Consider the following 56603-nt stretch of genomic DNA (forward strand, 5'->3'; position numbering starts at 1 on the left):
GATGGTGAGGATGTCGCGCGAGCCGACGATCACCCGCGCGAACACGTCGCGGCCGAGCTGATCGGTGCCGAACCAGTGTTCGGCGGAAGGCGGCGCGAGCGAATTGAGCGGGTCGGAGGCGAACGGGTCCTGCGGCACGAGCCAGTGGCCGAACAGCGCGCACAGCACCCAGAACAGCAGGATCAATACGCCGAGGTCGAAGCTGCCCGAACGCGCGAGCGCGCCGAGCGCCTCATAGCGGCGCGGCTTGACGGGCGGGGAGGCCGGGGCGGCGGTCGTGCTCATGGTGCGTCTCCGCTGGATTCGGACGTGCGCAGGCGCGGATTCAGCACCACATACAACGCGTCCGCGATCAGGTTCGCCCCGGTGTAGATCACGCCGATGGTCAGCACGCCGGCTTCGAGCATCGGAAAGTCCTTGCCCTGAGCGGCGGTGTAGATCAGCGAGCCGATGCCCTGATAGTGAAACAGCGTCTCCACCACCACGAGGCCGCCGATCATGTAGCCGAGCTGCGTGGCGGCCACGGTGATGGTCGGCAGCAACGCGTTGCGCAGCACATGCCGCAGGATCACGACGCGCTGCGGCAGGCCTTTCAGGATCGCGGTGCGGGTGTAGTCGGCGTCGAGCGCCTCGACCGTGCCGGCGCGCGCCATCCGCGCGATATAGCCGAAGAACACGAAGACGAGCGGCAGCACCGGCAGGACCAGATGTTCGAGCTGCGTGAAGAAGCCTGCGCCGGCGGGCGCGGTGGCTTCGATCGGCAGCCATTGCAGCCACACGCCGAAGATCAGGATCAGCACGATCGACGAAACGAATTCCGGCACGACCGTCGCCGTCAGTCCGCCGATGCTGATGAGCCGGTCGATCCAGCGGCCCGCGTGGAGCGCCGCGTACACGCCGCCCGCGATGCCGAGCGGCACCACGACGACAAACGCCAGCGCGCCGAGCTTCGCCGAGTTCCACAGCGCGCCCGCGATGAACGGCGCGACCGGCGCGCGGAACGCATAGGATTCGCCCATGTCGCCGCGCAGGAAATGGCTGATCCAGCCGCTGTATTGCGTGAGCAGCGGCCGGTCGACGCCCAGCTGATGATTGAGCGCCGCGACCGCGCGGGCGTCCGCGAGCGGGCCGAGGATCGCGCGGCCGACATCGCCCGGCAGCAACTGGCCGCCCGCGAAGACGATCATCGACAGCAGCCAGAGCGTGATGAGCGCGAGCAGCAGCCGCACGCCGACGAAGCGCGCGATGCGGCGCAGTTTCGCGGCGCCGTTGCCCGTCGTGGCCACGCGCGTGGTGGGCGTGAGGGTGCTCATCGCGTGAACCTCCTAGCCGCGCTCAACCGGCCGCCACCGTCGCGCGGTCGAACCACATTTGCGAAATCGCGTTGAAGCGCACGCCCGAGACGGTCGCGCGCGTGACGATCAACTGGTCGTAGAAATAGGGAATCACGACCGGCGTTTCGTCGAGCAGCAGGCGCTGGATCTGCCCGGACAGCTTCTTCTGCGACGCGACATCCAGCGCAGCCACGAACTGCGTGACCAGCTTGTCGTACTCCGGGTTCTTGAAGTGCGCCGCGTTCCAGGTGCCGCCGCTCGTCAGCGGCGCATTCAGGAACACGTTCGGCACGCCGCGATGACCGTAGTCCGTGATGCCGAGCGGCGAATCGAGCCAGTCGGACTTGCCGAAAGTGCCCGAGCCGTAGTACAGGTCCTGGCTTTCCACCTTGAGCGTGATGCGGATGCCGATCTCCTTCGCCGCGTTCTGCACGACCACCGCGAGATCGGGAATCTCCATGTACTTCTCGGTGGTCAGCGTGATGTCGAAGCCGTTCGCCACGCCCGCTTCGCCCATCAACTGCTTCGCCTTCGCGATATCGAACTTGCGCTGCGGCACGCTCAGGTCGCTCGACGGAAACACCGGCGCGAACGGACTGTCGTTGCCGACCTGCGCGCGTCCGCGGAACAGCCCCTTGACGATCACTTCGCGATTGATCGCGAGCGCCAGCGCCTGGCGCACGCGCTTGTCCCTGAACGCGCCCATGTCGCAGCGCATGTGAATCTGCCGGTGCGAACTCGACTTCGTGCCGAGCACCTTGAACTGCGGATTGGTCAGCATCGAGACGCCGCCCTGCACCGTGAAGTCGCCCATCACGTCGGCCTGGCGGCCCTGCATCGCGAGCAGTTGCGCCTGCTGATCCGCATAGAACGAAAAGCTGACACGATCCGGCAGCGACTTCTCACCCCAGTAGTCGGGATTGCGCACGAACGAGGCGCCGACCTTTGGCGTGTACTTTTCCAGCTTCAGCGCGCCCGTGCCCATGAAGCTTTTTTCGTACGGGCCGGTGAAGTTCGCCGGCAGGATCACCGCGTTGTACGTATTCGAGGACACGTAGTACGGAAAATTGCCGTTGGGGGCGTCGAGGTGGAATTCGACCGTGTGATCGTCGACGGCCTTCGCCGAATCCTTCGACAGCACGCCCTTCAGCACCGACAGCGCCGCCGAGCCCGCGCCCGGATCCGACAGCCGGTTGAAGGTCGCGACCACGTCTTTTGCGCTCATCGGCTGGCCGTCGTGGAACTTCACGTTCGGGCGCAGCTTGAAGGTCCAGACGTCGCCCTTGTCGTTCGACTTCCACGAGAGCGCGAGCGCCGGGCGCAGCGTCAGGTGCTCGCTGTCATCGTCGATCAGGAATTCGCCGGTCTGGTTGATCAGCGCGAGACCGGCGGCGTCGGTGACGGTGAGTGGATCCACCGCGCCCGCCGGCGTCAGATGCGCGACGCGAATCGTGCCGCCCGGCTTGGCCGTGCCCTGCGCACGCGCCGACGGCATGCCGAACAAGCCGCCCGCCGCGAGCGCGAAGCCGAGCACACTCGCATGGCGCAGCAGCTCGCGGCGCGTGAGGCGCCCGGCCATGAATTCGTCGATCGCATGATTGCCCAGTTCTCCCGCATGCGGGCGAGCGAGGTCGAGGAGAGGCGCGTCGGTGGAAGATGTCTTCATCGTGTGCGGATGTTGTAGTTGTCGCGCCCGCGCCGGGTTGCGCCGGGCGGGCGATCAGTTGAGCCGCGTCGAAAGCGCCGCCGCGTCTGGCCTGGGTAGCAAGATACGCGCCGCGCCGCCGTCCTCAGCGTGCCGCCTTCAATGGTCGTGCGGATGCTTGTGAATCGGATCGACCCAATAGACTTCCTCGGGCTGCTCAACGGCATCGATATTCAGGTTCACGACGACCGCTTCGTTGTCGCTGCGCACGAGCACGCATTCGAGCGGCTCGTCGGTCCTGGCGTTGATTTCCTGATGCGGCACATAGGGCGGCACGAAGATGAAGTCGCCCGGACCCGCTTCGGCCGTGAATTCGAGATGTTCGCCCCAGCGCATGCGCGCCTGGCCGCGCACGACATAGATGACGCTCTCGAGCGCGCCATGATGATGCGCGCCGGTCTTCGCATTCGGATGGATGGTGACGGTGCCGGCCCAGATCTTCTGGGCCCCGACGCGCGCGGCGTTGATCGCGGCGGCGCGATTCATGCCGGGCGTCTGCGCGGTGTTGGTGTCGAGCTGATCGCCCCGGATGACCTTGACGCCGTGTTCGCGCCAATCGATATGCTGATGTGCGTCGCTCATGTCGCGGTTGTGTCGCGGTTGGGTTGTATCGTCTGCGGATAGAAGAAGTCCGTTGCGGCCAACCCTGCGCCGGCAACGGACCTCGAGGCTACAGGCATGCTACACGCATTTGCGCGCGCGCCCGGCTTGCGTTTCTACTTCGACTTCGAGTTGATGATCGCCTCGGAGACGTTCGACGGCGTCTCCGCGTAGTGCTTGAACTCCATCGTGTAGGTGGCGCGGCCCTGGGTCAGCGAGCGCAGCGACGTGGAATAGCCGAACATCTCGGCGAGCGGTACCTCGGCGCGCACCAGCTTGCCGCCGCCGCCCGCGATGTCCTCCATGCCCTGCACGATGCCGCGCCGGCCGGACAAATCGCCCATCACGTTGCCCATGAAGTCCTCGGGCGTCTCGACCTCGACGGCCATCATCGGTTCGAGCAGCACGGGCCGCGCGCGGCGCATGGCTTCCTTGAAGGCCATCGAGCCGGCCATGCGGAACGCGTTTTCGTTCGAGTCCACGTCATGGTAGGAACCGAAGGTCAGCCGCACTTTCACGTCGACCACCGGATAGCCCGCGAGCACGCCGGCCTTCAGCGTTTCCTGGATGCCCTTGTCCACGGCCGGAATGTATTCGCGCGGAATCACGCCGCCCTTGATCTGGTCGACGAACTCGTAACCCTTGCCCGCGTCCGGTTCCAGCGCGATCACCACGTGGCCGTACTGGCCGCGTCCGCCCGACTGCTTGACGAACTTGCCTTCGACGTCCTCGACCTTGTTGCGCACCGTCTCGCGATACGCGACCTGCGGCTTGCCGACGGTTGCCTCGACGTTGAATTCGCGCCGCATCCGGTCGACGAGAATTTCGAGGTGCAGCTCGCCCATGCCGGAGATGATGGTCTGGCCGGATTCCTCGTCGCTGGTCACGCGGAACGACGGATCTTCCTGCGCGAGCCGGTTCAGCGCGATGCCCATCTTTTCCTGGTCGGCCTTCGTCTTCGGCTCGACGGCCTGCGAGATCACCGGCTCCGGGAAGATCATCCGTTCGAGAATGATGACCTTGTTCGGATCGCACAGCGTGTCGCCGGTCGTCGCTTCCTTCAGGCCGACCGCCGCGGCGATGTCGCCCGCACGCACTTCCTTGATTTCCTTGCGCTCGTTGGCGTGCATCTGCAGGATCCGGCCGAGACGCTCCTTCTTTTCCTTGACCGGGTTGTAGACCGTGTCGCCCGAATTCACCACGCCGGAATACACGCGGAAGAAGATCAGCTGACCCACGAACGGGTCCGTCATGATCTTGAAGGCGAGCGCGGAGAACGGCTCGTCGTCGCTCGGATGACGCTCGGCTTCCTGGTCGTCTTCGGTGTGACCGAGAATGGCGGGGACGTCGACCGGCGAGGGCAGGTAGTCGATCACGGCGTCGAGCATCGCCTGCACGCCCTTGTTCTTGAACGCGCTGCCGCACAGCATCGGCACGATTTCATTGGCGACGCAGCGCTTTCTCAGCGCCGCCTTGATCTCGTCCTCGGTCAGACTCTCGTGATCTTCCAGATATTTCTCGAGCAACTCCTCGCTGGACTCGGCCGCGGCCTCGACCATCTTCTCGCGCCACTCGTGGGCGAGTTCCCTGAGATTGTCGGGAATCTCCTCGTAGCTGAACTTGATGCCCTGGCTTTCGTCGTCCCAGACGATCGCCTTCATCTTCACGAGGTCGACCACGCCCTGGAAATGCTCTTCCGCGCCGATCGGAATCTGGATGGGCACGGCCACGCCCTTCAGGCGCTCGCCGATCTGCCGCTGCACGCGGAAGAAGTCCGCGCCGACGCGGTCCATCTTGTTGACGAACGCAATGCGCGGCACCTTGTACTTGTTCGCCTGGCGCCACACGGTTTCGGACTGCGGCTGCACGCCGCCGACCGAGTCGTACACCATGCAGGCGCCGTCGAGCACGCGCATCGAACGCTCGACTTCGATGGTGAAGTCGACGTGTCCCGGCGTGTCGATGATGTTGATGCGGTGTTCCGGATAGTTGCCTGCCATGCCTTTCCAGAAGGCCGTGGTGGCGGCGGAAGTGATCGTGATGCCGCGTTCCTGCTCTTGTTCCATCCAGTCCATCGTGGCCGCGCCGTCGTGAACCTCGCCGATCTTGTGCGTCACGCCGGTGTAGAAAAGGATGCGCTCGGTAGTCGTGGTCTTGCCGGCATCGATGTGAGCGCTGATTCCGATGTTCCGATAGCGCTCGATGGGAGTCTTGCGGGGCACGTGAACCTCCTGTGGATGAAACGACCCGAACAGGCAGTGCAAAGCCCGTTCCGGCCCATGCGAATCTTTGAAGAATAGCGCGTCGGCAGGCTTTTTGCAGGAATCACGGAAGGCGCGCGGCAGGTTCGGCAGTCGAAAAAAAACCGGCGGGAGGCGCCGGTTTTGATCAACGGAGGTCGTCTGTTCTGACGCGTCGTTTCACTGCGCGCGCGGCAGTCCCTTGATCTGCATGCCCGGCTTGATGCCCTTCGCGGCGAACCAGCCCTTGCTCATTTCGAGCGCATACACGCCGTTGTTGCGCGGGCAGTGATTGTTCTCGGTTTCGGCCTGCATCTCGTCGATGTCGGTGATCGTGCCGTCCGCGCGGATGAAGGCGATCGACAGCGGAATCAACGTGTTCTTCATCCAGAAGCAATGCACGGCGTTTTCGTTGAACACGAAAAGCATGCCTTCATTCGGCGCAAGCTGGCTGCGGTACATGAGGCCTTGCTCGCGATCGGCGTCGTTGGCGGCGACCGCTGCATCGATCACGAACATGCCGGCGGTCAGCTTGGCGCGCGGGAAATCGGAGGGCTGCTTGGCGCCGGGCGGCATGGTCTGCGCCTGGGCCGTCTGCGCGAGCGGCAGCGCCGCGCACGGCAGGGCGAGCGCGATCACGCACGCGCGCACCAGCTTGATGAGGTTGAGTCGTTGACTCCGGAAACGCGCGACGGCACGCAAGACGAGATTCACGGCAAAGCTCCCTTATTCATTCGATTGCAACTCTGTTGCCCACTGTTGCTCACATTCTCTTCGAGCGCGAACCGGGCAAACCCCGCGCATGTTACTCGATGCGGCAGTACAAAACAAAAGGGCAGACGCCTTGCGGCGGTCTGCCCTGCAACGCCGTAAAGACGGCGGTAAGACTCGTTCTTTACAGCTATACGGCGTGTTGCAGCAAACTTACTGAGCTGCCGAAGCGGCTTCCGGAGCCGAAGCTGCCTTCTTGTGCGACTTCTTCGACGACTTGTGCGACTTCTTGTGAGCCGACGACTTGTGAGCCGACGAAGCAGCTGCCGGAGCAGCAGCGGCCGGAGCCGATGCGTCTTGTGCGAAAGCAGCGGTTGCGAACAGGCCAGCGACGAGAGCAGCGATCAGTTTGTTCATTCTGTAAATCCTCAGCTTGAGTTGATTTAACCAAGACGACCCGGTCATGGAGTCATGTCGGTAAACGAGCCACCTACCTTTCGGTTGACAGCCGTATCGATTGATTTAAAGACGACACGCCTGTGAACGTTGAACCTTTCAAACACCCTGGAGCACACAGCGTGCTGTAATCGGTTATTCGCTCATGCCGGATAGCTTTTCGCGGCATCTGGGGCCCTTAACGCAGCGCGCGAAGAGTCGGTTGACGCGGATTTCAGGAAATTGCACAGCAGAACCGAAAAAAATCTGGCCGGCGCGAAACGCCGCGAACTGCATTAGCCGATCTTCATGACACGCGTATTCATGTGCGCATCGAAGCTCACTTCGCGAAGAATTTTTGCGAACGATGAATGGGATTCACCGAAGGCGTTGCCAGGGCGCGGCCGGCGGTACATCGACGGACTGACCCGGCGCAAGTCCGAGCGTGAAGATGTCGAGGGCGCCGACGGCAATGCGCACCAGCCGCAGCGTCGGAAAGCCGACCGCCGCCGTCATGCGCCTCACCTGACGGTTCTTGCCTTCGCTGATGGCGAGCTCGATCCACGTCGTCGGAATCGCCGCGCGATAGCGGACCGGCGGCGTGCGAGGCCAGAGCGCCTGCGAGGCCTCGTCCGCGACGAAGCGGGCGCGGCATGGACGCGTCACATAGTCGCCGAGATCGACGCCACGGGCGAGATGCGCGAGCGCCGCGTCATCGGGCGCGCCTTCCACCTGCGCCCAGTAGCGCTTGACGAGCTTGTGGCGTGGCTCCGCGATGCGCGCCTGCAGGGCGCCGTCATCGGTGAGCAGCAGCAGGCCCTCGCTGTCGGCGTCGAGCCGTCCCGCCGGATAGACGCCCGGCGTGCTGACCCAGTCCGCGAGCGACGCGCGCGTTTCATGCGCGGAGAACTGGCAGATGGTGCCGAAGGGTTTGTTGAGGGCGATCAATGGCATGCGAAGCGCGCGCGGCTAAAGTGACGGGTTCGGCCCGGAGAATCCGGCATCTTAAAGCATGCGTAACACCGCGCGGCTCACGCTGCTCGCGGTCTCCACGCCGCCCGCAGGCCGTCCGGCGTGGTTAGAATGACGGTCTCGCCATGCTGGCATGCACACGCGCGCGCATGCCTGAAGGCGCGCTCTCCATCCAGTTTGCTTCCATTCAGCCCGGCCTTCTCTGGAGTCGACCATGCCGTATCAGCACATCAAGGTTCCGGCGGACGGTGACAAGATCACTGTCAACGCGGATTTCTCGCTCAACGTATCGGACCAGCCGATCATTCCGTTCATCGAAGGCGATGGCACGGGCGTCGATATCACGCCGGTCATGATCAAGGTCGTCGATGCGGCGGTGGAGAAGGCCTACGGCGGCAAGCGCAAGATTCACTGGATGGAGATCTACGCGGGCGAGAAGGCCACCCGCGTCTACGGCCCGGATGTCTGGCTGCCGGACGAGACGCTCGACGCGGTGAAGGACTACATCGTGTCCATCAAAGGCCCGCTGACGACGCCGGTCGGCGGCGGTATCCGCTCGCTGAACGTCGCGCTGCGCCAGCAACTCGATCTCTACGTGTGCCTGCGTCCGGTGCGTTACTTCAAGGGCGTGCCGTCGCCGGTGCGCGAGCCGGAGAAAATCGACATGGTGATCTTCCGCGAGAACTCGGAAGACATCTATGCGGGCGTCGAGTGGCCGGCGGAGTCGCCTGAGGCGAAGAAGGTCATCCAGTTCCTGCGCGACGAAATGGGCGTGAAGAAGATCCGCTTTCCGGATTCGTCCGGCCTGGGCATCAAGCCGGTGTCGCGCGAGGGCACTGAGCGTCTGGTGCGCAAGGCGATCCAGTACGCCATCGACAACGACCGCCGCTCGGTCACGCTGGTGCACAAGGGCAACATCATGAAGTTCACGGAAGGCGCCTTCCGTGACTACGGCTATGCGCTCGCGCAGAAGGAATTCGGCGCCGAGCTGATCGACGGCGGTCCGTGGATGAAGGTCAAGAGCCCGAAGACGGGTAACGACATCGTCGTGAAGGACGTGATCGCCGATGCCTTTCTGCAGCAGATCCTTCTGCGTCCTGCCGAATACGACGTCATCGCCACGCTCAACCTGAACGGCGACTACATCTCGGATGCACTCGCGGCGCAGGTGGGCGGCATTGGCATTGCGCCGGGAGCGAACATGTCGGATTCGGTTGCGATGTTCGAGGCGACGCACGGCACCGCGCCGAAATATGCCGGCAAGGATTACGTGAATCCCGGCTCGGAAATTCTTTCAGCCGAAATGATGCTGCGTCATCTGGGATGGTTTGAAGCCGCGGACCGCATCATTCATTCGATGGAACAGTCCATATTGTCGAAACGCGTCACTTACGATTTCGCCCGTCTCATGGAAGGCGCGATTCAGGTTTCCTGCTCGGGTTTCGGCGAGGTGATGATCGAGAATATGTGACAGCTCACCGTTATTCGAGCGCGCATTTTAAAAACCCCGAAAGGCTTATGCCTTTCGGGGTTTTAATTTGGCGAATGCGCTCAATATGTGAGTCATCCAACGGTTCGGACCGGACATAAAAAAACCCGGCGCGAAGGCCGGGTTCACGAGGCAGGTTCTGATCGAACGGTCAGGCAGCGTCCTGGATGTTCGAAGCTTGTTTGCCTTTCGGTCCCTGGACAATCTCAAAGCTGACCTTCTGGCCTTCCTTGAGCGTCTTGAACCCATTCATTTGAATCGCCGAGAAATGTGCGAACAGATCCTCGCCGCCTTCATCGGGCGTGATGAATCCATAGCCTTTCGCGTCGTTGAACCATTTGACCGTACCTGTAGACATTCGTACTTCCCCTCTAACTCTCGTCGCATCCCAAGAGCCCTTGGAAAAGATTGGAACCCACCCCTCATTGCGAGTGCCCTCTTTTCTTCACTGGCTCACCTCGGGCATTTCTTATCCGTGGAGTGGCCCCCGGAAAAAAGTGCCAGTTTGATTGTTGAATCTCTTAAATCGGGTGTCAAGGAATTTTTGGGATGGCCGATAAGCTCGTTGCAAAGAGCACATTTGTAGGGGTAATTCCTGCTTTGCGTGTGCGGCGCCGTCCAAGCAGGGCACCTTGAAAAGACGCATAATCGACTCACTTGTGTGATACGGCCAGCACTCGCAGCGGGCGGCACAGCCGGTTTTTTTGAAGCTGTGCGATACTGGGTTCGACGAGGTGCAAGCGGGCCGCGCCGGACCACAGGGGCCGCGGCAGGATTCGATGGACCTTCGCTGCGCGAGCACGTTTCCAGTCATTTATTCCGGGTCTTCAGGCCGGTGCTGGAGCGGCGATTGCGAGGATGTCCGTGTTGTTTAGAATGGGTGTATGGCGACCAATCCCAACAAGCAGGACGGCACGGTACTGGAGCGGCAGGAGCAGAAGCTCAAGAAGCCGGCCATGTACAAAGTGGTGCTGCTGAATGACGACTTCACGCCGATGGAATTCGTCGTGATGGTCGTGCAGGAATACTTCAATAAGGATCGCGAGACTGCGACGCAGATCATGCTGAAGGTTCATCGCGAAGGCAGGGGAGTTTGTGGGGTCTACACGCGAGATATTGCGTCGACCAAAGTTGAGCAAGTCGTTAGCCATGCACGGCAGGCGGGGCATCCGCTGCAGTGCGTGATGGAGGAAGCATGATTGCCCAGGAACTGGAAGTCAGTCTGCACATGGCGTTTATGGAAGCACGTCAGGCGCGGCATGAGTTCATAACGGTCGAGCATCTGTTGCTTGCCCTGTTGGACAATCCGACCGCGGCTGAGGTGTTGCGCGCCTGCGCAGCCAACATTGAAGATTTGCGGCAGAACCTGCGCAATTTCATTCATGACAACACGCCGACCGTGCCGGGCACGGACGACGTCGATACTCAGCCGACGCTTGGTTTCCAGCGCGTGATCCAGCGCGCGATCATGCATGTGCAATCGACCTCGAACGGCAAGAAGGAAGTGACCGGCGCGAACGTGCTGGTGGCGATCTTCGGCGAGAAGGATTCGCATGCGGTGTACTACCTGCAGCAGCAGGGCGTGACGCGGCTCGACGTGGTGAACTTCATTTCCCACGGCATCGCCAAGACGAACGGCGGCGAGTCCGCCAAGGCGAGCAGCGAGGCCAATCCTGAATCGGAAGACGCTGCCGCGCAGAAGGAAACGCCGCTCGCGCAATTCACGCAGAACCTCAATCAGCTCGCCAAGGACGGCAAGATCGATCCGCTGATCGGCCGCGAGCTCGAAGTCGAGCGCGTGGTGCAGGTGCTGTGCCGCCGGCGCAAGAACAATCCGCTGCTGGTCGGCGAAGCCGGCGTCGGCAAGACGGCCATCGCGGAAGGTCTCGCTTGGCGCATCACGCGCGGCGAAGTGCCGGACATCCTGGCGGATGCGCAGGTCTATTCGCTGGACATGGGCGCGTTGCTCGCGGGCACCAAGTATCGCGGTGATTTCGAACAGCGCCTGAAGACGGTGCTCAAGGAATTGAAGGAGCGTCCGCACGCCATCCTGTTCATCGACGAGATTCACACGCTGATCGGCGCAGGCGCGGCTTCGGGCGGCACGCTCGACGCATCGAACCTGCTGAAGCCGGCGTTGTCGTCGGGTCAATTGAAGTGCATCGGCGCGACTACGTTCACCGAATACCGCGGCATCTTCGAGAAGGACGCGGCGCTTTCCCGCCGGTTCCAGAAGGTCGATGTCACGGAGCCGTCGGTCGAGCAGACCGTCGCCATCCTGCGCGGTCTCAAGACGCGTTTCGAAGAACATCATGGCGTGAAGTATTCGTCGGGTGCGCTCTCGGCGGCGGCGGAACTGTCGGCGCGTTTCATCACGGACCGTCATCTGCCTGACAAGGCGATCGACGTCATCGACGAAGCGGGCGCGGCGCAACGCATCCTGCCGAAGTCGAAGCAGAAGAAGACCATCGGCAAGAGCGAGATCGAAGAGATCATCTCGAAGATCGCGCGCGTCCCGCCGCAAAGCGTGTCGCAGGATGATCGCAGCAAGCTCCAGACGCTCGATCGCGACCTGAAGGCCGTCGTGTTCGGCCAGGATCCGGCCATCGATGCGCTGTCGGCCTCCATCAAGATGGCGCGCGCGGGTCTCGGCAAGACGGACAAGCCGATTGGCGCGTTCCTGTTCTCCGGCCCCACGGGTGTCGGCAAGACCGAAGTGGCGAAGCAGCTGGCGTTCACGCTGGGCATCGAGCTGCTGCGCTTCGACATGTCGGAATATATGGAGCGTCATGCGGTCAGCCGGTTGATCGGCGCGCCGCCGGGCTATGTCGGTTTCGACCAGGGCGGCCTGCTGACCGAAGCCGTCACGAAGAAGCCGCACTGCGTGTTGCTGCTGGATGAAATCGAGAAGGCGCATCCGGACATCTACAACGTGCTGCTGCAGGTGATGGATCACGGCACGCTGACGGACAACAACGGCCGCAAGGCGGATTTCCGCAACGTCATCATCATCATGACGACGAACGCGGGCGCCGAGGCCATGGGCAAGTCGGTGATCGGCTTCACTTCGCGCCGCGAGTCGGGCGACGAGATGAACGACATCAAGCGCATGTTCACGCCGGAGTTCCGCAACCGTCTGGATTCGATCATCAGCTTCCGTTCGCTCGATGAAGAAATCATCCTGCGTGTGGTCGACAAGTTCCTGATGCAGCTGGAAGATCAGTTGCATGAGAAGAAGGTCGACGCCGTCTTCACCGACGCGCTGCGCAAGCATCTGGCCAAGCATGGCTTCGACCCGCTGATGGGTGCGCGGCCGATGCAGCGTCTGATCCAGGACACGATCCGTCGTGCGCTGGCCGACGAGCTGCTGTTCGGCAAGCTGATGAACGGCGGCCGCGTCACGGTGGATGTCGACGCCGAGGACAAGGTGCAGATCACCTTCGACGAGAATTCGGCGCCGCCGCGCAATCCGAATCCGGAGACGATCGAAGTCGAATAAGCCTGAAGGTTCTGGGCGATGAGAAAACGGCGCGAGTGACCCTCGCGCCGTTTTTGTTTGCTGCGTCAGCTAGTCAATCGATCAGTCGATCAGTCGCGCGGCGTATCGAAGGCCAGCGGAGCCTCCATGTAGGCGCTCAGCTTGTCGCGCGTCCACGACTCCGGATTACCGATCGACGACACGATGCCGGTCGTCGAACCACCGCCCAGCAGCACCGCGAAGATGCCGCGCAGCGGGAAGTCGCCGTACAAGGGCGTGGAGAGGTCGAACGGCTCCGAGCGGACGAACATCGCCTCAGCGTTCGCCCCCATATCCGGGAACGACGACGAGAACGGCAACGCGAGGATCGTCGGGTTCACGTTGTGGTAGTCGCTGCCAATCGCCGCATCGCCCATGATGCAGCTGCCGCCCGTGCCCCAGTGCTGGCTGTCGAAGTCCGCATTGACCTGATCGTTCGTGTTCGGCGTGCGGCTCGCCGGAATCTGCCACGGCATGACCGGCACGCGCAACGCGCGGCTCACGTTCTCGCAGAAGTCGAAGTAACGCTGCCATTCACGCGGACCGTAGCAGTAGCCGTTCACGTAGGCGCGCTGGGTGAAGTCGTCGGCTTCATAGCGATCGATCGCCAGGAAGTCCGGCGCATACGGGCCGTCGCAGGCACCGAGGCTCTTTACGTAATCAGCGGTCTGCTGCGCCATCGAGGCCGTATCGACGTCCTTGTAGATCCACTCCGAATAGCCGACGCCCCACAGATTGATCTGCCAGCCGAAGGTCACCTTGGGTGCCACCTTGCGCGTCAGCCAGTTCACCGCCAGCACGTAACCCGCGATCGTATTGGTGATGGACGAAGGCACCGCAGCCTGAATGTTCCAGTGCGCGAGCGCAGTCTTCAGCGGTTCGATCACCGGCATCGCGTAGCTCGCGCCGAAGCCGGCCTGCTGGCAGGCGCCGAGGAAGTCGGGATTGACGATGAAGCCCGCCGGCACGTCGTGCTGCGCGTCCGCATTGCTCATCGCGATATTCAACGCGAGGATGTAGTTCGCGAAGCTGTGCGCGTGGGCGTCGGCGTTCGCGAGAATGCCGGGCGTGTTGCCGAGCGACAGATTGCACGTGTACGAGATCGCGACCGGCAGCACGTTTTGCGTATTGCCCAGCGCGCTTTCCGTGTCGCGTGCGAGCTTGATCAACGCGCGGGTTTGCGGATCGTCCGACAGATAGACGTTCGAGTCGCCCGCGCCGTCGGTGCCGGCATAGACGAAGATCGACGTGGCGCGCGCCGCGGCGAGATCGGCCTTGTTACCGGGCGTCAGGTCCACGCAGCCGCCGAAGCTCAGGTACGACGGGAAGCCGCGCACGTTGAGGTTCGCGGACGCCTCGATCGACACGTCGAGCACGCTCGAGCCGTTAGCGGCAACGGCCAGCGAGGCGGGCGCATCGACGACGCGAACGATCCCGCCCGACACGAACGCCGGCGCGATGACCGTGTACGTGCCAGGCTTGACCGGCGCCGTGAAGGAGGTCGTCTGGGTCGTGGCCGTGATCGTCTGCGAGTAGTTCATGTCGGCGCCTTGCAGACGCAGCACGATGCTCTGTGACAGCGGCTTATCGGCGGTGACGTGAATGGGCAGATGGACGAAGCCGGTGGTATCAACCTTCTTCGTCTTCACCTGCGACTGGCCGACCGTCACTGTCTGCAACGCGTTGTCGAGCTTCACGTCGTGGATGTCGAACGTGTATTGCGCGTTGTTCACGTTGATGGCGTCGATCGCGATACGCACGTTGTCCGAAACCGGCAGCGAGCGCAGCGATGTCGTGGTGCCAGTCGTGGTGTCGAACGCAGCCAGCGTCGCGCCGCTTTTCTTGTCGGTCACCGTGACCGAGAGGGTTTCGTCGTCGAGACCCCGAAGTTCGTCGATCACGATATCGAGCGCCGCCGTGCGCTCCACTGCGCCGAAGGTCACGTCCATGGCAACCGTCGCGCCGGCCGCGAGCGTGAGCTGCATCGGCGTGACGATCAGCGGCGCCGCGACGGTCTCGTCGGCCGTATGCACGTCGCCGGACTGCACGGTGTAGTCGCCTTGTTCGAGCGTCACCGAGGTCGCTTCACCATAGACGAGTGTGACCGGCGTGGCCTGCGAGCCGCGCAACAGCGTGATGACCGGCGACACGTCTTTCAGCGCGGCATCGGGTGCGGCGTCGCAGTCGATCTTGACCGTCGCGTTGACCGCCGGAGCCTGGTCCGCTGCGATGACGAACGAGTTCAGATACGTGTCGGGAGCGGCGGTCAGGTCGCCGTTGATCGAAATGGTGATCTGATCCTTGTGATCGATCAGGTGCGGCGCATTGAAGTCCATCTCCAGCGCAATGGAGTACAGGTTGTCGCCGATCGAAGTCGATTGCACCTGATTCGACGTCGACACCCACGAAGTGAAGCTCGGCCAGACGTCGGTGGCGCTCACGGCCACCGGCGACGAAAAGTTCAGCGCGAGATACTTGTTGACCTGAACCTGGCTGCCGTCTTCATAACGGAGGTTCGAGACGATGATCTGGCCATACCACTGGCCCGCTCCCGGGGCGACGACGGCGTCATATTGGATGTTCATAGAGTGGTTTCCTGAAAAATAAAAAAACGAATTGATCGACGGCGCGAAGCAAACCGGCCGATGCGATCACGCTTGTCTGGATAACTGAATAAATTCTGTTTCGGCCAACGAAACAGATTGAAGGGAAGGGCGTGGCTCCTGACGGAGCGACGGCGTCGTGACGGTTCAACCCGGAAGAGGGTTTGAATGAGCCGTCACTTGCCGATCAGAATAGGAAGCCGGGAGCAAAAGCGGCAGAGAGGACGCGCTACTTTTGTATAGAAGATGGTAGGGGACCGCGATGTCAGGCGGCGGCCGCCGCCTGCTTGTTGATGCTTGCTTCAGTGCTTGCCGGTACTGCCGAAGCCGCCGGCGCCGCGCGCGCTGGCATCGAAGTCATCGACGATATTGAATTGCGCCTGCACCACCGGCACGATCACCATCTGCGCCAGACGCTCCATCGGGTTGAGCGTGAAGGCCGTGTCACCGCGATTCCACGTGGAAACCATCAGCTGGCCCTGGTAGTCCGAGTCGATCAGGCCCACCAGATTGCCCAGCACGATGCCATGCTTGTGGCCGAGTCCCGAGCGCGGCAGGATCATCGCGGCATAACCGGGATCGGCAAGATGGATCGCGAGACCGGTCGGCACGAGCACCGTCTGATGCGGTTCGATCACGAGCGCTTCGTCGAGACACGCGCGCAGGTCGAGGCCGGCGCTGCCGGGCGTGGCGTAGGCAGGCAGGAAATCGCGCATGCGCGCGTCGAGAATCTTGACGTCGAGTTTCATGGAATCGGGTGTCAGCGGCCGAGCTCGAAGGCGTCGGCCAGGAGTTGATAGGACCGCGTGCGCGCGGCGTAGCTGCCGGCGACCGTCAGGATGATCAGCTCGTCGGCGGCATACTGTTCCTGCAACGCGTGCAGTTGTTCCGTGACGCGCTCCGGCGTACCGATGATGCTGCGCGCCTTCTCATGCGCGATCACGGCGAGTTCGCGCTCGCCATAGCGTTGCGCGATGCCCTGCTCGATCGATGGAATCGGCTGGTTCAGGCCATAGGCCATCTGCACGCGGCGCAGGTCGACGGCCTTTTCGAGCGCCTCGGCTTCCTGCTCGGTATCGGCGCAGATCGCGAATACCGCCGCCGCGAGATAGGGTTGCGCTTCGTGTGCGGCCACGAAGCGCTCGCGATACGCCTGCGCCACGTGTTCGCCGATGCGCGGATTGATGAAGCTCGCGAAGGCGAAACGGATGCCCAATTGCGCGGCAAGCAGCCCGCCGAAATCGCTGGAGCCGAGCATCCACAGTTCCGGACGCGTGTCGATGCGTGGCTGCAGCAGCACGCCGTGCGCGAGGGCATCGTCCGGCACGGTGCCGTCGAACAGCGCGATGAGTTCCGCGACCTGCTGCGGGAAGACATCGCCACGGTTATAGGCGCCCGCCGCGACCGCCTGCGCCGTGCGCATGTCGCCGCCCGGCGCGCGCCCGACACCGAGATCCACGCGTCCCGGGAACAAGGCTTCGAGCATCTGGAACTGCTCGGCGACCTTGAACGACGAGTAATAAGGCAACATGACCCCGCCCGAACCAATGCGGATGCGCTTCGTCAGACTGCCGATGCGCGCCAGCATCACTTCCGGACACGGATTCGATACGCCATGCAGCCCGTGATGCTCCGCGCACCAGAAGCGGGTGAAGCCGAGGTCGTCGGCGAGTTGCGCGAGATCGAGCGTGGCGGCGATGGCGTCGGCCGCCGTGTGGCCGTGGATGACCGGCGTCTGGTCGAGGATGGAGAGCTTCGTCATCGCGTCAGGAGAGCAGCGCGCCGCCGGTCTTCGGCGCGCGTCGGGCAATCTCCGCAATCAGCGTGCGGGCGAGTTGCTGTTTGTCGGCGCGCGGCAGCGGCGTCGTGCCGCTTTCCTCGAAGAGCACGACTTCATTGTCATGCTGGCCAAACGCCAGCTGCGCAATATTGCCGATGAGCAGTGGAATGCCCTTGCGCTTGCGCTTCTCGGCGCCGTTGACGTCCAGGTCGCCGCTTTCGGCCGCGAAGCCGACGCAATACGGCGGATTCGGCAGCCGCGCGACCGTGGCGAGAATGTCCGGATTCTCGACGAACGTGAAGCTCGGCTGCGGCGCGCCCGGCACCTTCTTGATCTTGTGTTCGCTGACCTGCTCCGCGCGCCAGTCCGCGACCGCCGCCACCGCGATGAAGATGTCGGCGTCAGGCGTGGCCTGCATGACGGCGTCGTGCATCTGCTGCGCCGTCTGCACGTCTTCGCGGAACACGCCCCACGGCGTCTCCAGCGCGACGGGACCCGCCACCAGATGCACGTCCGCGCCCGCCTGCGCCGCTGCGCGCGCCAGCGCGAAGCCCATCTTGCCGGAGGAACGGTTGGTCAGGCCGCGCACCGGATCGAGCGGCTCGAAGGTCGGGCCCGCGGTGATCAGCACGCGCTGGCCGCGCAGGATCTTCGGCTGGAAGAACGCGCAGATGGCTTCGAAGGCCGCTTCCGGCTCGATCATGCGGCCGTCGCCGACTTCGCCGCACGCCTGCGAGCCCGAGTCCGGCCCGAGCACTGCAACGCCGTCCGCACGCAGTTGCGCGACGTTGCGTTGCGTCGCGGGGTTTTGCCACATCTGGCGGTTCATCGCGGGCACGACGAGCAGCGGACAGTCGCGCGCGATGCACAGCGTGGACAGGAGGTCGTCGCACCGGCCGTGCGCGAGCTTGGCCATGAAGTCGGTGGAAGCAGGTGCGATGACGATGGCATCGGCTTCGCGCGAGAGATCGATATGCGGCATGTTGTTCGGCATGCGCGCGTCCCATTGCGACGTGTACACGGGACGGCTCGACAATGCCTGCATCGTGACGGGCGTGATGAACTGCGTCGCCGCTTCGGTCATCACGATCTGCACGGTCGCGCCGGCCTTGATCAACAGGCGCGTGAGCTCGGCGATCTTGTAGCAGGCAATGCCGCCGGTCAGGCCCAGTACGAGATGTTTGCCTGCGAGTTCCAATTTGCCTCCGTCGCAATGAACGCGCGGCTCCTTGAAAGGAGCCGCGCTGCACACTTCACTTCACTTTACGTCACTTCGAACCGCGTACGCGCCGCAGTTCGTCGAAGATCAGCAGCACCGCGCCGACGGTGATGGCGCTGTCGGCGAGATTGAACGCGGGCCAGTGCCACGTGTTCACATGGAAGTCCAGGAAGTCGATGACATGGCCATAGGCGAGGCGGTCGATCACATTGCCGATCGCGCCGCCCATGATGAGCGACAGCGCCGTGCAGAACAGCCGCTGGCCCGAATGGCGCTTGAGCAGATAGCAGATCACGATGGCCGCGACCACGCCCAGCGCCGTGAAGGCCCAGCGCTGCCAGCCGCCGGCCATGGCGAGGAAGCTGAAGGCCGCGCCGCGGTTATAGACCAGCAGCAGGTTGAAGAACGGGGTGAGCGCGTGCGGGTCGCCATAGGCGAACACCTTTTGCACCGCGATCTTCGTCAGCTGGTCGAACAGGATCACGATCAGCGCGACGCCGAGCCACGGCGCCAGCGATCCACTGCTTGTGCTTTGTTTTGCCATCGTCCTTGCCATTATGCTGCGCCTCGCGATTCGCCGGCGCCGAACAGATTCGAGAAGCAGCGGCCGCACAGACCCGGATGATCCGCGTGAGCGCCGACGTCCGCGCAATAGTGCCAGCAGCGCTCGCATTTCAGATACTTCGATGCCGTGACATCGACACCTTCCTCTGCCTCGCCCGCCACCTTCTCCACCTGCGCCGACGACGTGATCAGCACGAAGCGCAACGCGTCGCCGAGGCTGGCCAGTGCGTCGTAGCGGGCGCCGCTCGCGCGCACCACGACTTCCGCCTGCAGCGACGAACCGATCAGGTTCGCCGTGCGCGCTTCTTCGAGCGCCTTGGTGACGTCGCCGCGCGCGCTGCGGATCAGGGTCCACTTGTCGAGCAGCTCGCCGCCGTCGGCGATGTCCGGATAGGTCGCATAGACCTCGGTGAAGATGGTGTCCTGACCCGGCTTGAGCACCTTGTACGCTTCCTCGGCCGTGAACGACAGATACGGTGCGACCAGGCGCAGCAGGCCGTGCGCGATATGGAAGAGCGCGGTCTGCGCGCTGCGGCGCTCGCGCGAATCGGGCTTGGTGGTGTAGAGACGGTCTTTCAGCACGTCGAGATAAAAGCCGCCGAGATCTTCCGAGCAGAAGGTCGCGATCTTGGCCACTACCGGATGGAACTCGTACTTCTCGTAGTGCGAGAGGGCGTCGTCCTGCAGGTTGCGGGTGAGCGCGACCGCATAGCGATCGATCTCCAGCCAGTCTTCCACCGGCAGCGGGTCCCTGGCGACATCGAAGTCCGACAGGTTCGCGAGCAGGAAGCGCAACGTATTGCGAATGCGCCGATAGGTTTCCGTCACGCGCTTGAGAATCTCCTCGGAGATCGCGAGTTCGCCGGAATAATCGGTCGACGCGATCCACAGGCGGATGATTTCCGCGCCGAGGCGGTTCGCCACTTCATGCGGATCGATGCCGTTGCCGAGCGACTTCGACATCTTGCGGCCTTCCCCGTCGACGGTGAAGCCGTGCGTCAGCAGCGCGTCGTAGGGCGGGCGGCCGTCGAGCATCGAGGCGGTCAGCAGCGACGAATGGAACCAGCCGCGATGCTGGTCCGAGCCTTCGAGGTACAGGTCCGCCGGGAACTGCAGCGAGTCCTTGTGCGAGCCGCGCAGCACGTGCCAGTGCGTGGTGCCGGAGTCGAACCAGACGTCGAGCGTGTCGCGATTCTTCTCGTACAGGTTTGCGTCGTCGCCGATCAGTTCGCGCGGATCCAGCGACTGCCACGTCTCGATGCCGCCTTGCTCGACGCGCTGCGCCACTTCTTCCAGCAATTCCAGCGTGCGCGGATGCAGTTCGCCGGTTTCCTTGTGGACGAAGAAGGCCATCGGCACGCCCCATTGACGCTGGCGCGAGAGCGTCCAGTCCGGCCGGTTGGCGATCATGCTGTAGAGGCGCTGCTTGCCCCACGACGGATAGAACGCCGTGTTCTCGACGCCTTCCAGCGCGATCTCGCGCAGCGTGCGGCCGCCGTCCTTCGGCGTGACGTCCATGCCCGCGAACCACTGCGACGTGGCGCGGTAGATGATGGGCGTCTTGTGGCGCCAGCAATGCATGTAGCTGTGCGTGTACTTCTCGGTCTTGAGCAGCGAGCCCGCGGCCTCCAGTGCCTCGACGATCTGCGGATTGGCCTTCCAGATGGAGAGCCCGCCGAACAGCGGCAGCGATTCGATATAGCGGCCGTCGCCCATCACCGGGTTGACGATGTCCGAGTCCGACATGCCGTGCGCCTTGCATGACACGAAGTCTTCCACGCCGTACGCCGGCGACGAATGCACGACGCCCGTGCCGCTTTCAGTGGTCACGTAGTCGCCGAGATAGACCGGCGCGGTGCGCTTGTAGCCCGGGTGCGCCGCCGCCAGCGGATGATGGAAGCGCAGGTTGGCGAGCTGCTCGCCGGTCGTCGTGGCGATCACTTCGCCGCTCAGCCCGTAATTCTTCAGGCATTCCTCGACGCGCTCCTGCGCAAGGATCAACAGGCCGCGCGGGGTATCGACGAGCGCATAGACGATCTCCGGATGCACGTTGAGCGCCTGGTTGGCGGGAATGGTCCAGGGCGTCGTCGTCCAGATGACGATGCCGCCCTCGGCCTTCGGCAGCGCGTTCAGGCCGAACGCCTGCGCGGTCTTCTCCGGCTCGGCGAAGGCGAACATCACGTCGATGGTCGGATCGGTCTTGTCCTTGTACTCGACTTCCGCTTCGGCCAGCGCCGAACCGCAGTCGAAGCACCAGTTCACCGGCTTGAGGCCGCGGAACACGAAGCCTTTCTCCATGATCTTGCCGAGCGCGCGGATCTCGCCGGCCTCGTTGGTGAAGTTCATGGTCTTGTACGGATTGTCCCAGTCGCCCAGCACGCCGAGACGCCGGAAGCCGACTTTCTGCTTCTCGATCTGCTCGCCGGCGTAGGCACGCGCCTTCTGCATCACCTCGATGGCCGGCAGCGTCTTGCCGAACTGCTTTTCGATCTGGATCTCGATCGGCATGCCGTGGCAGTCCCAGCCCGGCACATAGACGGCGTCGAAGCCCGCGAGATTGCGCGCCTTGACGATCATGTCCTTCAGGATCTTGTTCACCGCGTGGCCGAGGTGGATGTCGCCGTTCGCATACGGCGGGCCGTCGTGCAGGATGAACTTCTTGCGGCCCTGGCTGGCCGCCCGGATCTTCTCGTAGATCTGCTTGTCCTGCCATTCCTTGACCCATGCGGGCTCGCGCCTGGGCAGGTCGCCGCGCATCGGGAAGGGCGTGTCGAGCAGGTTGACGGGGTACTTCGCGGAGGCTTTCTCTTTCTTGTCGCTCATGGGTGACTCGGTGAATTCGGTGAGGCGGCGCTTGTCTCGCGCGCGATGAATCGGGAGGCGGGGCAGCGGGCGACGCCGGCGTGGTCAACGCGGGCGCCGCACGCTCACCTAATTCGGTCAGTCGCCGAAATGGCGAATCCCGTGGCGCGGCTGCCCGCGTTGCTGGCGGGCGGAAGGCCGAAATACGCGCGGGCGTTGTCGACGTCGCGCGAGATTGCAGCCGAGAGCGTTTCGAGGTCCACGTACTTTTCCTCGTCACGCAGCTTTTTCAGGAATTCGACCCGCACCAGCTTGCCGTAGGCGTCGCCGTGCCAGTCGAGCACGAAGACTTCGAGCAGCACGCGGCCGGAGTCGTCGACGGTCGGGCGCAGGCCCAGGCTTGCAACGGCGGGCAGCGGTTCGTCGGCGAGGCCGTGCACGCGCACCACGAAAATGCCCGCGAGCGCCGGGCGCTTGTGCGCGATCGGCAGGTTCAGCGTGGGGAAGCCGAGATCGCGGCCGAGCTTCGCGCCGTGCACGACGTGCCCGCTGATGACATACGGACGTCCGAGCGCGACTTGCGCCGCGTCGAGATCGCCGGCGACCAGCGAGGCCCGCACCGACGACGACGAAATGCGCGCGCCGTTCGGATGCGCGACGGTTGCCATGCGTTCGACCTCGAAGCCGTATTTCTCGCCGGCGGCCTTGAGCGAGGCGAAGTCGCCCGCGCGTTTCGCGCCGTAGCAGAAGTCGTCGCCGACCATGACCCAGCGGGCGTGCAGGCCGTCGACGATCACGTTCTTCACGAAGGTGTCCGGTGACTGGCTCGCGAAGGTCTTGTTGAAGTGCTCGACCACGACGCGGTCGACGCCGTTGGTGCGCAGCGCCTCCAGCTTGTCGCGCAGCATGGCGATGCGCGGCGGCGCGCCGGCCGGATTGAAGAACTCGCGCGGATGCGGCTCGAAGGTCATCACGCAGACGGGCAGGTTGCGCGCGTCGGCGGCAGCCCGGACGTGCGCGAGCAGCGCCTGGTGGCCGCGATGGACACCGTCGAAATTGCCGATGGTCAGTGCGCAGGGCGCCCGGCTTTCGGCATTGGGAAGGCCGCGAAAGACTCTCACGATAGGCGTTGGTCGGTGAGGCTGAGCGATGAGGGGCAGATGCTGCAAAGCGTTAGATTATAAACGCTCGCGCCGGCGCACGGGCGCGCGGGGCGGTGGAGCGTCCTGTGCGAGGCGCGCGCGGCCGCCCGCGCCGGCCTCTTTGGCACGATTTTCTCCCCGGCCGGATGATAAAATCGGCGGATGAAGAAAATCGTCATTCTGATCTCCGGACGGGGCAGCAACATGGAGGCCGTCGTGCGCGCCTGCGCGCGCGAGGGCTGGCCGGCCCGGGTCCAGGCGGTCATTGCAAACCGGCCTGATGCCGCCGGCCTGGGTTTCGCCCAGGCGAACGGCATTGAAACCATCGTGGTAGATCATCGTCAGTTCGAAAGCCGGGCGTCGTTCGACACGGCGCTCGCCCGGGAAATCGACCGCTTCGCGCCGGATCTCGTCGTGCTTGCGGGCTTCATGCGCGTGCTGACCGACGCTTTCGTCGAACGCTATGCCGGGCGCATGCTCAATGTGCATCCGTCGCTGCTGCCGTGCTTCGCGGGGCTGCGCACGCATCAGCAGGCGCTCGACGCCGGCGTGCGCGTGCATGGCGCAAGCGTGCATTTCGTGACGCCGACGCTGGATCACGGGCCGATCGTCGCGCAGGGCGCCGTGCCGGTGCTCGCCGGCGACGACGCCGCGGCGCTCGCCGCGCGCGTGCTGGCCGTCGAACACGTCATCTACCCGCGCGCGGTGCGCTGGTTCATCGAGGGGCGTCTTTCTATCGAGGGCGAACGCGTCGCCCTCACGCCGTCTGAGCCGCAATGGCTCTTTGCCGACATTGCCGGGGAGGGCGTATGAGGCTGCATGGATTTCTGATTGGACAAACCGAAACGCTGCTGGCGGATGTGCTGCGCTTCTCCGGCCCCGCCGATGCCGCGACCAGCCGCTTCTTCCGCGCGCATCCTAAGCTTGGACATAGCGAGCGCGGCGTGATCGCCGAAGCGGTGTTCGCCGTGCTGCGCCGGAAAATGGAGTTTTCGCATCTCGCGGAAAGCGGCAGCGGCAACCAGGCGCGTCGCCTCGCGCTGCTCGGCCTGATGCAGACGGCCGGTTTGTCGGCGCTGAAGCCGTTCGTGTCGGCGGATGAATATCAATGGCTCGCGCAAGTGTCGAAGATCGACCCTGCCAGTTTGCCGGTGCGCGTGCGCACGAATCTGCCGCAGTGGATCTTCGAGGCGCTCGGCAAGCGCTTCGAGCCCGAGGAGCTCGCGCAGCTCGCCGCCGCGCTGAACTATCCGGCGCCGCTCGATTTGCGCTCGAACCCGATCAAGGCAAGCCGTGAAGAGGTGCTGAAGGCGCTGGCCGCCGCCGGTATCGACGCGGGCGAGATGCCGTTCGCGCCGTTTGGCGTACGGGTGGGCGGCAAGCCCGCGCTGACGCGTCTTGCGCCGTTCCAGGAAGGCTGGATCGAGGTGCAGGACGAAGGCAGCCAGCTGCTCTGCTCGCTGATGGCGCCACGCCGCGGCGAGATGATCGTCGATTTTTGCGCGGGCGCGGGCGGCAAGACGCTGGCGCTCGGCGCGATGATGCGCTCGACCGGCCGGCTCTACGCGTTCGATGTCTCGGACCGGCGTCTCGCCAAGCTCAAGCCGCGGCTCGCGCGCAGCGGCTTGTCCAACGTGAATCCCGTGCTGATCGACAGCGAGCAGGACGCGAAGATCAAGCGTCTCGCGGGCAAGATCGACCGCGTGCTCGTCGACGCCCCGTGTTCCGGACTCGGCACGCTGCGCCGCAATCCGGATCTCAAGTGGCGCCAGTCGCCGGATTCGGTTGCGGAACTGACGCCCAAGCAGCTGTCGATTCTCACCAGCGCCGCGCGCCTCGTGAAGAACGGCGGCCGTCTCGTCTACGCCACCTGCTCGATGCTCGACGCGGAAAACGAAGGCGTCGTCAAGCAGTTCCTCGAGACGCATCCGAACTTCCGCGTCGTGCCCGCGCGCGACGTGCTCGCGGAGCAGCGCATCGACCTGGACACGGGCGACTATCTGTCGCTGTGGCCGCACAAGCACGGCACCGACGGCTTTTTCGCCGCCGTGCTGGAACGCGTGCCGGACGCGTCGAAGAAGCAAAAGCCGGCTGAAGAAGAGCCGGCGTAAGCCGCCGCGCGCATGGACCCCCGCTTCCTGCCCGAGCTGACCGCGCGGCTGTCGCGCGATTTCGGCGAGCCGCAGGTGATCTGGCAGGTCGCGGCGCTGGCCGGGCTGTTGGCGGTGGCGTGGTGGTGCGCGCGCATCCTGCGCAAGAAGCTCGATGCGCGCCGCCAGTCGCGCTTCGAGGCGGTGCGCTTCGGCGCCGAGAGCCTCAACAAGGCGCTGTTCCCGCTGCTCGGCGCGGTGTTCGTGTCCATCGCGCAGGTGGCGCTCGCGCCGTTCATCCACACGGCGTTCCTGCGTCTCGCGCTGGTGCCGCTGTGCGGCATCGCCGTCATCTATTCGATGTTCTATGTCGTGCGACGCGTGTTCCGGCGCGGCGAGACGGAGGACGACGCCGGCGCGCTGCTCTATCTGTTCGAGAAACTTGTTACGGTGATCGTCTGGGTCGTGATGGTGCTCACCGTGATGGGCATTCAGGACGATGTCGTCGAGTGGATGGCGAGTGTGCGCTTCAACGTCGCGAATGCGCACATGACACTGCTGTCGCTCGCGTCGGGCGTGTTGTGGGTGTGCGTGACGCTGATCGTCGCGATGTGGGCCGGCGCGCTGCTCGACGACCGCCTGATGCGCGCCCGCTCGCTCGACGCCAATCTGAAAGTGGTGCTGGCGCGGGTCGGCCGCGCGCTGATGATCCTCGCCGCCATTCTGGTGAGCCTGTCGATCGTCGGCATCGACATCACGGTGCTCGGGGTGTTCGGCGGCGCGCTGGGCGTGGGACTGGGCTTCGGCTTGCAGAAGATCGCGAGCAATTACGTGTCGGGCTTCATCATCCTGCTGGACCGCTCGCTGCGACTCGGCGACATGATCAACGTGAGCGGCAGCCAGGGCACGGTGACGCAGATCCGCACGCGCTATACGGTGGTGCGCGGGCTGGACGGCATCGAAACGCTGATTCCGAACGAGAAGCTGATCACCGATGTCGTGCAGAACCATTCGTCGTACCTTACGCGCGGCAATGCGAAAATTGCGGTGCAGGTGAGCTATCGGAGCGACGTGGAACGCGTGATGCGCCTTCTCGAGGAAGCCACGCTGGGTATCGAGCGCGTGTTGCAGGATCCGGCGCCGGCGGCGCTACTGGCGAGCTTCGGCGCGGACGGCATCAATCTGGAGCTGAATTTCTGGATTGTCGACGCCGCAAAGGGCACGGGCGGCGTAAGGTCACAGGTGAATCGCGCGGTTTGGCGTTTATTCTGTGAGCACGGCATTGAAATCCCGTACGCGCAGCGCGAGATACGGATTATCGACGGTGCGGCGCCGGCCACGGGCGATTCGGTACTTAATACCGCAGGCCGCGGTACGGGCGCTCCGCCGACGGCGTGATCCGTGGTCCGGATGTACCGCTCGGCGGCTGAATCGTCGATCTGGAGCCGGAAATAACATCAGTTCGAGGCGTGAGTTTTTTCTTGTTTTGCTAACATGCAAAAAAATTCACCTTTAGGACAAAGACTTGGAACGCTTGCAGTAGAATGCGATCGAACTTGCGAACGATCCTTTCACGTGGCCAACAGGCTGCTTAGCGTCAGATTTGAGCCTGTTTGTCCGGCCATTTTTTCCGAATTTCACAGCTACACAGGTAAATTGCCTTGCTGAATTCTTCCCTCGATTTTCTCGCCAACGGATTGCTGGACTTCTCCTGGTGGCAGATTCTGTTGTTCACGCTGGTGATGACGCACATCACCATTGTGGGCGTCACGGTCTATCTGCACCGCTGCCAGGCGCACCGCGCGCTGGACCTGCATCCCGCCGCGAGCCACTTCTTCCGTGCCTGGCTGTGGATGACCACAGGCATGCTCACCGGCCAATGGGCCGCCATTCACCGCAAGCACCACGCGAAGTGCGAGACCGAAGAAGATCCGCACAGCCCGCAGACGCGCGGCATCTGGAAGGTGCTGCTCGAAGGCGCCGAACTGTATCGCACCGAGGCCAAGAACGAAGAAACGATGCGCAAGTTCAGCCACGGCACGCCGAACGACTGGCTCGAGCGCAATCTGTACACGCGTTATCCGATTCTCGGCATCAGCGTCATGATGGTGATCGACGTCGCGCTGTTCGGGATCGTCGGGCTGTCGGTGTGGGCCGTGCAGATGATCTGGATCCCCTTCTGGGCAGCCGGCGTCGTCAACGGTCTCGCGCACTTCTGGGGTTATCGCAATTTCAATTCGTCGGATGCGTCCACCAACATCTTCCCGATCGGCATCCTGATCGGCGGCGAGGAGCTGCATAACAACCATCACACCTTTGCCACGTCGGCGAAGCTCTCGAGCAAGTGGTACGAATTCGACATCGGCTGGATGTATATCCGCATCATGTCGGCGCTGCGTCTCGCCAAGGTCAAGAAGGTTGCGCCCACGCCGAAGCTCGCCGCAAGCAAGGCCGTGGTCGACCAGGACACGCTGCAGGCGGTGCTGTCGAACCGTTATGAAGTGATGGCGCGTTATGGCAAGGCGCTCAAGCGCGCGTACGCGCAGGAACTCGCCAAGCTGAAGGAAGCCGGCGCGCGCGAGAAGTATCAGCTGATGCGCGGCGCCCGCAAGTGGTTCCACAAGGAAGAAGATGGCCTGAACGAGCCGCAGCTCAAGCAGCTTCCGGAGCTGACCTCGGACAATCAGCGCCTGCGCACCTTCATCGAATTGCGCAAGGATCTCTCGGCCATCTGGGATCGCTCGAACGCTTCCCGCGAACAGCTCGTGACCCAGTTGCAGGACTGGTGCCATCGCGCGGAAGAGAGCGGCATCAAGGCTCTGCAAGACTTCGCGCTGCGCCTGCGCCGCTACGCCTGACGCGCGTTATCCGTTAAAATTCCGTGACGTCACATGACCCCGCTCTGGCGGGGTCTTTGTTTTTGTGCGGTCGGATTTGCAGCGAATCGTGCAGCCGTTGCGCGTGGGGATCGGAGACATGGAAGCGATCAGAAGCATCGAGTATGACCGGCCGCAAGGCCTGACCTGCGGTGTGGGCGAAGCTTGGGCGCGGGTGGCCGAAGCGCCGTCGCCGGAAGAAAGGCGCCGCTTGAAGGAACGCATTCGCGCCCTCCTGAAGCGGGAAGAAGCGGTGCTGGTGGCGCACTATTATGTCGACGCCGAACTCCAGGAACTCGCTGACGAAACCGGCGGTTGCGTCGCCGATTCACTCGAAATGGCGCGCTTCGGGCGCGATCATGCGGCGAAGACGCTGGTGGTCGCGGGCGTGCGCTTCATGGGCGAGACCGCCAAGATCCTGAGCCCGGACAAGCGCGTGCTGATGCCGGATCTCGACGCCACCTGTTCCCTCGACCTCGGCTGTCCCGCCGATGAATTCTCCGCCTTCTGCGACGCCCATCCGGACCGCACCGTCGTCGTCTATGCGAACACCAGCGCCGCGGTGAAAGCGCGCGCGGACTGGATGGTGACTTCGTCGATCGGGCTCGAAATCGTCGCCGACCTTCACGCGCGCGGCGAAAAGATCCTTTGGGCGCCGGACCGCCATCTGGGCGGTTACATCCAGAAGAAGACGGGCGCGGACATGCTGCTGTGGCAGGGCTCGTGTCTGGTCCACGACGAGTTCAAGGGCATCGAACTGGATCTGCTGCGCCGCGAGTATCCGGACGCGAAGATCCTCGTGCATCCCGAATCGCCGGATGGCGTCGTGGCGCTCGCGGACGTCGTCGGCTCGACCACGCAGCTGATCGACGCCGCCGTGCGTATGGACGCGCAGCGTTTCATCGTCGCGACGGATCTCGGCATCCTGCACAAGATGCGACTGGCCGCGCCGGGCAAGACCTTCATCGAAGCGCCCACTGCCGGCAACAGCGCCACCTGCAAGAGCTGCGCGCACTGCCCGTGGATGGCGATGAACGGCCTGGCGAATCTCGCCGATGTCCTCGAACGCGGTCACAACGAGATTCACGTCGATGCGGCCATCGGCGTGCGCGCGCGCGTGCCGATCGACCGCATGCTCGACTTCGCGGCGCGCCACAAGAAGCGCGTGCAGGCCAGCGGCGACCTCGCGAAAGACGCGTCGCTGTTCACCCAGGTAGGAGCTGCCTGATGTCCGTGTCCCCGATCTTCGAAGAAATCCGCGCGCAGTACGGCGAGGTGTTACAGGCGGCGCTGGCCCGCAATGTCGTCGATGCGCTGGAGGAGGACGTCGGCAGCGGCGATCACACCGGCCGTCTCGTGCCGGCCGGCGCGCGCCGCACGGCACGCATCATCGTGCGTGAGGACGCGGTGTTGTGCGGCGTGCCCTGGTTCGACGAAGTGATGCGCCGCGTCGATCCGGCCATCGAGGTCGAATGGCAGTATCGCGAAGGCGAACGGATGGCGGCGAACACGCCGGTCGTCCTGCTGCATGGCGCGGCGCGCTCGCTGCTGACCGCCGAGCGCAACGGTCTCAACTTTCTGCAACTGCTGTCGGGCGTGGCGACGGCGACGAGCCGTTACGTCGATGCCATCGCGGGCACGCGCGCACGCATTCTCGACACGCGCAAGACGCTGCCGGGCCTGCGGCTCGCGCAGAAATACGCGGTGCGCGTGGGCGGCGGCGCGAATCAGCGGCTCGCGCTGTACGACGGCATTCTGATCAAGGAAAACCACATCGCGGCGGCGGGCGGCGTGGGCGCGGCGATGGACGCGGCGCTCGCGCTGCAGGCCGGCGTGCCGATCCAGATCGAAGTGGAAACGCTGGAGCAGCTCGAGACGGCGCTGGCGCATCGCGCGGAATCGATCCTGCTCGACAACTTCACGCTCGACGCCATGCGCGACGCCGTGCGCATCACGGCCGGGCGCGCGCTGCTGGAAGTGTCGGGCGGGGTGAACTTCGAGACGGTGCGCGCGATTGCCGAAACGGGCGTCGACCGTATTTCCATCGGCGCGCTCACGAAGGACGTGCGCGCAGCCGATTTCTCCATGCGCCTCGTTTAAAGACTCGTGCGGCGGGCGGCCGGCGGCGTGAGCACGGTCGGCAGCGCCTTCGGCAGCGTTTCCGGCCAGTCGCGGCTGTAGTGCAGGCCGCGGCTCTCGCGTCGCGAACACGCGCTTTCCACGATCAACGACGCCACGTCCACCAGGTTGCGCAGTTCCAGCAAGTCGCGGCTCACCTTGAAGTTCGCGTAATACTCGTGGATCTCGTCGCGCAGCAGGGCAATGCGATGCTGCGCGCGTGCCAGACGCTTGTCCGTGCGCACGATGCCGACGTAATTCCACATCAGGCGCCGCAATTCGTCCCAGTTGTGCGCGACGACCACTTCCTCGTCCGGGTCCGACACGCGGCTCTCGTCCCAGTCGGGCAGTTCGGCGTGACAGCCGTTGGAAAAGCCGTCGGCTTCGATGGCCTGCGCCGCCGCGCGGCCCACCACGAGACACTCGAGCAGCGAATTGCTCGCCAGCCGGTTCGCGCCGTGCAGGCCCGTGTACGAGGTTTCGCCGACCGCATAGAGCCCCGGCCGGTCGGTGCGCCCCGCGAGATCGGTCACGACGCCGCCGCAGGTGTAATGCGCGGCAGGCACGACGGGAATCGGCTCCTTGGCGATATCGATTCCGAATTCCTGGCAGCGCGCGAGGATCGTCGGGAAATGCTCTTCGAGGAAGGCGCGCGGCTGATGGCTGATGTCGAGATAGACGCAATCGATGCCGCGCTTCTTGATTTCGAAGTCGATTGCACGCGCGACGATATCGCGCGGCGCGAGCTCGGCGCGCTCGTCGTGGGCCGGCATGAAGCGCGTGCCGTCCGGCAGCCGCAGGATGCCGCCTTCGCCGCGCACGGCTTCGGAGATCAGGAACGACTTGGCGTACGGATGGAAGAGGCAAGTCGGATGGAACTGGATGAACTCCATGTTCGCAACGCGACAGCCCGCGCGCCATGCCATCGCGATGCCGTCGCCGGTGGCGGTGTCCGGATTGGTCGTGTAGAGATAGACCTTGCCCGCGCCGCCGGCGGCGAGCACCGTGTGCGGCGCCTGCAGGGTCACGGTGCGGCCGGTGTTCACGTCCAGCGCGTACAGGCCGTGGCAGCGATGCCCGGGAAGGCCGAGCCGGTCGGACGTGATCAGGTCGATCGCGTGATGATCTTCGAGAACGGTGATGTTCGGATGGCGCCGCACGCGTTCGCCGAGTGTGGTGACGACGGCGTGGCCGGTGGCGTCGGCGGCGTGGATGATGCGGCGATGGCTGTGGCCGCCTTCGCGCGTCAGATGGAAGCCGAGTTCCGCGGACAGGTCGCGGGTGAAGGGCACGCCTTCCTCGATCAGCCATTCGATCGCCGCGCGCCCGTTCTCGACGATGAAGCGGGTAGCGGCTTCGTCGCACAGGCCGCCGCCGGCGATGAGCGTGTCGCCGACGTGTTCGTCGACGCTATCGCCCGAATCGAGCACCGCCGCGATGCCGCCTTGCGCCCAGTCGCTCGCGCCCACGTTCGCCGCGCGCTTGGCGAGGATCGCGACGCGCCGCGTTTCGGCCAGATTCAACGCGACGCTCAGGCCCGCGAGTCCGCTCCCTACGATCACTACATCGAAATTCATGCTGCCGCTTCTCCGTCCGATTACTGGTCGCCGATCGATAGCCGGGAAGCATAGCGCGCGGGAAGAATGAGGGACAGCGAAAACCCGCGTACGAGTGTGTGAAAAACGGATGAAAAGCAGGCGTCAGAACGACAAAAAGCCCCGCGATGGCGGGGCTTTCCGGTGTCTTCGTTCAGGCTCTCAACATCAAGATTTACTTGATCTTGGTTTCCTTGTACTCAACGTGCTTGCGGACGACGGGATCGAACTTCTTGATCGCCATCTTTTCCGGCATGTTGCGCTTGTTCTTGGTCGTCGTGTAGAAGTGACCCGTGCCTGCGGTCGATTCCAGCTTGATCTTGTCGCGTGCGCCCTTGGCCATGTGCGTGCTCCTTAGATTTCACCGCGTGCGCGCAGGTCTGCGAGCACGGCGTCAATACCGTTCTTGTCGATCAGGCGCAGACCGGCGTTCGAGACGCGCAGACGGACCCAGCGATTTTCGCTTTCAACGAAGAAACGGCGGTTCTGCAGGTTCGGCAGGAAACGACGCTTGGTCTTGTTGTTTGCGTGGGAAACGTTGTTGCCCGACATCGGGCCTTTCCCAGTTACTTGGCATACGCGTGCCATGAGGACACTCCTAATACACGTTAAGTCTGAGTCGAACGCCCGATTGATAATGGGTTTCGAGGAAACTGTTTCCTCTTCTTCCTCTACCTCTCGATGCCTCTGATCGCCCGATTTGCCCATCGGGGATTTGGCAGCACGGTTATGCCAATGAGGACTGCGCTCAGTTCACCGTTACTCAGAACAGGCTGGTGGAAAAAAGCAAACGAGGATTCTAGCAGAAAAAACGCTGCATTATCAAACCTTTTGGACTCGCCGGCGCGGTGAAGCGCCGTCACAGCCAGCCGTGGCGCGCGAACGAAAGCACTTCGTTGGTCGCGACCACGAGATGATCGAGCAGGCGCACGTCGACCAGGGCGAGCGCGTCGTGCAGCGTGCGGGTCAGGGCGCGGTCGTTGGCGCTGGGCTCGACGCCGCCGGACGGGTGATTATGCGCGACGATCAGGCCCGCGGCGTTGAGCGTCAGCGCCCGCCGCACGATCTCGCGCGGATACACCGCGACACGCGTGAGCGAACCGCGCGCCGATTCCTCGGCGAGCAGCAGCTTATGGCGCGCATCCAGATAGAGGCAGACGAAGACTTCGTAAGGCTTCGTGCCGATGGACAGCCGCAGGTAATCCTCGACGATGCCCGGCGAATTCAGCACTTCGCGCTCGCGGGTTCGCTCCGCCAGCGCCCGGCGGCACAGTTCGGAGACCGCGAGCAGCGTGGCGGCGCGTGCCGGCCCGATGCCTCGCTCCTCGCAGAGTTCGTCGGCGGACGCGTCCAGCACGCCGCGCAGCGAACCGAAGCGGCGCAGGAGCCGGCGGGCGAGATCGATGGCAGTCGATCCCGGCACGCCGGAACGCAGGAACAATGCGAACAATTCCGCGTCCGACAGCGAGGTCGGGCCGGCGTCGAGCAGGCGTTCGCGCGGCCGGTCGGCACGGGCCCAGGTGCGAATGGGCGTGACGGCCGGCAGCGGATCGTGCTCCGGCCGGGCTGCTGGCCCCGCTGCTGGCTCCGCTGCTGGCTCCGCCGCTGGTTCCGCTGCTGGCCCGTCTGCCGGCTGCAAGCGAGGCTGCGTGCGGACGAGCCGCAATTTGGCGGCGCTCACCGGAAAACACCGCGTACCGCGACGCCGATGCCGCGGGAACGCCCGGCAAGACCTGTGTCGAGACCTTTTGTCACGCGCGTGAGCGCACGCAAGCCGAAGCCGCGTGACGCGTCCCGACACAACTCTGTCTTACAATGGCGGTTTTGGCGCCCGCAATGCCCCGGCGCCGCGCGGTTCGCCGCTTCGCGCCGGCGTGCCGCCGCAAGCGGGGGCCGCCGTCCGCATCCGACTGAACGGCTAGATCCAATACTCATGAGCATCATCGATATCTCCCAGGTGAAACCCGGTTCGCACGTCACGCTTCATTACCGGCTCGCGCTTGCCGATGGTGCGGACGTCGTCAACACCTTCTCCGACAAGCCCGCCACGCTGCTGCTGGGCGCCGGGCAACTCGCCGAGCCACTGGAAGAGATTTTGCTGGGCCTGAAGGTCGGCCACCATTCGACCTTTCAGCTAGCGCCGGAGCAGGCATTCGGCCCGCGCAATCCGGAACTCGTCCAGTGGGTGTCGCTCGCGACCCTGCGCGAGAACAGCATGATCGGCGAGCATTTTTCGCCCGGCGATCTCGTCGAATTCAACGCGCCCAACGGCGGGCGCTACGCGGGCGTGCTGAAGGAAGTGAGCGAGACGGCCGCGCTGTTCGATTTCAATCACCCGCTGGCGGGCCAGGCGCTCGTCTTCGAAGTGAAAATCATCGGAATCCTGTAAGCCATGAGCCTGACTGAAAGCCTCAACGAAGTTCAGACCGACGTCGAAATCCTGCTCGCGCAGCCGCGCGGCTTCTGCGCGGGCGTGGACCGCGCGATCGAGATCGTCGAGCGCGCCATCAAGCTGTTCGGCGCGCCCATCTACGTGCGCCATGAGATCGTGCACAACGCCTATGTGGTCGCGGATCTGCGCAAGAAGGGCGCGATCTTCATCGAGGATCTCGCCGACGTCCCCGAAGGCGCCACGCTGATCTTCAGCGCGCACGGCGTCTCGAAGGCCGTGCGCGGCGAAGCCGAAGCGCGCGGTCTGCGAGTGTTCGACGCCACCTGTCCCCTCGTCACCAAGGTGCACATGGAAGTGGCGAAGATGCGCCAGGAAGGCTTCGACATCGTGATGATCGGCCACAAGGGGCATCCCGAGGTCGAAGGCACGATGGGGCAGTCCGGCGAGGGCATGCATCTCGTCGAGGATATCGAGGACGTGCGGAAGCTCGAGTTGCCCGATCCGAAGCGCATCGCTTATGTCACGCAGACGACGCTCTCCGTCGACGACGCCTCGGCCATCATCGACGCGCTGAAGAGCAAGTATCCCGACATCAAGGAACCGAAGAAGCAGGACATTTGCTATGCGACGCAGAATCGCCAGGATGCGGTCAAGTTCCTCGCGCCGCAGTGCGATGTCGTGATCGTGGTCGGCAGCCCGAACAGCTCGAATTCCAGCCGTCTGCGCGAAGTGGCCGAGAAGCGCGGCATTCCTTCCTATATGGTCGATTCGCCGACGCAGATCGACCCGGCTTGGGTGGAAGGCAAGAAGCGTATCGGCGTGACGGCGGGCGCGTCGGCGCCGGAAGTGCTGGCGCAGGCGGTGATCGCGCGCTTGCGCGAACTCGGCGTGCGCAGCGTGCGTTCGCTGGAGGGCATCGAGGAAACTATCGCTTTCCCGCTGCCGCGCGGTCTGTCGTTGCCGCAGTAAAGCAGCGAAGCCGAACAAGAAAAAAGCGCCTCCGGGCGCTTTTTTTTCGCGTGCATCAAAGATTGCCAAAGAACACGGAACCCTGCTCGCCGATCTGGAACCAAGCGTAAATTCCTTCTCCGGCCCTGCTGCGGATCTAATGCTTCCTTCTAAATCCCTTAAGGGTTTGCCCGCAGATCCGATAACCGGACGAAGCCATCTTCACCCACTGAAAAACCCCTCGTCGCGTAATGGTGCAACTGCTGCAAAAAATGCAATTGCAACCCGGTTGCGCCATACATGGAAAGTCGCACGCAAGAGGCGGTTGCAATGCTGGAAAACCCCGCCACGCAAGAATATTGCTCGTCTCATATTTAGCGTTACAATGCGCGCGTCTTGAGGCCTAAGAGTTCCGGACCACTGTTTTTTGAAGGCGCGGGAGACCTTATTGATGCGATTCAAGTTTGCTCACGCCGTGTCCATCGCGGCTGCGGTTGCAATGGCAACCGCATGCGGCAAGAAGGACGAAGGCGGGGCGAGCACGGCGGCGTCGGCAGCGAGTGCCGCGGCATTGGCGGCTGCGTCCGCGCCGGCTCCGGCTGAAGCAACTGTCGTGAAGATCGGTCATGTCGCGCCTTTGACGGGATTGCAGGCGCATCTCGGCCGCGACAACGAAAACGGCGCGCGGCTCGCGCTGGAAGAGATCAGCGCACAAGGGCTGACGATCGACGGGCATTCGATTCGCCTCGAACTTGACAGCCAGGATGACGCCGCCGACCCGCGTACGGGCACGGAAGCGGCGCAGAAGCTGGTCGATGACCACGTGGTCGCGGTGATCGGCCATATGAATTCGGGCGTGTCGATTCCGGCGTCGAAGATCTACAGCGATGCCGGCATTGCTCAGATCTCGCCGTCGACGACCAATCCGGAATACACGAAGCAGGGTTACAAGACGACCTTCCGGCTCGTTTCCACCGATGCGCTGCAGGGCCCCGTGCTGGCCGGCTATGCGATGAAGACGCTGCACGCGAAGAAGGTCGTGGTGGTGGACGATGCCTCTGCCTACGGCCGGGGCCTCGCGGACGAATTCGCGAAGACCGTGCAGGCCGGCGGCGTGAAGATCGCGGCGCGCGAGCAGACCACCGAGAAGGCGCGCAATTTCAAGGCGATTCTCACAAAGATCAAGCGCATCCAGCCGGACGTGGTGATGTACGGCGGCATGGACGTGACGGGCGGCCCTTTCGCGAAGGAAGCGGCGGCGCTCGGCATCAAGGCGAAGATTCTGGCGGGCGACGGCGTCTGCACCGACAAGGTGGCCGAGCTCGCGGGCGACGCCGTGCAGAACCTCGTCTGTTCGGAAGCGGGACTCGCGCTTTCGAAGATGGACAAGGGAGCGGATTTCGAAAAGAAGTACGAAGCCCGCTTTCACACCCCGGTGCAGATTTACGCGCCGTTCACGTATGACGCGATGTACGTGATCGTCGACGCAATGAAGCGCGCCAATTCCATCGAAGCGCCCAAGGTGCTCGCGGCGATCGCCACGACCGACTTCAACGGTCTGACGGGGCATATCGCATTCGACGACCGGGGCGACCTGAAGGCGGGGACCATTACGCTTTACGACTTCAAGGACAAGAAGAAAGACGTGCTCGACGTCGTCAAGCAGTAGCAGCAGCAAGCGTGGGCAGTTCCGGCGGCGCTTCACCGACAGCGCCGTTTTTGCATCCGTTCGGGAACGGCTGCCGCCTTATCCGGCCGCGGCTGGACAACCGACCGACCAACCTTTATCGGTTTTTTCAAAGTACGCGCAGTGCCGCTTCAGATTTTGCTTCCCACCGGTTTATCGGCCGGCGATAAAGGCGGAATCGAAACGCACGGGGCTAAGGAGCTTTAAATGGATATTTTCATCCAGCAGATCATCAACGGTCTGGTGCTTGGCAGCGTCTACGCCATCATCGCGCTGGGCTATACGATGGTGTACGGGATTCTCGGCATCATCAACTTCGCGCACGGCGACGTGCTGATGGTCGGCGCGATGGTCGCCTTGTCGGCCATCGGGGTTATGCAGAACCACATGCCCGGCCTGCCCGGACCGATCATGCTGGCCATTGCGCTGGTCGTCGCCGCGGTGGTCTGCGCGCTCGTCGGCTACACCATCGAAAAGGTCGCATACCGGCCGTTGCGCAAGGCGCCGCGTCTCGCGCCGCTGATCACCGCGATCGGCGTCTCGATTCTTCTGCAGACCGTCGCGATGATGATCTGGGGCCGCAATCCGCTGGCCTTCCCGCAGCTCCTCCCGACCGACCCGATCAACGTCATCGCCGCCGACGAAACCCGTCCGGGCGCGGTGATCTCGATGACCGAAATCGTCATCATCGTGACCGCGTTCCTCGTGATGGCGGGCCTGCTGCTCCTCGTGCACAAGACCAAGCTCGGCCGCGCGATGCGCGCGATCGCCGAGAACCCGGGCGTCGCCTCGCTGATGGGCGTAAACCCGAACTTCGTGATCTCCGCGACCTTCATGATCGGCTCGGCGCTGGCGGCGCTGGCGGGCGTGATGATCGCGTCGGAATACGGCAACGCGCACTTCTACATGGGCTTCATTCCCGGCCTGAAGGCGTTCACGGCGGCGGTGCTGGGCGGTATCGGCAACCTCGGCGGCGCGATGGTGGGCGGCGTGCTGCTCGGTCTCATCGAACAGCTGGGCGCCGGCTATATCGGCAATCTGACAGGTGGCGTCTTCGGGTCCAACTACCAGGACGTGTTCGCCTTCATCGTGCTGATCATCGTGCTCGTGTTCCGTCCGTCGGGTCTGCTCGGCGAACGTGTCGCGGACCGCGCTTAACCCTCGTGTGAGGAGCTCAGAAAAATGACTTCGATTCAACCGATTGAGCCGTCCACGACGCTCATCCCCGAGAAGAACACGACGAAGACGCTCGTCGTCGGCATTCTCACCGCCGTATTCGTCATTGCGGCGCCGATGGTGATCGGCGCGGCTGGCGGCAACTACTGGGTCCGCGTGCTCGACTTCGCGATGCTGTACGTGATGCTCGCGTTGGGCCTCAACGTGGTGGTCGGCTTCGCCGGCCTGCTCGACCTGGGCTACATCGCGTTCTATGCGGTCGGCGCGTATGTGGCGGCGTTGCTGTCCTCGCCGCAGCTGACGACCCAATTCGAATGGATCGCGCATCTCGCGCCGAACGGACTGCACGTGCCGTTCCTCATCATCGTGCCCTGCGCGATGGCGCTCGCCGCGACCTTCGGCGTGCTGCTCGGCGCGCCGACACTGCGTCTGCGCGGCGACTATCTCGCGATCGTGACCCTGGGCTTCGGGGAAATCGTCCGGATCTTCATGAACAATCTCGATCGTCCGATCAACATCACGAACGGTCCGAAGGGCATCACGGGCATCGATCCGGTGACGATCGCAGGCTTCAACCTGTCGCAGACACACGAGTTCTTCGGCCTGAAGTTCCCGTCGGTGTACATGTACTACTACCTGTTCGTGATCGGCGCGCTGATCGTGATCTGGGTGTGTACGCGTCTGCAGCACTCGCGCATCGGCCGCGCATGGGCCGCAATCCGCGAAGACGAAATCGCCGCCAAGGCGATGGGCATCAACACCCGTAACGTGAAGCTGCTCGCGTTCGCGATGGGCGCGTCGTTCGGCGGCCTGTCGGGCGCGATGTTCGGCGCGTTCCAGGGCTTCGTGTCGCCGGAATCGTTCACCTTCTGGGAATCGATCGTCGTGCTGGCGTGCGTGGTGCTGGGCGGCATGGGCCACATCCCGGGCGTGATTCTCGGCGCGGTGCTGCTCGCCGTGTTCCCCGAGTTCCTGCGTTCGACCATGGGTCCGTTGCAGAACGCGATCTTCGGTCATCAGATTGTGGATACCGAAGTCATCCGCCAGCTGCTCTACGGCCTGGCGATGGTGTTGATCATGCTGTATCGCTCGGAAGGCCTGTGGCCGGCTGCGAAACACGAAGACAAGATCGCGAAGATCGCGAAGCGCAACGGCAAGAAGCCGGTGCGTGCCTAAGGCGGGGGAAAGAACATGAGCGACAAGCAAACACGACTGTCCGTCACGGGCGTCAACAAGCGCTTCGGCGGCCTGCAGGCGCTGTCCGATGTGCGCCTCCAGATCAAGGAAGGCGAGATCTATGGCCTGATCGGTCCGAACGGCGCGGGCAAGACGACGTTCTTCAACGTCATCACCGGCCTGTACACGCCTGATTCGGGCGAATTCAAGCTCGACGGCCAGGCCTACACGCCGACCGCCGTCTATCAGGTGGCGAAGGCGGGCATCGCGCGGACGTTCCAGAACATCCGTCTGTTCGGCGGCATGACCGCGCTGGAGAACGTGATGGTCGGCCGTCACGTGCGCACCAGGCACGGGCTGATCGGCGCGGTGTTCCAGACGCCGGCCGAGCGCCGTGAAGAGCGCGAGATCAAGGAACGCGCGCTCGAACTGCTCGAGTACGTCGGCGTGCTGCAATACGCGGACTACACGTCGCGCAACCTGTCGTATGGCCACCAGCGCCGTCTGGAGATTGCCCGCGCGCTCGCGACCGATCCGAAGCTGCTCGCGCTCGACGAACCGGCCGCCGGCATGAACGCGACGGAGAAGGTCGAACTGACGCGTCTGCTCGACAAGATCCGCTCGGACGGCAAGACGATTCTTCTCATCGAACACGATGTGAAGCTGGTGATGGGATTGTGCAACCGCATGACGGTGCTCGATTACGGCAAGGTGATCGCCGAGGGTCTGCCGCAGGACGTGCAGAAGGACCCGAAGGTGATCGAGGCATATCTGGGTGCGGGGGTGCACTAAATGGCGACCACAAGCGCGATGTTGAAGGTCAAGGGTCTGCAGGTGAATTACGGCGGCATCCAGGCGGTGAAGGGTGTCGATCTCGAAGTGGGGCAGGGCGAACTGGTTACGCTGATCGGCGCGAACGGCGCGGGCAAGACCACGACGATGAAGGCCATCACGGGTCTCAAGCCTTACTCGGGCGGCGATATCGAGTACATGGGCCAGTCGATCAAGGGCGTGCCGACGCACGAGCTGCTGAAGCGCGGTCTCGCGATGGTGCCGGAAGGCCGCGGCATCTTTGCGCGCATGTCGATTCTCGAGAACATGCAGATGGGCGCCTATCTGCGTAACGATACGGACGCCATCCAGAAGGACACCGAGCGCATGTTCGGCTTCTTCCCGCGGCTGAAGGAACGTGCGTCGCAGTATGCGGGCACGCTCTCGGGCGGCGAACAGCAGATGCTGGCGATGGCCCGCGCGCTGCTCTCGCGTCCGAAGCTGCTGCTGCTGGACGAGCCGTCGATGGGTCTGTCGCCGATCATGGTCGAGAAGATCTTCGAAGTGGTGCGGGAGATCTCGAAGGAAGGCCTGACGGTGCTGCTGGTGGAGCAGAACGCGCGTCTGGCGTTGCAGGCGGCGAACCGCGGCTACGTGATGGATTCGGGTACGGTGACGATGACCGGCGACGCGAAGACCATGCTCGACGATCCGAAGGTGCGCGCCGCGTATCTGGGCGAGTGACGCTTCGTTGCTGAAGAAGAGAAGCCGGCTCTTGCAGTTCAGGGCCGGCTTTTTTCATAACCGCTTGCCCAAGCTCACGACTTCATCCATCCGGTACCCGAGCTTTTCATAGAAGCCGCGCAGGTCGGTCTTGAAGGCCATGATCTGCAGGTTCACCTTCGGACAGCCGAGCGCGCCCAGCGTGTGCTCCACATGCTGCATCAGCGCGCGGCCGAAGCCGCGTCCCTGATGCGCGGGCGCGACCGCCAGCGAATACACCCAGCCGCGATGCCCGTCGTAGCCGCACATGACCGTGCCGATCACCACATCGTCCAGCGTGCCGACGAAGAACAGTTCCGGCTGCGTCTTCAGCTTGTTGTCGATGGAGAGCGCGGGACTGCGCTGCGGGCGCGAGGCGTCCGCGTACTCCGGAAATACCTCGCGCCACAGGGCGATCACGGTCTCGCGATCGCCTGCATCGAACGTGCGGATGATCACAGCGAATCGAGCACCGAGCGCAGCATCGTCATCATCTGGTCAATCTCGTCCTTCGTGACGTTGAGCGCGGGCATGAAGCGCAGCAGATTCGGACGCGCTGCGTTCAGCAGCAGGCCGTCGGGCTGCATCAGGCGCGCCTTGTCGACGATCTGCGGACCCTTGTCGCTGTCGAGCAGCAACGCGCGCAGCAGGCCTTCGCCGCGCTCGCCCTTGAAGCCGCGCTCATCCGACAGCTTCAGCAGTTCCTGCTTCAGGTACTCGCCCTTTTCGCGCACGCCTTCCAGGAAGCCCGGCGCGACGAGTTGCGAGATCACCGAATGGCCGACCGCCGACATCAGCGGATTGCCGTTGTAGGTGCCGCCCTGGTCGCCCGGTTCGAAGCACGCGACGTCGGCCTTCGAGAGCAGCGCTGCGAGCGGCACGCCGCCGCCGATGCCCTTGCCGAGCGTCATGATGTCCGGCTCGATGTCCGACAGTTCGTAGGCGAACAGCGTGCCCGCACGGCCGCAGCCGCTCTGCACTTCATCGACGATCAGCAGCAGGTTGTGCTGCTTCGTCAGCGCGCGCAGCTGCTGCATGAATTCGCGCGTGGCCGGGATCACGCCGCCTTCGCCCTGAATGGGCTCGAGCATCACGGCGACGGTCTTCTCGTTGATGAGCTTCTCGACCGACGCGATGTCGTTCAAATCGGCCTTCGGAAAGCCCGGCACTTGCGGCGCATAGATGGTGTCCCAGCCGGGCTTGCCGCTGGCGGACATGGTGGCGAGCGTGCGGCCGTGGAAGCTGTGATCGAAGGTGATGATCTCGTACGCGCCGTTCTTGAACTTCCTGCCCCACTTGCGCGCGAGCTTGATCGCGCCTTCGTTGGCTTCGGCGCCGCTGTTGGCGAAGAACACCTTGTCGAAGCAGCTGTGCTGGGTGAGCAGGCCCGCGAGCTGGGCCATCGGACCGTTGTAGAAGGCCGGCGACGGATTGATCAGCGTGCGCGCCTGTTTCTCCAGCGCCTCGATCATGCCTTCGTTGCAGTGGCCGAGCGAGTTGACGGCCCAGCCCTGGATGAAGTCGAGATAGCGCTTGCCCGTGTTGTCGTAGAGCCAGGACCCTTTGCCGTGCGTGAACACGATCTCGGGACGGTTCGTGATGTACATCAGCGAATCAACGGGGTACTCATTGAAATTCATGACAGCGGGCTCCACGAAGGCGGGTGCGAGACGAAGAAAAACCGAAAGAAAAGACGGCGCGAAAAAAACAAAAGCCACGGAATTCCGTGGCTTCATTTCGTACGCTTCGAGCAAACCAGACCGAGAGCGCAGATGATTGACGAGCCAGCGGCATCCCTAGGGGAGCGGCGAGCGGCGACGTCGAAGTGCGTTCAGGATTCTGATCATTCGCGAAGGATACGTTATGACGTTCCCGCCTGTAAACCGTGCACGCGGATTTTTTGTCCGCGTGCCGGCGATGCCGCAAGTCAGACGGGATGAGCGAGATCCGCTGCGCTGGTGAACGAGTCCGCGTAGAACTCGTCTTCCGGCAGGCGATGATGCAGCGTGAAATCGCGCTGCGCCGACTCCACCATCACGGGCGCGCCGCACGCGTAGACCTGATAGCCGCTCAAGTCTGGCAGATCCTCGATGACAGCGCGATGAACGAAGCCCGTGCGGCCGTTCCAGTTGTCGCCCGGATCGGGTTCGGAGAGCACCGGGACGAACTTGAAGTTCGGGATCTCGCGCGCCCATTGTTCGGCGAGCGTCATCATGTACAGGTCGCGGGCGCGGCGGCCGCCCCAGTAGAGCGTCATCGGACGGTTCAGGTTCTTGAACGCCGCGTGCTCGATGATCGCCTTGATCGGCGCGAAGCCCGTGCCCGATGCCAGCAGCACGATGGGCTTGTCCGATTCGTCACGCAGGAAGAAGGTGCCGAGCGGGCCTTCGAAACGCAGGATGTCGCGCTCTTTCATTGCACCGAAGACGTGGTCCGTGAAGGTGCCGCCGGGCATGTGGCGGATGTGCAGTTCGAGCGGACCTTCGTGATGCGGCGGGCTCGCCATCGAATAGCTGCGGCGCTTGCCGTCCTTCAGGATGAACTCGATGTATTGCCCCGCGAGATACTGCAGCCGTTCGTTGGCGGGCAACTGCAGTTTCAGTTCGATGACGTCGTCGGCCTTCCGTTCGAGCGCGTTCACGCGGCAGGGCAGCTTCTTCACCTGCACGTCGCCGACGCCCGCCACCTCGCGCACGTCGATCTCGAGGTCCGTTTGCGCCGTCGCGCAGCAGAACAGGGCCATGCCGCGGGTTTTTTCATCGTTCGACAACGCCGACGACGAATGCGGCGCCTGTTCGACTTCGCCGCTCACGACCGCACCCTTGCACGAACCGCACGCACCGTTCTTGCAGCCGTACGGCAGGCCGATGCCCTGGCGCAGCGCGGCCGTCAGGACCGGTTCGTCGGGTTCTACTTGAAACTGCCGGCCGCTTTGCCGGAGCGTTACGTTGAAAGCCATAGATCGATTTCTGCGAGGGGTGAATTGTCTCGTGTGTCCTTGCCGCGCCGCACGCGTGTGGCAGGCGGCGGATAGAATGCCCGGATGATTGCTACTCGAACTCTGCGCCGTGCGCGTGTGCTGATTGTCGGCTGCGGCGATGTCGGCATGCGCACGCTGCCGCTCTTTCACGCGCAGGCTGCGGCGCCGCGCATTCTCGCGCTGACGCATCATCCCGAGCGCGCCGGCGAACTGCGCGCGGCCGGCGCGATGCCGCTGGTCGGCGACCTCGACCGGCGCCGCAGCCTCGGGCGGCTCGCGGGGCTTGCGCGCCGCGTGGTGCATCTGGCGCCGCCGCCGCGCGACGGCGCAACGGACCGCCGCACCCGTGCGCTGATCGCCGCCTTGCGCGCGCCGCGCCGTTCGGTGGCGCGCGGCGGGGGTGGACGCTGGCTGCATGCGGATCGCGCAGGAAAAACCTCGTTCATTGTACCCGAGGGTCTGCGCGCGGCCATGATCCGCAAGGCGCGCCGCGCTGCGCGGCTGCGCTTCGTGTATGCCAGCACGACGGGCGTCTACGGCGATTGCGGCGGCGCGCAGATCGATGAAACCTGGCCTGCGCGACCCGCCAACGAACGCGCGCGGCGACGCGTTTCGGCGGAGCGGCAGTTGCGCGCGGCGGGTGTGCAAAGCGGCTGGCGGGTGTCGATCGTGCGCATTCCCGGCATCTACGCCGCCGATCGCCTGCCGCTTGCGCGCATCGAACGGCGCATGCCCGCGCTGATCGAGCAGGATGATGTCTTCACGAATCACATCCATGCCGACGATCTCGCCGCCATCCTCGTGCGTGCTCTGGCGCGCGGCTGGGCGCAACGGGTGTTCAATGCGTCGGACGACACGGATCTGCGGATGGCGGATTATTTCGACCGCGTCGCCGATACCCACGGCCTGCCACGCGTGCCGCGCATCTCGCGGCAGGAAGCGGAGATGCAACTGGAACCCGTCACACTGTCGTTCATGCGCGAATCACGGCGGCTCGGCAATGCGCGGCTGAAGCGCGAACTGGGCATCGCGTTGCGGCATCCGACCGTCGACGATTTCCTGCGCGCCGAGGCCCGGCGCTAGCGTGTCGCTGGAGTCAGATCAGCGCGGGAAGCGCTTCAAGCAGGACAAAGCACATCAGCGCGCCGATCAGCGCTCCGATCAGATTCGGGGAGTATCGGTGCCGCACGTGCATGACGGCAGCCAATGCCCCGATGAGGACAGCGCCCAGCGCGACGAACGCGATCAGCGCAACAGTCATGTGGGAGACCATGATGCCCTCCTGCTTTTTTGATAGTCATTATTGGTATCCGTAAGACCAGTATAAGAGGGTCGATCGCGGAAGGCATGCTGCGCTGCAGCGCCGGCCTTTCAGTGCTTACACCGATTTGCATGCGCAATGCGTGCGGATAAACGCGGTGACGTCGGCGAGCACCGGCGAATCCGTCTGGCGCGCGGGCGCAAGGGCGTCGATGATCTGCCCGTGGCCATATCCCGCATAGGTTTTCAGCTCGACGGGCACGTCGTGGGTGCGCAATGCGTCGGCGAAACGCAGGCTGTTGGACGGCTCGACCACCGTGTCGGCGGTGCCGGTGGCGAGGAGCATCGGGGGTTCGTTGCCGGAAACGAAGTCGATCGGCAGCGCCTGCGCGCGCAATGCCGCCGGGAAGATGTCCGCCATGTGCGGCTCGCGCGGCGGAATGGCCGAGTACGGCCCGGCCAGCCCGATCATGCCGCTCAGCGAAGCCTTCGAGAGTCCCTGCGCCGCGAGATAGCGCGGATCGGTGGCGATCAGTGCGGCGATGTGCGCGCCCGCCGAGTGCCCCATGACGAAGATGCGCCGCGGGTCGCCGCCGTATTCGCCGGCGTGATCGCGGGCCCAGCGGACGGCGCTGGCGGCGTCATCGACGAAGCCGGGGAAGATGGTCTCCGGATACACGCGATAGTCGGGCGCGATGGCGACGATTCCCTGCATCGCCAGGGTTTCGCCGATACCGCGTGCATCGGCGCGCTGGCCCGCCTGCCAGCTTCCGCCGTAGAAATACACCACGACGGGACGGCCGGCGCCGCTGCGGAGGTCCGGCGCGTAGACATCGAGGCGCTGGCGCGGCGCCGCGCCATAGGCGAGCCCGTCAGCGCGCTCGTCTTCCTGCGCGTCGGCTGCGGACGCGCCGGTGCCGAGGCCGGCCGCGAGCGCGGCGAGCGAGAGCGACATGAACCGCCGTCTGGCCAGAATGGGCATGGTGTGTCCTCGCGATTCGATTGCCGGGAGAATCAGAGCGAACCACGGCAGCACGTAACAGACGAGGAGCGGCTGACCGTGAATTCAGGACGTCTTCAGCGGGTCGACGCGCAGGGCGGCCAGGTCGGCGTCTTCAAGCCAGCGCCAGGCGCCTTCCGCGAGTGTCGACGGCAAAGCATAACCGCCCACCCTTTCGCGGTGCAGTTTCTCGACCCGGTTGCCCGCGGCCGCCACCATGCGCTTCACCTGGTGATACTTGCCTTCGAGCACGGTGAGTTCCAGCAGCCGCTCGTCGCGCCGGACGGCTGCCAGCGCCGGGCTCGGCCGGGTCTCGCCGTGCAGCAGCACACCTTCGCGCAGTTTCGTGAGCTGCAGGTCGTCGAGCGGATAACGCAGCGTCGCCAGGTAGACCTTTGGCACCTTGCGTTTCGGCGACGTGAACGCATGCACGAACGGGCCGTCATCGGAGAGCAGCAGCAGGCCGGTCGTGTCCTGATCCAGCCGGCCGACCGCCTGCACGCCGCGTTCGGCGAACTGCGCCGGCAGCAGGTGGAAGATGCTCAGATGATGTTGCGGATCGCGCGAGCATTCGTAGCCCGCGGGCTTGTTGAGCGCGATATAGGCTTTCTCGCGATAGATCCAGCGCTCTGCATCGACTTCGAATGCGAGCCCGGGTGTGGCGGGGAGTTCGTCGCGCGGATCGTCGCGCACCACGCCGCCGATGCGCACGCGGCCTTCGGCCACGATGCCGCGGCACTGGCGGCGCGACCCGAAGCCTTGGGAAAAGAGGAGGGTTTCGAGGTCCATCGGATGAGCTGAGTTGAAGCGCGCATTCTAGCAAGGCGCGCTTTCGTTCAGTCCGGGTGGGGCGCGGGACGGAAAGCGCCGTCCCCCGGCGGGACGGCGCAAGGGCAGTTACTGGACGACGCCGTTGCCATCATAAAGCGTGGCCGTCTGCGTGCCGTTGTTGGCGACCCAGACGAAGCCGTTCGGATTGAACGCGACGCCCCAGCTGTTTTTCAGATTCGGATCGGCGTGCGGCGCGGCGATGGCGCCGTCTGACACGACGATCGACGCCTTGAAGCGAGTGGGTGCCGGCATGTTGTCGTCGGACCCGCCGCACGAGACTAGGGCCGTCAGCATGACGAGCCCCGTCGCGCACACGGCGATACGACTCCGCAATCCGTTCAGCATGATGGTGACTCCTTCGGCATGACGCCGTCAGTGGTTTCGTCACCTTCAAACGGATGAGCGCGAAGCGCTATTCCGGCGTTGTGGTTCGCAATCGGCGCGTCGTCCGACCCGCGCGGCGCGGATCAGTGAGCGTCGCCACGTCCTTTCGATACCGTCGGCACGCCCCAGCCGAACAGCGTCAGATGCGTGTCGGTGGCGATTGGCGCGGCGGCGCGGTGGGCGCCGACGCTCCAGCGGCCGTCGAAGGTCATGGCGGGAACGACCGGCTTCGGGATGCCGCTGGCCTGCTGGAAGTACTCCGTATTGCTCTCGTTCTGCACCGCGAGCGCGCGCCGCAGACTGGCCTGCGCCTGCCCGTTGCGCGGATCGAGCGACACGGCGCGGCGCGCGTTGCGCAGCGCGCACGACGGTTCCTTGTTGGCAGCGCAGGTGCGCGCGGTCGCGATGGCGCTGTCGCGTGCGCGTTCCTGACGCGACAGGTCGGCCGAGAGTTGCTGGATCTCGGGACTGCGCGGCTGGTTCGCGTCGAGGGTGCGCAGATGCTTGCGCGCTGAGGCGAGATCGCGGCTGGCGAGCGCTTGCTGCACCGCGATGATATTGCGCGCGATGGACGGCGATGGAGCCGACGCGACGGGCTTCGCGGGTTGCGCGGGCGGGGTCTGGGCGGCGATCGAGGGCGCTTTGGGTGGAGTGGCTTCGGGTTGGGTCGGGCCGGCGGGGCGGGCGGTGAGGGTGGCGGTGTTCGGCGCTTTCGCCGCGTTCACGATGGGCGCCTGCTTTGGCGCTGCCGTGGCTGCGGTCGTGGTCGTGGTCGTGGTCGTCGCGGGCGTGACCGGACCGCTTGCCGAAGTGTTTGTGCCGGGCCGCAGGGTTAAGGCCGCGACTTCCCGAGGCGCTGGGCGCGCGGTGTTGGTCGTGTCGGACGATGGGTTTGTTGCTGCAATTGCGGGCGCGACCGGCGTTGACAGCGGCTTCGCGGCGGCAACTTGTTGAGGCGACGGACGCGCGGCACTGGTTGTGCCGGGAGTGCCCGGCGCACTTGCCGACGCGTTCGCGCCGGGCACCGACTTCGCTGCTGCAACCTGTTGAGTCGACGGACGCGCCGCGCTCATTGCGCCGGCCGACGGCTTTGTCACAGGCTCGCCTGCTGACGTCGTGGTCGATGCGATGACAGCCCCGACCGGCGCACTTGCCGCAGCGGTCGCGCCGACCGGCGGCTTCACGGCCGCAACTTCCCGGAGCGAAGAACCGGCTGCGCTTGCCATAACTGACGACGCGCCGCCTGCAGTCAGCGCCGCCGGCGCGCTTGCGGCCGTCGCTGCAACGGCTACCTCGCTGCGCGCCATCGCCGACGGCACCGAGTTGCGCGCCACGGCCGTCGGTGCAAATGCGGCCTGTCCCGGAGTCTTTCCAGCCTGTGCGAGCGCCTGCGTCGTGTCCGATTTTCGCGTAGCCGGCGGGCGGCTCGCTGTCGCCTGAGCCGCGGAGGCCGCCGGCACAGACGCCGGCGTCGAATCGGATCGGGAGCGGGACAGCGAAGCTTGCCGGGCGTCGCCAGCCCGGTCCGTTACCGGATTGCCGGAGTGAATCGTTCCCGCGGCGCTGAGCGTCGGGCGGGCTTGCGCCGGATCGGCGTCATCGTCCGAATGGACATACCAATATCCTCCGGCCGCCAGTCCGGCCACGACGCCGCCGACCAGCACCGCCATGCTCGTCCGCGCGGGCTTGCGAGCCGAGGTGCGCGGCTCGTCGCCCGGCTCGGCGACGCTCGGATAGGACGTCACCATCTTGCGGCGCACGGCGCGCTTGAGCCAGTGCGTGTCGCGCAGGTCGACGATATCGAGCTGTCCGGGCGAGTCCGCGGGCTCGTCCGTGGCGGCGGCCGGCGCGGTTTCGGCGGCGGAAGTGAAGATCGCTCCCTGGCGATCGGCGCCGCACTGCGGGCACATGTCCTCGTCGGCACGCGAGAGGGTGTTGCAGCGAAGGCAGATGACGGAGTCGAGCGACAGCGAGTATTCGGTTCGATTCATGCCGCACCCCTGTTCGAATGTGGGTTCGATGCGTCGCGCGAGCGAGCCACGACATCGGCAGGTCCTGAGCAACCCGAATTCCGGGTGCCGCGCGGGCGGGCATCCTCGACATGCCCCGCGCGCGAAGGCTTCCTGACGCCTGGTGAAGGCCGCTCGAAAGCTCATTGTTTCGATCGCTGCAATGACCGTCTACGCGATTGCGCACATTTGTATGGCGATGGACCTAGGGGAAACACGCAAGACAGGAGTCGTGCCGAACCGATTGGCCATCTGGACGACTGTCGGAACCATGGGCGACGCATGACACTTCCTCATCGGACATGACGGGGTAATGAAGATGAGCACGGACGGTTTGAACATGGCAGCGCGACCGCTGCTCGTTGGCTTGCCCTTCTTCATGGGCGCGATCGAATACCTGCTGCGGGTGGCCCTGAAGCAGCCTGGCCAGAATGACTTCTTTCCCATCTCGCGGGTGGCTTCGGGCGTCAGTCCGAACGTCGGGTTGACAAGCCTGAGCGGGATGCCTGGTCCGGATTCCGGACGAACGTCAGACGCACTCGTCAGGCGCGCCATCGTTGTCGCCAATCTGGGAGTTTTCGCGTCTCTGTTTGACGTACTGCTGTGGAGGTACTTGCTCGTGGCCTCGTTTAGTCAGGAGGTCAGAGAAATCCTGCTCGTGCGGCCTTGGCGGAAATCTACGGCCTACTACGTACTGTCATTCGCCTTGAGCGAATTCAAAGCAAGGAACACAACATGTTGAACATCGCGCTGGGCTTCTTCCGGGAATATGCGCCAGTCATCTTTGGCTGCGCCTTCATGCAGTTCTGCGTGCCGGGACGGGTGGACTGGCTTTCTCGCATCGTGTTTCCGGACGAGCCCAACGCCGCGGCGAAGGGGCAAGCCATCGAGGGGTGTCATTGCGTCCTCAATGAGGTCTTCGCGAGGCGCTGCACCGGGTGAGGGAGCGCTCGAACGCTGATGCGTGGTCATCGAGACGGAGTCGTCTGCCATAGCGGGCTCGGTCTGCTGTCTCGAAATGGTCTTGAACCCGAGGCTCAATGCAAAAAGCCGGTCCCAAGAGGAGCGGCTTTTTGCAGGATTCGTGGTGCCCAGGGCCGGAATCGAACCGGCACGCCTTGCGGCGGGGGATTTTGAGTCCCCTGCGTCTACCAATTTCACCACCTGGGCTTGCGTCGGACTTCGTCAGCCTTGAACGCCTCACGGAACTTCAACGCGAACGCAGGCCAATCGAGTCGGCGATTATGACCGAAAACACCGTCGCGGGCAAGCAGGATCGGCGCTGCCGTGCGCCGTCCCTGCTGAATCGATCACTGCGTCGTCACTGCGCCAGATAAACAAACGCGCCGTTCCTGATGACGCCCATGACACTCGCACGCTGATCCAGTCCCACATGATCCGTCGCGCTCGTGTTCACGACGCCGTTCGGCACCACCAGTTCATGCGCGTGCTCGAGTTCCGAGCGCAGCGCCACGCGGAATTCCTTCGTGCCCGGCTTGCCGGCCTTCAACGCCCGCGCCACGGCGTCCTGCAGGCGCGGATACACCCCCGCCGCGTCGCCCGCGAACTGTGTCACCGAACCCTTGCCGTACTTCTCCTCATAGGCAGTGACGAAAGCCAGCGCCGCCTTCTTCGACGGATGATCCGCCGGCAGCGTCCGAGCGACGACCACCGGCTGCGTCGGGAACAGCGTGCCCTCCACGTCCTTGCCGCCGAGCTTGATGAACTCCGGCGTCGCGATGCCATGGGTCTGGTAGATCGCGCCCTTGTAGCCGCGTTCGACCAGCGTGCGCTGCGGCAGCACGGTCGGCGTGCCGGCGCCGGCGATCAGCACCGCATCCGGCTTCGCGGACATCAGCTTGAGGATTTGCCCGGTGACACTGGCGTCCGTGCGATTGAAGCGCTCGCTCGCCACAATCCTGATATGTCGCAGCTCGGCGAACTTGGTGAATTCGCTGAGCCAGCTGTCGCCATAACTGTCCGCGAAACCAATGAAGCCCACCGTCTTCACCCCGTGGTTCGCCATGTAGCGGGTCATGACGTCGGCCATCGCGCGATCGGTCTGGGCCATCTTGAACGCCCAGACCTTCTTGCCTTCCTGCGGCTCCACGACCGACGCCGAGCCGATCAGCGTGATCATCGGCGTTTCATACTCCGCGACCGGGCCGAGCGCCGCGAGCGCCGCCGGCGTGATGTTCGGCCCGACGATCACATCGACCTTGTCTTCAGTGATCAGCTTGCGGATGTTGCGCACGGCCGCGCCCGGGTCCGAGCCGTCGTCGAGAATGATGTATTCCGCGTTCTGCCCGGCGATGGTCTTCGGCCACATCAGCATCGCGTTCTTGCTCGTGATGCCGATCGCGGCGGCGGGGCCGGTGCTCGACAGGTCGATACCCACTTTCAATTGCGCATGCGCGGCGGCGGCAACGGCCGAAACGGCGGCGCCCGCAATCAGCCGGCGCATGAACTTCGACAACGTCATTGGAAGGTCTCCAGGGAAGTGGCAATGATTTTTGTCGGCGGCAGGCGGCCGCCGCTTTATACAGCGTTCGTCACAGTTCGTAGCTTTCGTGATCGCCTGAGAGCGCCTGCTCGATCAGCTTGCGGTTGAGCGACGGCGACAGCAGTTCCACCAGCGTGTACACATAGCTGCGCAGATACGCGCCCTGCTTGAGCGCGAGCCGCGTGACGTTGGTGCCGAACAGATGACCGACCGGCATCGCGCGCAGATGCCGGTCACGCTCCGGATTGAACGCGATGTCCGCCATGATGCCCACGCCCAGTCCCAGTTCGACATAGGTCTTGATGACATCGGCGTCGATGGCTTCGAGCACGATGTCGGGCGTGAGGCCGCGCAGCTGGAACGCCTGATTGATCTTGGTGCGCCCGGCAAAGGACGCTTCGTAGGTGATGATCGGATATTGCGCGAGATCGTCGAGCGAGAGGAGCTTGCGCTCCAGCAGCGGATGATCCGGCTGCATGACGGCGAGATGCTGCCACTGGAAGCAGGGCAGCGACACGAGTTCCTTGTAGCTCGCGATCGCCTCGGTGGCGATGGCGATGTCCGCCTGATCGCGAATCACCATTTCGGCGACCTGGGTCGGGCTGCCTTGCAGAATCGAAAGGTGGACTTTCGGAAAGCGCTTCTTGAACTCGGCGATGGCAGCGGGAAGTGAATAGCGCGCCTGCGTGTGGGTCGCGGCGATAACCAGGTTGCCCTGATCCTGCGCCGCGTAATCCTTACCGACGCGCTTCAGGCTCTCCACTTCCTGCAGGATACGTTCGACCGACGCCAGGATGATCCGCCCGGGCTCGGTCAGCGACCGGACGCGCTTCCCGTGGCGCGTGAAGATCTCCACGCCAAGCTCGTCTTCCAGCTCGATGATCGCCTTGGAGACGCCGGGCTGTGATGTATACAGCGCCTTTGCGGCTTCCGTGAGGTTGAAGTTCTGCCGGACGGCCTCGCGCACGAAGCGGAACTGATGCAGATTCATTTATAACCCAGCCGCATATCAAAGTAATTTTTCAGTCGTTTGCAATATATAGCAGGTTCTTTACTATCAGTCCAATTTTTCCAATATCCATATCTGTTTTCGTCATTTGCAAATGAGTGAACCGTCTGAACGACGGCCGCGACAGGAACTCAATGGATATTCGATGGATGAGACGCGCTGCGGAAACCTAGGCCGCAGCGTCTTTGACAAGAACATGGGGTCCCCGAATGTACCAATACGATCAGATCGACCAACGCATCGTCGACGAACGTGTCGAGCAGTACGCTGACCAGGTTCGTCGCCGTCTGTCGGGCGAATTGAGCGAGGAAGAATTCCGTCCGCTGCGTCTGCAGAACGGCCTGTACTACCAGCGTCACGCGTACATGCACCGGATCGCGATTCCATACGGCAACCTGCGCAGCGACCAGCTCCGCATGCTCGCGACCATCGCGCGCGAACACGACCGCGGCTACGGTCACTTCTCCACGCGCACCAACATCCAGTTCAACTGGGTCGAGCTCGAAGAAACGCCGGAAATCCTGCGCAAGCTCGCCTCGGTGCAGATGCATGCCATCCAGACCTCGGGCAACTGCATCCGCAACATCACCGCCGATCAATTCGCGGGCGTCGCGCATGACGAACAAGTCGATCCGCGTCCGTGGGCGGAAATCCTGCGCCAGTGGTCCACGTTCCATCCGGAATTCGCTTGGCTGCCGCGCAAGTTCAAGATCGCGGTGAACGGCTCGACGGAAGATCGCGCGGCCGTGCAGATCCACGACATGGGCGTCTATCTGAAGCTGAACGCGCAGGGCGAAGTCGTGATGGACATCCTCGCGGGCGGCGGACTTGGCCGTACGCCGATCGTCGGCGCGATCATCAAGCGCGATCTGCCGTGGCAGCATCTGCTCACCTATTGCGAAGCCGTACTGCGTGTGTACAACCGCTATGGCCGCCGCGACAACATGTACAAGGCGCGCATCAAGATCCTGGTGAAGGCGCTGTCGCCGGAGAAGTTCTCGAAGCAGGTCGAGGAAGAGTGGCAGCACCTGAAGGACGGCCCGTCGACGCTCACGCAGGACGAAGTGACGCGCGTGTCGGCGTTCTTCGCGCCGCCCGCCTACGAAAAGCTCGCGGACACCGACGCCTCTTATGAAAAGCATCTGATCGAAAGCAAGCCGTTCGCGCGCTGGGTCGAACGCAACGTGCGTCCGCACAAGGTGCCGGGCTATGCGTCGGTGACGCTGTCGCTCAAGCCGCAGCACATCGCGCCGGGCGACGCCACCGATCAGCAGATGGACGACGTCGCCACACTCGCCGACGAGTTCTCGTTCGGCGAAATCCGCGTGTCGCACGAGCAGAACCTGATCCTTGCGAACGTGAAGAAGCACGACCTGCACACCGTGTGGGAACGTGCGAAGGCGCTGGGTTTCGCAACGGCGAACGTGGGTCTGCTGACCGACATCATTGCGTGCCCGGGCGGCGATTTCTGCTCGCTCGCGAATGCGAAGTCGATCCCGATTGCACTGGCCATCCAGGACCGCTTCAACGATCTGGACTACGTGTACGACCTGGGCGACCTGTCGCTGAACATCTCTGGCTGCATCAACGCGTGCGGTCACCATCACGTGGGCAACATCGGCATTCTGGGCGTCGACAAGGACGGTTCCGAGTGGTACCAGGTGACGCTCGGCGGCGAGCAGAGCTCGGGCGCGACCGGCGCGCATCTCGGCAAGGTGATCGGCCCGTCGTTCTCGGCCGAGGAAATGCCCGATGTGATCTCGCAGGTGATCGACACCTTCGTCGACAACCGCGGCGAGGGCGAACGCTTCATCGAGACGTTCAACCGCATCGGCATCGCGCCGTTCAAGGAGCGCGTGTACGCATCGCGCCAGGCTCACGCTTAAGGATTCGCACATGACCTTGATTATCAAGAACCGCGCCATTGTCGAAGACGCCTTTGTCGTCGTGCGCGCGGCGGAAGACGGCACGCTGCCCGCCGTCGATGCGCTGCCGGCCGGCAAGATCATCGTGCCGTTCGCGCTGTGGAAGGAACACAAGGCGGCGATCGTCGCGACGCGTGCCAAGGATGACATCGGCGTGTGGCTCGCGCCGGACGACGAACCCGCCGACCTCGTCGCGGACTTCGGCCAGTTGAACGTGATCGCGGTGGATTTCCCCGTGTTCCGCGATGGCCGTGGTTTCTCCATCGGCCGCTTGCTGCGCGAGCGCTATCAGTGGACCGGCGAACTGCGCGCGATCGGCGATGTGTTGCGGGATCAGGTCGCGTTTCACGCGCGCTGCGGCTTCGACGCCTTCGCCGTGCGCGCCGACAAGGACATTCACGACGCGCTCAATGCGTTCGGCGAATTCACGGAGCTGTATCAGGGCGCAACCGACAATCCCGAACCGCTGTTTCGCCGCCGCGCGGCATTGATCGCGACTCTCGGAGCGTAAGGCATGACCCCTGAATTGCAAGCCAAGGTTGAACGCCTCGACGCGCTGCTCGATTCGATCGCAGCGCGCCACGAGCGCGTCAAGCTAGCCAGCAGTCTCGCCGCCGAAGATATGGTGCTAACGCACGCCATCCTGTCGCGCGGCGTGAAGATCGGCATCTTCTCGTTGAACACGGGCCGCCTGCATGCGGAGACGCTCGGCATGCTCGATACCGTCAAGCAGCGCTATGGCTACGGCATCGAGCAGTTCCTGCCGCAACAGGACGCCGTCGATGCCTATGTGCGCGATCACGGCCTCAACGCTTTCTACGAAAGCATTGATTTGCGCAAGAGCTGCTGCCATATCCGCAAGGTCGAGCCGCTCAATCGTGCGCTGTCTGACGTGTCCGCATGGGTAACGGGTCAGCGCCGCGAGCAATCGGTCACGCGCGCCGAACTGCATGAGGAAGAGCACGACGAACCGCGCAACATCACGAAGTTCAATCCGCTCGCGGACTGGACCGAAAGCGATGTGTGGGATTACCTGAAGGCCTTCGACGTGCCGGTGAATCCGCTGCATGCGCGTGGTTATCCGAGCATCGGCTGCGAACCCTGCACGCGCGCCGTGCGTCCTGGCGAGGACAGCCGGGCGGGCCGCTGGTGGTGGGAGTCACGCGATACGAAGGAATGCGGTCTGCACATCACGAACATCAAGATCGTCGAGGAAGCACCGAGCTCGGCGATCCAAGGCGCGTAAGTCAACAAGACGCCGCATCAAACCCAGTCACCGAACGCAGCGCTTCAAGGAAGCTCAAGCGCCGCCAAAACAAGGATCGAGAACATGAGCACGACGCTCGACTCAACCGTCAACGCGCCGGTCGTCAACCAGGCGACGCGCATGGATCACCTGGATTGGCTCGAAGCCGAGTCGATCCACATCATTCGCGAACTGGTCGCCGAATGCAGCAAGCCCGCGCTGCTGTTCTCGGGCGGCAAGGATTCGGTGGTCGTGCTGGCGCTCGCGCTGAAGGCATTCGGACTCGGCGCGAACCGCAAGACGTCGCTGCCGTTCCCGCTTGTGCATATCGACACCGGCCACAACTTCCAGGAAGTGATCGACTTCCGCGACCGCCGTGCAGCCGAGATCGGCGCCGAGCTGGTGGTGGGCCACGTCGAGGATTCCATCAAGAAGGGCACCGTGCGCCTGCGCCGCGAGACCGATTCGCGCAATGCCGCGCAAGCGGTGACGCTGCTCGAGACCATCGAGGAATACGGCTACACGGCGATGATCGGCGGCGCGCGCCGCGACGAAGAGAAGGCCCGCGCGAAAGAGCGCATCTTCTCGTTCCGCGACGAATTCGGCCAGTGGGATCCGAAGGCGCAGCGCCCGGAACTGTGGAGCATCTATAACGCGCGCCTGCATGCGGGCGAGCATCTGCGCGTGTTCCCGATCTCGAACTGGACCGAACTCGACATCTGGCAATACATCGCGCGCGAAAAGCTCGAACT

At 64.0% G+C, this 56603-nt stretch carries 52 protein-coding genes, 1 tRNA gene and 1 pseudogene (2 of these 54 running past the window's edge); 23 read left to right on the top strand and 31 right to left on the bottom strand.

Annotated elements, in window-relative coordinates; genetic code table 11:
- From QCE62_RS03025 to QCE62_RS03060, 8 genes are all read right to left on the bottom strand, one after another.
- Positions 1-285, bottom strand: partial view of an ABC transporter permease gene (locus QCE62_RS03025; protein WP_309914169.1) — the beginning only. The gene continues 582 nt to the left of window position 1, outside the view; the window shows 285 of its 867 coding nt (coding positions 1-285); it begins with the start codon at positions 283-285; its stop codon lies off the left edge, out of view.
- Entirely contained in the window at positions 282-1313 is a 1032-nt protein-coding gene (locus QCE62_RS03030) for an ABC transporter permease (RefSeq protein ID WP_309914172.1), read from the bottom strand. Before QCE62_RS03030 ends, QCE62_RS03025 begins: the two co-directional genes overlap by 4 nt.
- A 22-nt stretch (positions 1314-1335) precedes the next feature.
- The gene (locus QCE62_RS03035) at positions 1336-3000 is read right to left on the bottom strand and encodes an ABC transporter substrate-binding protein (RefSeq protein ID WP_309914175.1); all 1665 of its coding nucleotides are present in this window, start codon (positions 2998-3000) and stop codon (positions 1336-1338) included.
- A gap of 138 nt (positions 3001-3138) precedes the next feature.
- Positions 3139-3621 (bottom strand): cupin domain-containing protein, encoded by a 483-nt coding sequence (locus QCE62_RS03040; protein ID WP_309807436.1) that lies wholly within the window; start codon positions 3619-3621, stop codon positions 3139-3141.
- 134 nt (positions 3622-3755) lie between these two features.
- Positions 3756-5861 carry an elongation factor G gene (gene fusA, locus QCE62_RS03045; RefSeq protein WP_309807437.1) on the bottom strand — a complete coding sequence of 702 codons (2106 nt, stop codon included), beginning with the start codon at positions 5859-5861 and terminating at the stop codon, positions 3756-3758.
- A gap of 198 nt (positions 5862-6059) precedes the next feature.
- Positions 6060-6539 carry a DUF192 domain-containing protein gene (locus QCE62_RS03050; protein WP_404987349.1) on the bottom strand — a complete coding sequence of 160 codons (480 nt, stop codon included), beginning with the start codon at positions 6537-6539 and terminating at the stop codon, positions 6060-6062.
- Positions 6540-6803: 264 nt separating this feature from the next.
- A complete protein-coding gene (locus QCE62_RS03055) occupies positions 6804-7007 on the bottom strand; it encodes a hypothetical protein (RefSeq protein ID WP_309807438.1) in 204 nt (67 codons plus the stop codon).
- A 396-nt stretch (positions 7008-7403) separates the two neighbouring features.
- Positions 7404-7979, bottom strand: a complete 576-nt coding sequence (locus QCE62_RS03060) for a pseudouridine synthase (RefSeq protein ID WP_309914178.1) — start codon at positions 7977-7979, stop codon at positions 7404-7406.
- 232 nt (positions 7980-8211) lie between these two features.
- Here QCE62_RS03060 and icd point away from each other — a divergent pair, with 232 nt between their 5' ends.
- Positions 8212-9468, top strand: a complete 1257-nt coding sequence (icd, locus tag QCE62_RS03065) for an NADP-dependent isocitrate dehydrogenase (RefSeq protein WP_309914180.1) — start codon at positions 8212-8214, stop codon at positions 9466-9468.
- A gap of 169 nt (positions 9469-9637) precedes the next feature.
- Here the strand turns inward: icd and cspD are convergent, their stop codons facing one another.
- Entirely contained in the window at positions 9638-9844 is a 207-nt protein-coding gene (gene cspD, locus QCE62_RS03070) for a cold shock domain-containing protein CspD (RefSeq protein ID WP_008351201.1), read from the bottom strand.
- Positions 9845-10370: 526 nt separating this feature from the next.
- On the opposite strand from cspD, the gene clpS reads away from it, so the two are divergent.
- Both clpS and clpA read left to right on the top strand, forming a co-directional pair.
- The gene (clpS, locus tag QCE62_RS03075) at positions 10371-10685 is read left to right on the top strand and encodes an ATP-dependent Clp protease adapter ClpS (RefSeq protein WP_016344488.1); all 315 of its coding nucleotides are present in this window, start codon (positions 10371-10373) and stop codon (positions 10683-10685) included.
- Positions 10682-12985, top strand: coding sequence for an ATP-dependent Clp protease ATP-binding subunit ClpA (gene clpA / locus QCE62_RS03080; RefSeq protein ID WP_309807442.1), 2304 nt, complete (start codon positions 10682-10684; stop codon positions 12983-12985). The genes clpS and clpA overlap by 4 nt, the downstream gene beginning before the upstream one ends.
- Positions 12986-13074: 89 nt before the next feature.
- Here the strand turns inward: clpA and QCE62_RS03085 are convergent, their stop codons facing one another.
- From QCE62_RS03085 to QCE62_RS03115, 7 genes are all read right to left on the bottom strand, one after another.
- Entirely contained in the window at positions 13075-15588 is a 2514-nt protein-coding gene (locus tag QCE62_RS03085; protein ID WP_309914183.1) for a hypothetical protein, read from the bottom strand.
- Positions 15589-15908: 320 nt separating this feature from the next.
- Entirely contained in the window at positions 15909-16355 is a 447-nt protein-coding gene (dut, locus tag QCE62_RS03090) for a dUTP diphosphatase (protein ID WP_309899504.1), read from the bottom strand.
- An 11-nt stretch (positions 16356-16366) separates the two neighbouring features.
- Entirely contained in the window at positions 16367-17368 is a 1002-nt protein-coding gene (locus QCE62_RS03095) for an LLM class flavin-dependent oxidoreductase (protein WP_309914186.1), read from the bottom strand.
- Positions 17369-17372: 4 nt separating this feature from the next.
- Positions 17373-18584, bottom strand: a complete 1212-nt coding sequence (coaBC, locus tag QCE62_RS03100) for a bifunctional phosphopantothenoylcysteine decarboxylase/phosphopantothenate--cysteine ligase CoaBC (protein ID WP_309914188.1) — start codon at positions 18582-18584, stop codon at positions 17373-17375.
- Positions 18585-18654: 70 nt separating this feature from the next.
- Positions 18655-19161, bottom strand: coding sequence for a signal peptidase II (gene lspA / locus QCE62_RS03105; RefSeq protein WP_309807447.1), 507 nt, complete (start codon positions 19159-19161; stop codon positions 18655-18657).
- On the bottom strand, positions 19161-21992 hold the full coding sequence (gene ileS, locus QCE62_RS03110; protein ID WP_309914191.1) for an isoleucine--tRNA ligase: 2832 nt from the start codon (positions 21990-21992) through the stop codon (positions 19161-19163). Before ileS ends, lspA begins: the two co-directional genes overlap by 1 nt.
- 104 nt (positions 21993-22096) lie before the next feature.
- Positions 22097-23092, bottom strand: coding sequence for a bifunctional riboflavin kinase/FAD synthetase (locus QCE62_RS03115; protein ID WP_309807450.1), 996 nt, complete (start codon positions 23090-23092; stop codon positions 22097-22099).
- A gap of 183 nt (positions 23093-23275) precedes the next feature.
- On the opposite strand from QCE62_RS03115, the gene purN reads away from it, so the two are divergent.
- The 6 genes from purN (at position 23276) to nadC (ending at position 30179) form a co-directional block, all read left to right on the top strand.
- A complete protein-coding gene (gene purN, locus QCE62_RS03120; protein WP_309914195.1) occupies positions 23276-23926 on the top strand; it encodes a phosphoribosylglycinamide formyltransferase in 651 nt (216 codons plus the stop codon).
- Positions 23923-25224, top strand: coding sequence for an RsmB/NOP family class I SAM-dependent RNA methyltransferase (locus QCE62_RS03125; protein ID WP_309914198.1), 1302 nt, complete (start codon positions 23923-23925; stop codon positions 25222-25224). The genes purN and QCE62_RS03125 overlap by 4 nt, the downstream gene beginning before the upstream one ends.
- Before the next feature lie 12 nt (positions 25225-25236).
- Positions 25237-26601 (top strand): mechanosensitive ion channel domain-containing protein, encoded by a 1365-nt coding sequence (locus tag QCE62_RS03130; protein WP_309914200.1) that lies wholly within the window; start codon positions 25237-25239, stop codon positions 26599-26601.
- A 263-nt stretch (positions 26602-26864) separates the two neighbouring features.
- Positions 26865-28061: an acyl-CoA desaturase gene (locus QCE62_RS03135; protein WP_309914203.1), complete on the top strand. Its 1197-nt coding sequence runs from the start codon at positions 26865-26867 to the stop codon at positions 28059-28061.
- A gap of 118 nt (positions 28062-28179) precedes the next feature.
- The gene (nadA, locus tag QCE62_RS03140; protein WP_309914205.1) at positions 28180-29307 is read left to right on the top strand and encodes a quinolinate synthase NadA; all 1128 of its coding nucleotides are present in this window, start codon (positions 28180-28182) and stop codon (positions 29305-29307) included.
- Positions 29307-30179, top strand: coding sequence for a carboxylating nicotinate-nucleotide diphosphorylase (gene nadC / locus QCE62_RS03145; RefSeq protein WP_309914207.1), 873 nt, complete (start codon positions 29307-29309; stop codon positions 30177-30179). The genes nadA and nadC overlap by 1 nt, the downstream gene beginning before the upstream one ends.
- Here the strand turns inward: nadC and nadB are convergent.
- The 4 genes from nadB to radC form a co-directional block, all read right to left on the bottom strand.
- Positions 30176-31774 (bottom strand): L-aspartate oxidase, encoded by a 1599-nt coding sequence (gene nadB, locus QCE62_RS03150; protein WP_309914209.1) that lies wholly within the window; start codon positions 31772-31774, stop codon positions 30176-30178. The genes nadC and nadB overlap by 4 nt on opposite strands.
- A 193-nt stretch (positions 31775-31967) precedes the next feature.
- Positions 31968-32135: a 50S ribosomal protein L33 gene (gene rpmG, locus QCE62_RS03155; protein WP_006478046.1), complete on the bottom strand. Its 168-nt coding sequence runs from the start codon at positions 32133-32135 to the stop codon at positions 31968-31970.
- A gap of 11 nt (positions 32136-32146) precedes the next feature.
- Entirely contained in the window at positions 32147-32380 is a 234-nt protein-coding gene (gene rpmB / locus QCE62_RS03160) for a 50S ribosomal protein L28 (RefSeq protein WP_008351171.1), read from the bottom strand.
- A gap of 271 nt (positions 32381-32651) precedes the next feature.
- Entirely contained in the window at positions 32652-33431 is a 780-nt protein-coding gene (gene radC / locus QCE62_RS03165) for a RadC family protein (protein WP_409017777.1), read from the bottom strand.
- 294 nt (positions 33432-33725) lie between these two features.
- Between radC and QCE62_RS03170 the strand changes: the two genes are divergently transcribed.
- From QCE62_RS03170 to QCE62_RS03200, 7 genes are all read left to right on the top strand, one after another.
- Positions 33726-34181: a peptidylprolyl isomerase gene (locus QCE62_RS03170; protein WP_309830868.1), complete on the top strand. Its 456-nt coding sequence runs from the start codon at positions 33726-33728 to the stop codon at positions 34179-34181.
- Positions 34182-34184: 3 nt separating this feature from the next.
- Positions 34185-35153: a 4-hydroxy-3-methylbut-2-enyl diphosphate reductase gene (gene ispH / locus QCE62_RS03175; RefSeq protein ID WP_309914212.1), complete on the top strand. Its 969-nt coding sequence runs from the start codon at positions 34185-34187 to the stop codon at positions 35151-35153.
- A 430-nt stretch (positions 35154-35583) separates the two neighbouring features.
- Positions 35584-36801: a branched-chain amino acid ABC transporter substrate-binding protein gene (locus QCE62_RS03180; protein ID WP_309914215.1), complete on the top strand. Its 1218-nt coding sequence runs from the start codon at positions 35584-35586 to the stop codon at positions 36799-36801.
- A gap of 225 nt (positions 36802-37026) precedes the next feature.
- Positions 37027-37977 (top strand): branched-chain amino acid ABC transporter permease, encoded by a 951-nt coding sequence (locus QCE62_RS03185; RefSeq protein WP_309914216.1) that lies wholly within the window; start codon positions 37027-37029, stop codon positions 37975-37977.
- A gap of 24 nt (positions 37978-38001) precedes the next feature.
- Positions 38002-39171 carry an ABC transporter permease subunit gene (locus QCE62_RS03190; RefSeq protein ID WP_309914218.1) on the top strand — a complete coding sequence of 390 codons (1170 nt, stop codon included), beginning with the start codon at positions 38002-38004 and terminating at the stop codon, positions 39169-39171.
- A 15-nt stretch (positions 39172-39186) separates the two neighbouring features.
- Positions 39187-39963: an ABC transporter ATP-binding protein gene (locus tag QCE62_RS03195; protein ID WP_309914219.1), complete on the top strand. Its 777-nt coding sequence runs from the start codon at positions 39187-39189 to the stop codon at positions 39961-39963.
- An 18-nt stretch (positions 39964-39981) separates the two neighbouring features.
- Positions 39982-40686, top strand: a complete 705-nt coding sequence (locus tag QCE62_RS03200; RefSeq protein ID WP_404984706.1) for an ABC transporter ATP-binding protein — start codon at positions 39982-39984, stop codon at positions 40684-40686.
- A gap of 54 nt (positions 40687-40740) precedes the next feature.
- On the opposite strand, the gene QCE62_RS03205 is transcribed toward QCE62_RS03200, so the two are convergent.
- The 3 genes from QCE62_RS03205 to QCE62_RS03215 form a co-directional block, all read right to left on the bottom strand.
- Positions 40741-41163, bottom strand: a complete 423-nt coding sequence (locus QCE62_RS03205; RefSeq protein ID WP_309914221.1) for a GNAT family acetyltransferase — start codon at positions 41161-41163, stop codon at positions 40741-40743.
- Positions 41160-42344 (bottom strand): acetylornithine transaminase, encoded by a 1185-nt coding sequence (locus QCE62_RS03210; RefSeq protein ID WP_309914224.1) that lies wholly within the window; start codon positions 42342-42344, stop codon positions 41160-41162. The genes QCE62_RS03205 and QCE62_RS03210 overlap by 4 nt, the downstream gene beginning before the upstream one ends.
- 287 nt (positions 42345-42631) lie before the next feature.
- The gene (locus QCE62_RS03215) at positions 42632-43663 is read right to left on the bottom strand and encodes a CDP-6-deoxy-delta-3,4-glucoseen reductase (protein WP_309914227.1); all 1032 of its coding nucleotides are present in this window, start codon (positions 43661-43663) and stop codon (positions 42632-42634) included.
- 84 nt (positions 43664-43747) lie between these two features.
- On the opposite strand from QCE62_RS03215, the gene QCE62_RS03220 reads away from it, so the two are divergent.
- Positions 43748-44767 (top strand): NAD-dependent epimerase/dehydratase family protein, encoded by a 1020-nt coding sequence (locus QCE62_RS03220; protein ID WP_309914231.1) that lies wholly within the window; start codon positions 43748-43750, stop codon positions 44765-44767.
- Positions 44768-44780: 13 nt separating this feature from the next.
- Here the strand turns inward: QCE62_RS03220 and QCE62_RS03225 are convergent, their stop codons facing one another.
- The 5 genes and pseudogenes from QCE62_RS03225 to QCE62_RS03245 form a co-directional block, all read right to left on the bottom strand.
- A complete protein-coding gene (locus QCE62_RS03225; RefSeq protein ID WP_309919895.1) occupies positions 44781-44945 on the bottom strand; it encodes a hypothetical protein in 165 nt (54 codons plus the stop codon).
- A 117-nt stretch (positions 44946-45062) separates the two neighbouring features.
- Positions 45063-45926, bottom strand: a complete 864-nt coding sequence (locus QCE62_RS03230; RefSeq protein ID WP_309914234.1) for an alpha/beta hydrolase — start codon at positions 45924-45926, stop codon at positions 45063-45065.
- Positions 45927-46010: 84 nt separating this feature from the next.
- Positions 46011-46733, bottom strand: a complete 723-nt coding sequence (locus QCE62_RS03235) for a 16S rRNA pseudouridine(516) synthase (RefSeq protein ID WP_309914237.1) — start codon at positions 46731-46733, stop codon at positions 46011-46013.
- Between the two features lie 111 nt (positions 46734-46844).
- Positions 46845-47120: pseudogene (locus QCE62_RS03240) on the bottom strand (TIGR03118 family protein); the annotation flags it as partial.
- Between the two features lie 122 nt (positions 47121-47242).
- Complete coding sequence (locus QCE62_RS03245) at positions 47243-49150, bottom strand: hypothetical protein (RefSeq protein WP_309914240.1); 1908 nt, start codon at positions 49148-49150, stop codon at positions 47243-47245.
- A gap of 331 nt (positions 49151-49481) precedes the next feature.
- Here QCE62_RS03245 and QCE62_RS03250 point away from each other — a divergent pair, with 331 nt between their 5' ends.
- Both QCE62_RS03250 and QCE62_RS03255 read left to right on the top strand, forming a co-directional pair.
- On the top strand, positions 49482-49910 hold the full coding sequence (locus QCE62_RS03250; protein WP_309914241.1) for a hypothetical protein: 429 nt from the start codon (positions 49482-49484) through the stop codon (positions 49908-49910).
- Positions 49904-50110: a hypothetical protein gene (locus QCE62_RS03255; protein ID WP_309914243.1), complete on the top strand. Its 207-nt coding sequence runs from the start codon at positions 49904-49906 to the stop codon at positions 50108-50110. Before QCE62_RS03250 ends, QCE62_RS03255 begins: the two co-directional genes overlap by 7 nt.
- 143 nt (positions 50111-50253) lie before the next feature.
- Here QCE62_RS03255 and QCE62_RS03260 read toward each other — a convergent pair.
- From QCE62_RS03260 to QCE62_RS03270, 3 genes are all read right to left on the bottom strand, one after another.
- Positions 50254-50338: transfer RNA gene (locus QCE62_RS03260), tRNA-Leu, on the bottom strand.
- Between the two features lie 151 nt (positions 50339-50489).
- Complete coding sequence (locus tag QCE62_RS03265; protein ID WP_309914248.1) at positions 50490-51650, bottom strand: ABC transporter substrate-binding protein; 1161 nt, start codon at positions 51648-51650, stop codon at positions 50490-50492.
- A 70-nt stretch (positions 51651-51720) separates the two neighbouring features.
- Positions 51721-52662 carry a CysB family HTH-type transcriptional regulator gene (locus QCE62_RS03270; RefSeq protein WP_309807489.1) on the bottom strand — a complete coding sequence of 314 codons (942 nt, stop codon included), beginning with the start codon at positions 52660-52662 and terminating at the stop codon, positions 51721-51723.
- A 227-nt stretch (positions 52663-52889) separates the two neighbouring features.
- On the opposite strand from QCE62_RS03270, the gene QCE62_RS03275 reads away from it, so the two are divergent.
- The 4 genes from QCE62_RS03275 to cysD all read left to right on the top strand — a co-directional run.
- Positions 52890-54566 (top strand): nitrite/sulfite reductase, encoded by a 1677-nt coding sequence (locus QCE62_RS03275; protein ID WP_309914251.1) that lies wholly within the window; start codon positions 52890-52892, stop codon positions 54564-54566.
- 10 nt (positions 54567-54576) lie between these two features.
- Positions 54577-55116 carry a DUF934 domain-containing protein gene (locus QCE62_RS03280; RefSeq protein ID WP_309914254.1) on the top strand — a complete coding sequence of 180 codons (540 nt, stop codon included), beginning with the start codon at positions 54577-54579 and terminating at the stop codon, positions 55114-55116.
- 3 nt (positions 55117-55119) lie between these two features.
- A complete protein-coding gene (locus tag QCE62_RS03285) occupies positions 55120-55851 on the top strand; it encodes a phosphoadenylyl-sulfate reductase (RefSeq protein ID WP_309914256.1) in 732 nt (243 codons plus the stop codon).
- Positions 55852-55935: 84 nt separating this feature from the next.
- Positions 55936-56603: the 5' portion of a sulfate adenylyltransferase subunit CysD gene (gene cysD, locus QCE62_RS03290; RefSeq protein WP_309914259.1), read on the top strand. 295 nt of this gene lie beyond the right edge of the window; 668 of the gene's 963 nt are visible here — the first part of the coding sequence; it begins with the start codon at positions 55936-55938; the stop codon falls past the right edge of the window.

Source organism: Caballeronia sp. LZ033 (assembly GCF_031451265.1).
GTDB lineage: Bacteria > Pseudomonadota > Gammaproteobacteria > Burkholderiales > Burkholderiaceae > Caballeronia.

Excerpts from the sequence above, each read along its gene's own strand:
- QCE62_RS03030 (WP_309914172.1), bottom strand. The coding sequence starts at position 1,313 with ATGAGCACCCTCACGCCCACCACGCGCGTGGCCACGACGGGCAACGGC.
- QCE62_RS03035 (WP_309914175.1), bottom strand. The coding sequence starts at position 3,000 with ATGAAGACATCTTCCACCGACGCGCCTCTCCTCGACCTCGCTCGCCCG.
- QCE62_RS03040 (WP_309807436.1), bottom strand. The coding sequence starts at position 3,621 with ATGAGCGACGCACATCAGCATATCGATTGGCGCGAACACGGCGTCAAG.
- QCE62_RS03055 (WP_309807438.1), bottom strand. The coding sequence starts at position 7,007 with ATGAACAAACTGATCGCTGCTCTCGTCGCTGGCCTGTTCGCAACCGCT.
- QCE62_RS03060 (WP_309914178.1), bottom strand. The coding sequence starts at position 7,979 with ATGCCATTGATCGCCCTCAACAAACCCTTCGGCACCATCTGCCAGTTC.
- icd (WP_309914180.1), top strand. The coding sequence starts at position 8,212 with ATGCCGTATCAGCACATCAAGGTTCCGGCGGACGGTGACAAGATCACT.
- cspD (WP_008351201.1), bottom strand. The coding sequence starts at position 9,844 with ATGTCTACAGGTACGGTCAAATGGTTCAACGACGCGAAAGGCTATGGA.
- clpS (WP_016344488.1), top strand. The coding sequence starts at position 10,371 with ATGGCGACCAATCCCAACAAGCAGGACGGCACGGTACTGGAGCGGCAG.
- clpA (WP_309807442.1), top strand. The coding sequence starts at position 10,682 with ATGATTGCCCAGGAACTGGAAGTCAGTCTGCACATGGCGTTTATGGAA.
- QCE62_RS03085 (WP_309914183.1), bottom strand. The coding sequence starts at position 15,588 with ATGAACATCCAATATGACGCCGTCGTCGCCCCGGGAGCGGGCCAGTGG.
- dut (WP_309899504.1), bottom strand. The coding sequence starts at position 16,355 with ATGAAACTCGACGTCAAGATTCTCGACGCGCGCATGCGCGATTTCCTG.
- QCE62_RS03095 (WP_309914186.1), bottom strand. The coding sequence starts at position 17,368 with ATGACGAAGCTCTCCATCCTCGACCAGACGCCGGTCATCCACGGCCAC.
- lspA (WP_309807447.1), bottom strand. The coding sequence starts at position 19,161 with ATGGCAAGGACGATGGCAAAACAAAGCACAAGCAGTGGATCGCTGGCG.
- ileS (WP_309914191.1), bottom strand. The coding sequence starts at position 21,992 with ATGAGCGACAAGAAAGAGAAAGCCTCCGCGAAGTACCCCGTCAACCTG.
- purN (WP_309914195.1), top strand. The coding sequence starts at position 23,276 with ATGAAGAAAATCGTCATTCTGATCTCCGGACGGGGCAGCAACATGGAG.
- QCE62_RS03125 (WP_309914198.1), top strand. The coding sequence starts at position 23,923 with ATGAGGCTGCATGGATTTCTGATTGGACAAACCGAAACGCTGCTGGCG.
- QCE62_RS03130 (WP_309914200.1), top strand. The coding sequence starts at position 25,237 with ATGGACCCCCGCTTCCTGCCCGAGCTGACCGCGCGGCTGTCGCGCGAT.
- nadA (WP_309914205.1), top strand. The coding sequence starts at position 28,180 with ATGGAAGCGATCAGAAGCATCGAGTATGACCGGCCGCAAGGCCTGACC.
- nadC (WP_309914207.1), top strand. The coding sequence starts at position 29,307 with ATGTCCGTGTCCCCGATCTTCGAAGAAATCCGCGCGCAGTACGGCGAG.
- nadB (WP_309914209.1), bottom strand. The coding sequence starts at position 31,774 with ATGAATTTCGATGTAGTGATCGTAGGGAGCGGACTCGCGGGCCTGAGC.
- rpmG (WP_006478046.1), bottom strand. The coding sequence starts at position 32,135 with ATGGCCAAGGGCGCACGCGACAAGATCAAGCTGGAATCGACCGCAGGC.
- rpmB (WP_008351171.1), bottom strand. The coding sequence starts at position 32,380 with ATGGCACGCGTATGCCAAGTAACTGGGAAAGGCCCGATGTCGGGCAAC.
- QCE62_RS03170 (WP_309830868.1), top strand. The coding sequence starts at position 33,726 with ATGAGCATCATCGATATCTCCCAGGTGAAACCCGGTTCGCACGTCACG.
- ispH (WP_309914212.1), top strand. The coding sequence starts at position 34,185 with ATGAGCCTGACTGAAAGCCTCAACGAAGTTCAGACCGACGTCGAAATC.
- QCE62_RS03180 (WP_309914215.1), top strand. The coding sequence starts at position 35,584 with ATGCGATTCAAGTTTGCTCACGCCGTGTCCATCGCGGCTGCGGTTGCA.
- QCE62_RS03185 (WP_309914216.1), top strand. The coding sequence starts at position 37,027 with ATGGATATTTTCATCCAGCAGATCATCAACGGTCTGGTGCTTGGCAGC.
- QCE62_RS03190 (WP_309914218.1), top strand. The coding sequence starts at position 38,002 with ATGACTTCGATTCAACCGATTGAGCCGTCCACGACGCTCATCCCCGAG.
- QCE62_RS03195 (WP_309914219.1), top strand. The coding sequence starts at position 39,187 with ATGAGCGACAAGCAAACACGACTGTCCGTCACGGGCGTCAACAAGCGC.
- QCE62_RS03200 (WP_404984706.1), top strand. The coding sequence starts at position 39,982 with ATGTTGAAGGTCAAGGGTCTGCAGGTGAATTACGGCGGCATCCAGGCG.
- QCE62_RS03210 (WP_309914224.1), bottom strand. The coding sequence starts at position 42,344 with ATGAATTTCAATGAGTACCCCGTTGATTCGCTGATGTACATCACGAAC.
- QCE62_RS03215 (WP_309914227.1), bottom strand. The coding sequence starts at position 43,663 with ATGGCTTTCAACGTAACGCTCCGGCAAAGCGGCCGGCAGTTTCAAGTA.
- QCE62_RS03220 (WP_309914231.1), top strand. The coding sequence starts at position 43,748 with ATGATTGCTACTCGAACTCTGCGCCGTGCGCGTGTGCTGATTGTCGGC.
- QCE62_RS03225 (WP_309919895.1), bottom strand. The coding sequence starts at position 44,945 with ATGACTGTTGCGCTGATCGCGTTCGTCGCGCTGGGCGCTGTCCTCATC.
- QCE62_RS03230 (WP_309914234.1), bottom strand. The coding sequence starts at position 45,926 with ATGCCCATTCTGGCCAGACGGCGGTTCATGTCGCTCTCGCTCGCCGCG.
- QCE62_RS03235 (WP_309914237.1), bottom strand. The coding sequence starts at position 46,733 with ATGGACCTCGAAACCCTCCTCTTTTCCCAAGGCTTCGGGTCGCGCCGC.
- QCE62_RS03245 (WP_309914240.1), bottom strand. The coding sequence starts at position 49,150 with ATGAATCGAACCGAATACTCGCTGTCGCTCGACTCCGTCATCTGCCTT.
- QCE62_RS03250 (WP_309914241.1), top strand. The coding sequence starts at position 49,482 with ATGAAGATGAGCACGGACGGTTTGAACATGGCAGCGCGACCGCTGCTC.
- QCE62_RS03255 (WP_309914243.1), top strand. The coding sequence starts at position 49,904 with ATGTTGAACATCGCGCTGGGCTTCTTCCGGGAATATGCGCCAGTCATC.
- QCE62_RS03265 (WP_309914248.1), bottom strand. The coding sequence starts at position 51,650 with ATGACGTTGTCGAAGTTCATGCGCCGGCTGATTGCGGGCGCCGCCGTT.
- QCE62_RS03270 (WP_309807489.1), bottom strand. The coding sequence starts at position 52,662 with ATGAATCTGCATCAGTTCCGCTTCGTGCGCGAGGCCGTCCGGCAGAAC.
- QCE62_RS03275 (WP_309914251.1), top strand. The coding sequence starts at position 52,890 with ATGTACCAATACGATCAGATCGACCAACGCATCGTCGACGAACGTGTC.
- QCE62_RS03280 (WP_309914254.1), top strand. The coding sequence starts at position 54,577 with ATGACCTTGATTATCAAGAACCGCGCCATTGTCGAAGACGCCTTTGTC.
- QCE62_RS03285 (WP_309914256.1), top strand. The coding sequence starts at position 55,120 with ATGACCCCTGAATTGCAAGCCAAGGTTGAACGCCTCGACGCGCTGCTC.